The sequence below is a fragment of the Shinella sp. GW835-FHT14H05 genome, from assembly GCF_058793575.1.
This window is the reverse complement of the sequence record NZ_JBXAFY010000029.1, coordinates 1-43,632: the sequence shown is the minus strand read 5'-3', so window position 1 is coordinate 43,632 and position 43,632 is coordinate 1. Positions and strand designations below refer to the sequence as shown.

General features: G+C 58.0%; 44 protein-coding genes and 5 pseudogenes. 21 read left to right on the top strand and 28 right to left on the bottom strand.

Annotated features, from left to right (window positions below):
- Positions 1 to 187: 187 nt before the first annotated feature.
- Positions 188 to 543: pseudogene (locus tag AC1Q6Z_RS34435) on the bottom strand (transposase); the annotation flags it as partial.
- Positions 506 to 678: pseudogene (locus AC1Q6Z_RS34430) on the bottom strand (PHP domain-containing protein); the annotation flags it as partial. The pseudogenes AC1Q6Z_RS34435 and AC1Q6Z_RS34430, both read right to left, overlap by 38 nt.
- 31 nt (positions 679 to 709) lie before the next feature.
- Between AC1Q6Z_RS34430 and AC1Q6Z_RS34425 the strand changes: the two are divergent.
- Positions 710 to 802, top strand: a complete 93-nt coding sequence (locus tag AC1Q6Z_RS34425) for a hypothetical protein (protein ID WP_244487770.1) — start codon at positions 710 to 712, stop codon at positions 800 to 802.
- Between the two features lie 265 nt (positions 803 to 1,067).
- Here AC1Q6Z_RS34425 and AC1Q6Z_RS34420 read toward each other — a convergent pair.
- Positions 1,068 to 1,398, bottom strand: a pseudogene (locus AC1Q6Z_RS34420) (IS3 family transposase); the annotation flags it as partial.
- A gap of 274 nt (positions 1,399 to 1,672) precedes the next feature.
- Here AC1Q6Z_RS34420 and AC1Q6Z_RS34415 point away from each other — a divergent pair.
- The 4 genes from AC1Q6Z_RS34415 to AC1Q6Z_RS34400 all read left to right on the top strand — a co-directional run bounded on the left by AC1Q6Z_RS34415 (position 1,673) and on the right by AC1Q6Z_RS34400 (position 7,369).
- A complete protein-coding gene (locus AC1Q6Z_RS34415; protein WP_036588668.1) occupies positions 1,673 to 3,325 on the top strand; it encodes an FAD-binding oxidoreductase in 1,653 nt (550 codons plus the stop codon).
- Positions 3,326 to 3,338: 13 nt separating this feature from the next.
- Positions 3,339 to 4,028: a glutathione S-transferase N-terminal domain-containing protein gene (locus AC1Q6Z_RS34410; protein WP_036588669.1), complete on the top strand. Its 690-nt coding sequence runs from the start codon at positions 3,339 to 3,341 to the stop codon at positions 4,026 to 4,028.
- Positions 4,029 to 4,242: 214 nt separating this feature from the next.
- A complete protein-coding gene (locus tag AC1Q6Z_RS34405) occupies positions 4,243 to 5,868 on the top strand; it encodes a class I adenylate-forming enzyme family protein (protein WP_244487769.1) in 1,626 nt (541 codons plus the stop codon).
- Between the two features lie 64 nt (positions 5,869 to 5,932).
- Positions 5,933 to 7,369, top strand: a complete 1,437-nt coding sequence (locus tag AC1Q6Z_RS34400) for an aldehyde dehydrogenase family protein (protein ID WP_036588670.1) — start codon at positions 5,933 to 5,935, stop codon at positions 7,367 to 7,369.
- A 212-nt stretch (positions 7,370 to 7,581) separates the two neighbouring features.
- On the opposite strand, the pseudogene AC1Q6Z_RS34395 reads toward AC1Q6Z_RS34400, so the two are convergent.
- The 6 genes and pseudogenes from AC1Q6Z_RS34395 to AC1Q6Z_RS34370 all read right to left on the bottom strand — a co-directional run.
- A pseudogene (locus AC1Q6Z_RS34395) lies at positions 7,582 to 7,893 on the bottom strand (transposase); the annotation flags it as partial.
- A 226-nt stretch (positions 7,894 to 8,119) separates the two neighbouring features.
- Positions 8,120 to 8,367: pseudogene (locus AC1Q6Z_RS34390) on the bottom strand (WGR domain-containing protein); the annotation flags it as partial.
- A gap of 381 nt (positions 8,368 to 8,748) precedes the next feature.
- A complete protein-coding gene (locus AC1Q6Z_RS34385; RefSeq protein WP_492650653.1) occupies positions 8,749 to 9,234 on the bottom strand; it encodes a helix-turn-helix transcriptional regulator in 486 nt (161 codons plus the stop codon).
- Between the two features lie 239 nt (positions 9,235 to 9,473).
- Positions 9,474 to 9,866 (bottom strand): hypothetical protein, encoded by a 393-nt coding sequence (locus AC1Q6Z_RS34380; protein WP_492650651.1) that lies wholly within the window; start codon positions 9,864 to 9,866, stop codon positions 9,474 to 9,476.
- Between the two features lie 3 nt (positions 9,867 to 9,869).
- Positions 9,870 to 10,307: a hypothetical protein gene (locus AC1Q6Z_RS34375; protein ID WP_492650650.1), complete on the bottom strand. Its 438-nt coding sequence runs from the start codon at positions 10,305 to 10,307 to the stop codon at positions 9,870 to 9,872.
- On the bottom strand, positions 10,300 to 11,013 hold the full coding sequence (locus AC1Q6Z_RS34370; RefSeq protein ID WP_492650649.1) for a ParA family protein: 714 nt from the start codon (positions 11,011 to 11,013) through the stop codon (positions 10,300 to 10,302). The genes AC1Q6Z_RS34375 and AC1Q6Z_RS34370 overlap by 8 nt, the downstream gene beginning before the upstream one ends.
- Positions 11,014 to 11,731: 718 nt before the next feature.
- Between AC1Q6Z_RS34370 and AC1Q6Z_RS34365 the strand changes: the two genes are divergently transcribed.
- The 9 genes from AC1Q6Z_RS34365 to AC1Q6Z_RS34325 all read left to right on the top strand — a co-directional run bounded on the left by AC1Q6Z_RS34365 (position 11,732) and on the right by AC1Q6Z_RS34325 (position 18,834).
- On the top strand, positions 11,732 to 12,133 hold the full coding sequence (locus tag AC1Q6Z_RS34365; RefSeq protein ID WP_077548358.1) for a DUF6290 family protein: 402 nt from the start codon (positions 11,732 to 11,734) through the stop codon (positions 12,131 to 12,133).
- Positions 12,134 to 12,136: 3 nt separating this feature from the next.
- Complete coding sequence (locus AC1Q6Z_RS34360; RefSeq protein ID WP_492650648.1) at positions 12,137 to 14,581, top strand: conjugal transfer protein TraA; 2,445 nt, start codon at positions 12,137 to 12,139, stop codon at positions 14,579 to 14,581.
- A gap of 6 nt (positions 14,582 to 14,587) precedes the next feature.
- Complete coding sequence (locus tag AC1Q6Z_RS34355; RefSeq protein ID WP_492650647.1) at positions 14,588 to 14,800, top strand: hypothetical protein; 213 nt, start codon at positions 14,588 to 14,590, stop codon at positions 14,798 to 14,800.
- A gap of 290 nt (positions 14,801 to 15,090) precedes the next feature.
- Entirely contained in the window at positions 15,091 to 15,555 is a 465-nt protein-coding gene (locus AC1Q6Z_RS34350; RefSeq protein WP_492650646.1) for an Imm26 family immunity protein, read from the top strand.
- The gene (locus AC1Q6Z_RS34345; protein ID WP_492650645.1) at positions 15,479 to 16,216 is read left to right on the top strand and encodes an SDR family oxidoreductase; all 738 of its coding nucleotides are present in this window, start codon (positions 15,479 to 15,481) and stop codon (positions 16,214 to 16,216) included. The genes AC1Q6Z_RS34350 and AC1Q6Z_RS34345 overlap by 77 nt, the downstream gene beginning before the upstream one ends.
- A 26-nt stretch (positions 16,217 to 16,242) precedes the next feature.
- On the top strand, positions 16,243 to 16,842 hold the full coding sequence (locus tag AC1Q6Z_RS34340) for an NADPH-dependent F420 reductase (protein WP_492650644.1): 600 nt from the start codon (positions 16,243 to 16,245) through the stop codon (positions 16,840 to 16,842).
- Between the two features lie 189 nt (positions 16,843 to 17,031).
- The gene (locus AC1Q6Z_RS34335; protein ID WP_492650643.1) at positions 17,032 to 17,688 is read left to right on the top strand and encodes an HAD family hydrolase; all 657 of its coding nucleotides are present in this window, start codon (positions 17,032 to 17,034) and stop codon (positions 17,686 to 17,688) included.
- A gap of 19 nt (positions 17,689 to 17,707) precedes the next feature.
- Positions 17,708 to 18,196: a GNAT family N-acetyltransferase gene (locus tag AC1Q6Z_RS34330; RefSeq protein ID WP_492650642.1), complete on the top strand. Its 489-nt coding sequence runs from the start codon at positions 17,708 to 17,710 to the stop codon at positions 18,194 to 18,196.
- A gap of 209 nt (positions 18,197 to 18,405) precedes the next feature.
- Positions 18,406 to 18,834, top strand: coding sequence for a YybH family protein (locus tag AC1Q6Z_RS34325; protein WP_492650641.1), 429 nt, complete (start codon positions 18,406 to 18,408; stop codon positions 18,832 to 18,834).
- A gap of 36 nt (positions 18,835 to 18,870) precedes the next feature.
- Here the strand turns inward: AC1Q6Z_RS34325 and AC1Q6Z_RS34320 are convergent, their stop codons facing one another.
- From AC1Q6Z_RS34320 to AC1Q6Z_RS34255, 14 genes are all read right to left on the bottom strand, one after another.
- A complete protein-coding gene (locus tag AC1Q6Z_RS34320; protein WP_102764959.1) occupies positions 18,871 to 19,584 on the bottom strand; it encodes a DNA helicase in 714 nt (237 codons plus the stop codon).
- Between the two features lie 256 nt (positions 19,585 to 19,840).
- Complete coding sequence (locus AC1Q6Z_RS34315; protein ID WP_492650640.1) at positions 19,841 to 21,940, bottom strand: type IV secretory system conjugative DNA transfer family protein; 2,100 nt, start codon at positions 21,938 to 21,940, stop codon at positions 19,841 to 19,843.
- Positions 21,937 to 22,965 carry a P-type DNA transfer ATPase VirB11 gene (virB11, locus tag AC1Q6Z_RS34310; RefSeq protein ID WP_492650639.1) on the bottom strand — a complete coding sequence of 343 codons (1,029 nt, stop codon included), beginning with the start codon at positions 22,963 to 22,965 and terminating at the stop codon, positions 21,937 to 21,939. Before virB11 ends, AC1Q6Z_RS34315 begins: the two co-directional genes overlap by 4 nt.
- Positions 22,946 to 24,157, bottom strand: a complete 1,212-nt coding sequence (gene virB10 / locus AC1Q6Z_RS34305; RefSeq protein ID WP_492650638.1) for a type IV secretion system protein VirB10 — start codon at positions 24,155 to 24,157, stop codon at positions 22,946 to 22,948. The genes virB11 and virB10 overlap by 20 nt, the downstream gene beginning before the upstream one ends.
- On the bottom strand, positions 24,157 to 24,966 hold the full coding sequence (virB9, locus tag AC1Q6Z_RS34300; RefSeq protein ID WP_492650637.1) for a P-type conjugative transfer protein VirB9: 810 nt from the start codon (positions 24,964 to 24,966) through the stop codon (positions 24,157 to 24,159). Before virB9 ends, virB10 begins: the two co-directional genes overlap by 1 nt.
- Positions 24,963 to 25,658, bottom strand: a complete 696-nt coding sequence (locus AC1Q6Z_RS34295; protein ID WP_492650636.1) for a VirB8 family type IV secretion system protein — start codon at positions 25,656 to 25,658, stop codon at positions 24,963 to 24,965. The genes virB9 and AC1Q6Z_RS34295 overlap by 4 nt, the downstream gene beginning before the upstream one ends.
- Before the next feature lie 25 nt (positions 25,659 to 25,683).
- Positions 25,684 to 26,712, bottom strand: coding sequence for a TrbL/VirB6 family protein (locus AC1Q6Z_RS34290; protein ID WP_492650635.1), 1,029 nt, complete (start codon positions 26,710 to 26,712; stop codon positions 25,684 to 25,686).
- Positions 26,713 to 26,727: 15 nt separating this feature from the next.
- The gene (locus tag AC1Q6Z_RS34285; RefSeq protein ID WP_492650634.1) at positions 26,728 to 26,955 is read right to left on the bottom strand and encodes a hypothetical protein; all 228 of its coding nucleotides are present in this window, start codon (positions 26,953 to 26,955) and stop codon (positions 26,728 to 26,730) included.
- The gene (locus tag AC1Q6Z_RS34280) at positions 26,945 to 27,646 is read right to left on the bottom strand and encodes a type IV secretion system protein (protein ID WP_492650633.1); all 702 of its coding nucleotides are present in this window, start codon (positions 27,644 to 27,646) and stop codon (positions 26,945 to 26,947) included. The genes AC1Q6Z_RS34285 and AC1Q6Z_RS34280 overlap by 11 nt, the downstream gene beginning before the upstream one ends.
- An 11-nt stretch (positions 27,647 to 27,657) precedes the next feature.
- Complete coding sequence (locus AC1Q6Z_RS34275) at positions 27,658 to 28,746, bottom strand: lytic transglycosylase domain-containing protein (protein ID WP_492650632.1); 1,089 nt, start codon at positions 28,744 to 28,746, stop codon at positions 27,658 to 27,660.
- On the bottom strand, positions 28,743 to 31,214 hold the full coding sequence (locus tag AC1Q6Z_RS34270; RefSeq protein WP_492650631.1) for a VirB4 family type IV secretion/conjugal transfer ATPase: 2,472 nt from the start codon (positions 31,212 to 31,214) through the stop codon (positions 28,743 to 28,745). The genes AC1Q6Z_RS34275 and AC1Q6Z_RS34270 overlap by 4 nt, the downstream gene beginning before the upstream one ends.
- 2 nt (positions 31,215 to 31,216) lie before the next feature.
- Positions 31,217 to 31,516 carry a VirB3 family type IV secretion system protein gene (locus AC1Q6Z_RS34265; protein WP_492650630.1) on the bottom strand — a complete coding sequence of 100 codons (300 nt, stop codon included), beginning with the start codon at positions 31,514 to 31,516 and terminating at the stop codon, positions 31,217 to 31,219.
- A 3-nt stretch (positions 31,517 to 31,519) separates the two neighbouring features.
- Complete coding sequence (locus AC1Q6Z_RS34260; protein ID WP_017265136.1) at positions 31,520 to 31,858, bottom strand: TrbC/VirB2 family type IV secretion system protein; 339 nt, start codon at positions 31,856 to 31,858, stop codon at positions 31,520 to 31,522.
- Positions 31,859 to 31,869: 11 nt separating this feature from the next.
- Positions 31,870 to 32,781, bottom strand: coding sequence for a lytic transglycosylase domain-containing protein (locus tag AC1Q6Z_RS34255; RefSeq protein WP_492650652.1), 912 nt, complete (start codon positions 32,779 to 32,781; stop codon positions 31,870 to 31,872).
- 222 nt (positions 32,782 to 33,003) lie between these two features.
- Between AC1Q6Z_RS34255 and AC1Q6Z_RS34250 the strand changes: the two genes are divergently transcribed.
- The 5 genes from AC1Q6Z_RS34250 (at position 33,004) to AC1Q6Z_RS34230 (ending at position 36,276) form a co-directional block, all read left to right on the top strand.
- Complete coding sequence (locus AC1Q6Z_RS34250) at positions 33,004 to 33,612, top strand: hypothetical protein (RefSeq protein WP_492650629.1); 609 nt, start codon at positions 33,004 to 33,006, stop codon at positions 33,610 to 33,612.
- Complete coding sequence (locus AC1Q6Z_RS34245; RefSeq protein ID WP_492650628.1) at positions 33,609 to 34,145, top strand: thermonuclease family protein; 537 nt, start codon at positions 33,609 to 33,611, stop codon at positions 34,143 to 34,145. The genes AC1Q6Z_RS34250 and AC1Q6Z_RS34245 overlap by 4 nt, the downstream gene beginning before the upstream one ends.
- A complete protein-coding gene (locus tag AC1Q6Z_RS34240; protein ID WP_492650627.1) occupies positions 34,142 to 34,843 on the top strand; it encodes a thermonuclease family protein in 702 nt (233 codons plus the stop codon). The genes AC1Q6Z_RS34245 and AC1Q6Z_RS34240 overlap by 4 nt, the downstream gene beginning before the upstream one ends.
- A gap of 400 nt (positions 34,844 to 35,243) precedes the next feature.
- On the top strand, positions 35,244 to 35,837 hold the full coding sequence (locus AC1Q6Z_RS34235) for a hypothetical protein (RefSeq protein WP_492650626.1): 594 nt from the start codon (positions 35,244 to 35,246) through the stop codon (positions 35,835 to 35,837).
- A gap of 22 nt (positions 35,838 to 35,859) precedes the next feature.
- Positions 35,860 to 36,276 carry a hypothetical protein gene (locus AC1Q6Z_RS34230; RefSeq protein WP_435269022.1) on the top strand — a complete coding sequence of 139 codons (417 nt, stop codon included), beginning with the start codon at positions 35,860 to 35,862 and terminating at the stop codon, positions 36,274 to 36,276.
- A gap of 81 nt (positions 36,277 to 36,357) precedes the next feature.
- Here AC1Q6Z_RS34230 and AC1Q6Z_RS34225 read toward each other — a convergent pair whose 3' ends face one another.
- A complete protein-coding gene (locus tag AC1Q6Z_RS34225) occupies positions 36,358 to 36,693 on the bottom strand; it encodes a hypothetical protein (RefSeq protein ID WP_492650625.1) in 336 nt (111 codons plus the stop codon).
- Positions 36,694 to 37,168: 475 nt separating this feature from the next.
- Between AC1Q6Z_RS34225 and AC1Q6Z_RS34220 the strand changes: the two genes are divergently transcribed.
- Positions 37,169 to 37,333, top strand: coding sequence for a hypothetical protein (locus AC1Q6Z_RS34220; protein WP_435269024.1), 165 nt, complete (start codon positions 37,169 to 37,171; stop codon positions 37,331 to 37,333).
- Positions 37,334 to 37,357: 24 nt separating this feature from the next.
- Here the strand turns inward: AC1Q6Z_RS34220 and AC1Q6Z_RS34215 are convergent, their stop codons facing one another.
- Both AC1Q6Z_RS34215 and AC1Q6Z_RS34210 read right to left on the bottom strand, forming a co-directional pair.
- A complete protein-coding gene (locus AC1Q6Z_RS34215; RefSeq protein ID WP_435269025.1) occupies positions 37,358 to 38,410 on the bottom strand; it encodes an RcgR family putative quorum lactone hydrolase in 1,053 nt (350 codons plus the stop codon).
- The gene (locus AC1Q6Z_RS34210; RefSeq protein WP_492650624.1) at positions 38,400 to 40,013 is read right to left on the bottom strand and encodes an RcgA family putative transporter; all 1,614 of its coding nucleotides are present in this window, start codon (positions 40,011 to 40,013) and stop codon (positions 38,400 to 38,402) included. Before AC1Q6Z_RS34210 ends, AC1Q6Z_RS34215 begins: the two co-directional genes overlap by 11 nt.
- A gap of 263 nt (positions 40,014 to 40,276) precedes the next feature.
- On the opposite strand from AC1Q6Z_RS34210, the gene AC1Q6Z_RS34205 reads away from it, so the two are divergent.
- Positions 40,277 to 40,576: a hypothetical protein gene (locus AC1Q6Z_RS34205; protein WP_435269027.1), complete on the top strand. Its 300-nt coding sequence runs from the start codon at positions 40,277 to 40,279 to the stop codon at positions 40,574 to 40,576.
- A 173-nt stretch (positions 40,577 to 40,749) separates the two neighbouring features.
- Here the strand turns inward: AC1Q6Z_RS34205 and AC1Q6Z_RS34200 are convergent, their stop codons facing one another.
- Both AC1Q6Z_RS34200 and AC1Q6Z_RS34195 read right to left on the bottom strand, forming a co-directional pair.
- The gene (locus AC1Q6Z_RS34200) at positions 40,750 to 41,253 is read right to left on the bottom strand and encodes an HNH endonuclease (protein WP_492650623.1); all 504 of its coding nucleotides are present in this window, start codon (positions 41,251 to 41,253) and stop codon (positions 40,750 to 40,752) included.
- Between the two features lie 266 nt (positions 41,254 to 41,519).
- Positions 41,520 to 43,379, bottom strand: a complete 1,860-nt coding sequence (locus AC1Q6Z_RS34195) for a chromosome segregation protein SMC (RefSeq protein WP_435269029.1) — start codon at positions 43,377 to 43,379, stop codon at positions 41,520 to 41,522.
- Between the last annotated feature and the right edge of the window lie 253 nt (positions 43,380 to 43,632).

Here is a 43,632-nt window from a genome sequence, read left to right as displayed (position 1 = left end):
CGGGCAATCCATCACCTGCCTCCACGCAAAATCACCCCCATAGCAGAATCTCAAAAGCGTTCCGTGTAAACACTCCCTCCGCCTAAGGGGACGGGCCGCCGAAAAATGGCCATCACTCCGTGACGACCCCGTCGGCATAATTCGGGAATTTTACTTCGGCACTTTTGGGGAAATTTGCGGCGGCATTGACAATCAGTTGCACGCCGCTCAAGCCGCGGTCGGTGGCGCAAGACGCCGACCAGCCGGACTTGTCCTCCTTGGCGCCTTCGCAGATGCCGGTAACCCTCGGAATTGACGGCGCTGGCCACCGGCAGCGAGACGTTGCGCACCTCGCCCGCCCAGGTCCGCTTCATCACGATGCCGTCGAGATAGAGATAGGGGTGATCGCCCTCGATCGGCGCGGTTTCGCCATTCCTCGATCTTCTCGACCCGCGTGCCTCACAGCGCCTCGGTGATGTCCTCCACGCGCCGCACCGAGACACCGGCCAGATACATCTCGATCAGCTGCCTCTTCGAGATATTGATAGACGAGCTCTTCGAGCGAGTACCTGCAGTGCTCTACGATCTCGATCGTCCGCGCCAAAGCTTCCGTGTAAAGGGGGGAAAGAGCCGCGCCATTTCTTCCGGCGGCTTCATATAACGGTCGGCGTGCCGCTCGCGCTCAAAGCCGACATCGCTGAATGCGCTGCTCGACGCGGAGGCGGACCGCTTGTGTGGCGCAGGGCGCTATGAACGCAATGAAGGCAGCCAGGACACGCGGGCCGGCAGCTACGAGCGGGCACTGCACAGGCCGGCGAGGTGACGCTGAAGGTGCCGAAGCTGCGCCGCCAGATTTTCGAGACGGCCATCATCGAGCCGCCTCTCGACCGAACTCTCACTCCGTCGATAGCGCCTCCTCGACCGTCCCGCGCACCATCGCGGCAAGGTGATCCTTGATTTGCGCTTCGTCGATCCGGATCACCTCACCCACGCCCGCATCCTTTTCGTAATCCATCCTTGCGCTCCTTCCGTCACTGTAGAAGAAGCCGTCAAATCTGAAAGTGCGAAAGATTCTTCACGTTATCGCATCGGCCGTCGGTAAGCTGGTCCGACACGAAGTCCAGCTCTCGTCGGGGCGCAGCGGCACCAGCATCGGCGCCCTGCTGCTGATCGCCCGCTTGCGGTCGCCACGCCTGCGCCACCGGTGAACTTCTCCTATCCGTAGAGCCGGAACAATTTCTTGCGGTTCACGACGAGCCCTTACCGCCTCAGCATCACGAGGAGTCGCCGTAACCGAACCCTCCTGCGCTATCGCCTTCATCCTCCCGCGAACGTCGCGGTCGTCGGGACGGCTGGTCTGTAGCGAACCGTCATGCGGCGGCAGCCGATGTCTTTACACGCCCGCCGTTCGCTCATCCCGAAGGCAAGTTCTGTTTGGAAGCCCGTCACTTTCAGCCCGTGGAGGGCTGTCCAATACCGGCCAAGGCGCGATCAACGTGTGCTACTGCCGAAAGGACCGTGCCGACCAGATACATCAAGGATAGCGATGGCGCAGTTCAGGGCGCGATCTACTCCAAAACCCATTGACTGCCAGAACTGGATATGCCAATTTGGTCGAACCAGATCGCGATGTTTCCCGAACGTATGCGCACCTGGATGGTTGGACGTTGAAAATCTCGAAGGAGGAAGCGCCGTGGCGAAGGAAAAGAGCGGCTACTATGGCACGCGTAGGAAATTCTGGACGTGGGGATATGAAGGGGAAGACAATTCCCAGGACGAAATCCGTATCATGCGAGAACGCGTGGAGCAGCGGCTCGGAATTAAGGATATCAAAGTTCTGTCAGACCCGACTCTCGATGAGATTGAACTTTACCCGTCGCGTATAAAGATCCCACGTACTCTGGAGGATTTCTGTACCTCTGAAAAATGGGACAGAATTGTTCATACGTACGGTAAGGGTTTCAAGGACATGACCCTTATCTACAGGCGCGATTTCAAAAAGGCCCCGGACGTCGTGGCCTATCCGCGCGACGAAGAAGACATCGCCGCCATCTTCGACTGGTGTGGGGAAAATGGCTATGCATGCATACCGTATGGCGGTGGTTCGAGCGTCACCGGCGGCTTCTGGGGCCCCGAGCGCGACGCCTTTCCCGGCGTCGTCGTCATCGACCTGGGCAACCTCAACCAGATTCTCGAAATCGACCCCGTGTCACGCTGCGCGCGGATACAGGCAGGCATTCTCGGGCCGGCTCTGGAAGAACAACTGAAGCCGCACGGTCTCACCCTGCGCCATATTCCCCAATCGTGGGAGTTCTCGTCGCTGGGCGGCTGGATCGCAACCCGCTCGTCCGGCCATTATGCGACCCATCTCACGCATATCGACGACATGGTGGAAAGCCTACGGGTGGTCACGCCAGCGGGAACGATCCAGAACCGCCGGCTGCCAGGCTCCGGTGCGGGACCCAATCCGGATCGCCTGTTCATCGGGTCGGAAGGCACGATGGGCATCATCACGGATGCGTGGATGCGTCTTCAGGGACGTGTGAAATTCCGTGCGAATGCCTCCATCTCCTTCAAGACGTTCTATGAGGGTGCCAAGGCCGTCCGTCAGATCACCCAAGCGGGACTGTTCCCGGCGAACTGCCGCTATCTGGACGAGCAGGACGCCAAATTCTACGGCGCCGGGGACGGCACCGATTCGGTCTTGCTGCTGGGCTTCGAATCCGCTGACCATCCGGTGGACGCATGGCTCGAGCGTGGTCTCGAAATCTGCAAGGACTTCGGTGGCGTCGTGAAGCAGCGCGCGGGAACTGCGGACAACGCGCTGGAGACCAGCCGCAGCGGGCCGCAAGGTAACTGGCGGCATCAGTTCAGATACTTGCCCCGGCTGATGCATACGCGCGCAGCGATGGGAATCGTCAGCTTCACGTTCGAAACCGCCTACACTTGGGATCGGTTCGAAGAAGTTGACACCGAGATCATGCGTCGCGTGAGGGCGGCCCAGAAGGAGCACCTTGGTGGCGGTATTGTCTGCCGCAGGTTTTCCTTCCTGTATCCGGACGGTCCCGCTCCGTACTATTCGATCATGGCTCCTTCGACACATGACAACAGCCTTGAAGCCTATTCGATGCTCCACGATGTGGCGTCGAATGCGCTAATTGAGCTCGGCGCAACCATCACGCACCATCATGCCGTAGGCAAGTCGTTCCGTCCTTGGTACGACAAGGAGGTCGATCCATTGTTCCGCCGTGTGCTGGCGGCTGCGAAAACCGAACTCGATCCAAATTGGATGTTGAACCCTGGCCTGCTTGTTGACAAGCCGGCAGGATTGAAGATCGTCGGATAGGGATTCTTCAGCGATGATTGATCTATACTTCTGGCCAACCCCCAACGGGTATAAAGCCGCTATAATGCTTGCAGAGTTGGACTTGGAGTACCGTGTAATTCCGGTTGATATAACGGCAGGAGAGCAGTTTAATCCGGACTTCCTGAAGATCAATCCAAACAACAAGGTGCCGGCCATCGTGGATCACGATGGCCCGCACAACAAACCTTATGCGGTTTTTGAATCCGCGGTTGTACTGATCTATCTTGCGGAAAAATCAGGAAAATTCCTTTCTCAGGATCCTGAAAAACGCTATGAAACGCTAAAGTGGCTTGTCTTCCAGAATTCGACAATGGGTCCAATGCTGGGCCAAGCACACCACTTCATGGTGTATGCGGATGAGAAGATAGATTACGCCATTGAACGTTACGACCGGGAAGTTGGTCGAATATACAACATTCTCGAAAAACGCCTTGGCCAACATGAATATCTTGCCGGCGAGTATTCGATCGCTGATATCAGCACATTCCCTTGGGTTCGCACCCGAAAATTGCATCGACGCGACTTGTCGGAGTACCCGAACATTGATCGATGGTACCAAGCGATCAAAGACCGTCCGGGGGTTCGGGCGGGCATAGATACGTTGTCCGACAGCAAACGATGGGAAGCTAAGCCGGGCACCGAGGCTTGGAAGAACATGTTCGGAAAGAACGGAAGCTCGTAACAATCACACAAATCCTCCCAGGCGTCAGGCGCGGCGATCTGTTCGTCGCGCCTGCGCCGCGTAGCGGCACTTAAGGCAGCGGTTCTCCCTGCGGGGGCTAGCTCAGGATCTTGAACAATTCTGAGCGACCGTAAAGCCGTTTGAAGTCACCTACTATATCGGGCCACGAATCCGGCTGATGGATTGATTATCTACTTGACAGCCGAGGGATTGGATGACCAAATTGGATATACCAATAGCCGCGCTGAAACTATCAGGATCTGGGGAAATTGAGATGGATTTTTCGGCCGAACTGCCTCGTCGCATTCATATGATCTTGGAGGAAGGCGCGACGTTCGGTGAGTCCCGCGTCGCCTTTACAGACGAAAACGGGATTGATTGGTCCTACCGCCGGCTGATTGACACTGTCGAAGCTGTCTCTAGTGAACTGCGGGAACTAGGGATTCGGCCGGGTGATCGGATGATGATCGTTTGCGAAAACTCGATCGGGGCTATCGTTCTAATGTACGCTGCTAGCCGGTTGGATGCATGGGCGGTGCTAGCGAACGCCCGGCTCAGCAAGCATGAACTTGCTCTTATAGAAGAGGATTGCCAGCCGCGGCGTATATTTCGCACCCATCCCAACGTGTCTGCAACAGATGCGGGTGACGATAATGCTGATGTGCGGCTCTTTACTGGCATTGGCGCCGTGACGATCGGTCCGTTAAATGAGAACAGCGCGCCGGAAGAAGTACACGAAGGATCCGCAGAGCAAGTCGCCGTTCTAGTCTACACTACTGGAACCACGGGGCGCCCCAAGGGGGTTATGCTGAGCCATCGCAATCTGACTTTCGTCTCAAGCAGGGGAAGACGAACACAAACTCTTTCTCGCGACGATGTCGCCTTGTGTGTCATGCCGATATCTCATTCGTACGGGCTCGTGTTGATGCAAGGCATGTTGTACGCCGGCGCGCGCATGAAAATTATGCCGCGATTTTCATTACAAGAAGCGCTGGATGCTGTTCGCAGCGGAGAGCTGACGATTTTCAACGCCGTTCCTGCCATGCTGACCCGGGTGGTGGCACATGTCGAACAGACTGGGGAAAAGCTCACGCCTAACAACCTCCGGTACGCCTACACGGGCACCGCGCCGCTCGATCTGTCTTTGCGTAAGAATGTCGAACGGCTGTTCGGCGTAGTTCTGCAAAACGGATACGGATTGACGGAAACATCGCCGACGATCAGCCGGTCGCGTTATTCGATGGGTAGCGACGAGGTCAACATTGGTCCACCGATACAAGGGGTTGAGATCAGGATCGTCGGACCTGACGGTCTGGATGTCCCAGAGGGCCAGCCGGGAGAATTGCTAGTTAGAGGTCCCAATGTGATGTTGGGATACTATCGCCAACCGAAAGCGACCGCCGAAGTTATTGACGAGGACGGCTATCTTCATACTGGCGATATCGTCAGCCGCAACGATCGGGGCGAATTAGTCATTCAAGGTCGATCGAAGGAATTGATCATTCGCTCTGGCTTCAATGTCTATCCTCCGGAAGTCGAAGCCGCCCTAAATGCGCATCCCAGCATTCTTAACTCCGCCGTGGTCGGTCGTCCTGTTGAGGGAAATGAGGAAATTATAGCCTTCGTGGAAATGTTACCTGAAAGGCGTTGCGAGACGGATGACATTAAGTCCTTTCTGAAAAGCCGTCTTGCCCAGTACAAGTTGCCGCAGCAGATTATTGTTATGCAAAATTTGCCGATCGCTCCGAATGGAAAGATAAAGAAGAACGACTTGAAAAAATACTTGGATAATTTGAGCGATCCGATGGTCACGTGCTTCCGAGAACGCTCTGGGTCATGAGTCCGGAGCCTCCCCGACATGGTCCGCAATCCCGTAAAACTCGATATGGAGAACCCGCCCCGCCATGACCACCTTGCATGCTAACCTGATTGATGGAGCTTGGGTCGAAGGCGAAGCCGCGCCCAACATTAACCCCTCCAACACCAACGACATCGTCGGCACCTATGCGCGCGCTACGCGAGCAGACGCCCAAGCTGCGATCGCCGCCGCCAAGCGTACATTCCCGAAATGGTCGCGCACGAGCCCCTTGGAGCGCCACGCCGTTTTGCGCAAGGCGGCCGACGAAATTCTCGCCCGCAAGGACGAACTCGGTCGACTTTTGTCGCGCGAGGAAGGCAAATCACTGGCCGAGGGGGTCGGCGAAACGATTCGTGCGGCCCAAGTCTTCGATTTCTTCGCGGGCGAAACGCTCCGGCTGGCCGGCGAAACGTTGCCCTCTGTGCGTCCGGGCGTCGGAGTGGACGTGACGCGTGAGCCGGTCGGCGTAATCGCCATCATCACGCCGTGGAACTTCCCAATCGCCATTCCGGCGTGGAAAATCGCGCCGGCGCTTTGCTACGGCAACACCGCAGTATTCAAGCCGGCTGATCTCACTCCCGGCTGCGCTTGGGAGATCGTTGATATTCTGCACCGCGCAGGCCTGCCAAAGGGTGTACTCAATCTCGTAATGGGCCGTGGTTCAGTCGTCGGCCAGACAATGCTCGATAGCCCCGACATAGATGCTATAAGCTTCACCGGCTCGCTGGAGATCGGTCGGCGCGTGGCGGCTTCCTGCGTCGAATATGGCAGGAAGTTCCAACTCGAGATGGGCGGCAAGAATCCGCTGGTCGTGCTCGATGATGCGGACCTCGATGTGGCGGTCGACTGCGCCGTCAACGGTGCATTCTTCTTGACTGGCCAGCGCTGCACGGCTTCCTCACGGCTGATCGTCACTGAAAACATTCACGATCGCTTCGTCTCGGCAGTCACCGAAAAGCTTAAGAGCCTCGTCATCGACGACGCGCTCAAGGCGGGGACGCAGATCGGTCCGGTAGTGGACGAGAATCAACTCAGCCAGGACGAGAAGTATATCGCCATTGGCCGTGAGGAGGGCGCTAAGCTGGTGTGTGGTGGCGAAAGGCTGAACCGTGAGACGCCCGGCTTCTACTTGCAGCCCGCCCTGTTCACTGAGGCGACCAACAATATGCGCATCAGCCGCGAAGAGATTTTCGGTCCCGTCGCGGCGGTAATTCGCGTCAAGGATTATGAAGAGGCGCTGGAGACCGCAAACGACACGCCATTCGGCCTATCCTCAGGGATCTGCACCGCCAGCCTGAAACACGCGACGCACTATAAGCGCAATGCCGAGGCCGGCATGATATTTGTCAATCTGCCCACTGGCGGCGTCGACTTTCATGTACCGTTCGGCGGTCGCAAGGGATCGAGCTTCGGGCCCCGCGAGCAGGGCCGTTACGCCGCGGAGTTCTACACGACAGTGAAAACGGCCTACACGCTGGCCTGAAACAGCCTGATGCCGGTCCGCCTACCAGCCCCGGGGGTCCCAATGGCGCGCCGGCTTCGTCCATGCCGGCGACCGCGGCAAGAACGATCCCTCCGGGGCTGTGAGCGTGTGAGCTCGCTCTATGTAGTGGCACCATGCCTCGTTCGACCCGTGCGAGTGACTAGTAATACGTGCTCACACTGGTGTCGCTTGGCAGTTAAAAGGGGTCTTCCTCACTTCGTGTGGTGGCGATTTTGGTCGAGTGGCAGCATGCGTGCCCTGAGCAGCTCCGGGCCAGCTCTGCCATACATCGCACGCTTGATTGTGTTCAGGCGGTTGATTTGGCCCCCCGCCTGGCCGTTGCTCCACGACAGTTCGATGGGGTTGTAGACAGCGTCAAGATCGCGCTGCAGGACGCGTGCGAACCGCTCAATAGCGACCAAACCCGAGTTAACGGCATCGCCAATCCAGCTGTCGCGCTTGCCCGGATCGCGGCTGCGAAAGATTCCGCGGAAGCGCAGAGCAAGGCTGCGCATGGAAGCGAACTTATTTTTTGACGCCGAATAGCGAGATCGCAACACTGGCGTCGGGGCAAAGAAACCCGCTGACGTTACCTGCAGTGTCGTCGTGGTGTTACACTACTGAGGGGTGCGGCTATCTTTGAGCCAATCGGACGCGTCTGGCGTCAGCCCACCGCTCCACCGAACATGGCGACCCGCCGCATAGAGTCCGAACGAACTCAATATCAGGCAGGCACGCCTTCAGAGGCCAGGAGAGCGGTTGGGGCATGTAGCCGCGGACTCGCTTTTTGGCGAGCCAAGAAAGGAAGTGTTGATCGCTTGGAGGTCATCCGTAAACAAATCGATACGCTCCTGGCCGCGAGTACCGTCGCGACCCCAGCGACGAACCAGTGCGGAGCCGCCGAACAGATCCGGTTCGATCGACATGGCGTAAAAACGTGCCATGTTTTTAGTGGTGTCGATTCGCTGAACATACAGGCGGAACCGGTGCTGGGTCATGCCCCCAAGATTCGTCGCGCGAGGTTCAGCTGTCCAACAGCATGTACGAATCTTTGATCGCCAACCATGAATTTGATGCGACGCTCGAGGCCGGCTGCACTCCGCTGCACGAATCCCTTCTTGCGCAGCGTTGCGGCGTGCGTGATGCCGCTTCGTCGCGTTGGGCGAACTTATTGGGCCTGCAAAGACGACCCGAGTAGAAGAGTTCCGGCTCACTCCCGTTTTCCACTCCGCCCAAAGGGGCGGAGCGAAGCAGGCGGAGGCCTGAACGCGCCTTCACATTGCGCCGAAGAGAAGGTCGGAGCCTGTGGTAAACGGGAGTGGGGCGGCTGCCGCTTTTCACCGCCTCCCGCCCTGACTTGCAAAGGAGGACTGCGCCGCCTAGCGGCCTTCGCTCGTGCTGGTGGCGACAGCGTCGGCCGCTGGTTCGCCTGGGGTCATGCGTCTCAGAAGCCGGATCAGATCGCGCATGGTGTCTTGAGGCAATTGTTCGACGAGCTTCATCAATGTCAGGCGGTCTTCTGCTTCTTCAAGCGTCTTGCCCCACAAGTGCGGCGCTATGTCAACAATCACATCGAGAGGCATAAAGCCCATGATCTCACAGAGATGTATCAGGCGCGGGATCGACAACCGAGCTTCTGAGCCTCGCTCGTACCTCCCGTAAACAGATACGGAGAGTCCTAGCAAATGCGCTAAATCGGCGCGGGAGATACCCTTGGCTTCGCGCGTTTTCTTGAGCCAGGCCGAGATCTTTTCGTCCATCTCCTTTGCGGTAAGGGTGCCGTCGAAACCCGGCTGGCGGAAGACCGGCCTGTCAAATTCCGGATCGGTTATTTCAACCAAACCCCGCGCGCTCATTAAACTCATTGCCTCAGTCACGGACCTTACCCTTTTTTTCGATTCCGCCGCTCAGCGGGTACTATGCACCGCATTGAAGCATTTAGGAGCAGACACCTCCGAAGAATCACAGCGCATTCCCCACTTTTTTAGGGGAAATTTCGCTCGCGGGCTCCTCTTGAGGCGGTGAAACAAAATGCTTCAGGACGCGCCCCAGCATTCGGGCAACAAATTCGGCTGTAAAGATGGTGAAGCGGCCGAGAACAGCCTTAGCGATTCTTTGCCGCTATCATCTTCCAATCGCCGCCTTCCTCTTGAAAAACCCCTTCAATTTGCGTTTCGCCGTCGATCCACTTGAGTTGCGCGGAAAGCTCGCAAGCGATCTCCTGATCTGCAATTTGCATGCAACGCTTGACGCTGACGGTGGATCCGTCGCCATGCCTATTTAGATCCCATTTGGATAATGCAAATAGCTGGGCCTTGGCCTGATCGTCTGTCGGCCACGTACCCCTTTCGGGTACGGCTGTGGCTTCATTCATTTGAGGCAAAATGCTCCCGGAAACGTTCCCCATGCCGACCGTCGGACGGCTGAGATAAGGAGCAACATACACGCCGAGGACGCAACCAACGGCCACGCCAAGAAGAAAGCCGCGACCTAACATCGATCAGTAGCCGTTATCCTTTAGGAACTGATCGATCGCGGCCTTCATGATGACTGTCATTTTGACGTCGTTCTCGAGGGCGGCCTTTTGCAGCCGCGTCTTCGTGTCGTAATCCAGCGGGCAGTTGACGTAGTGCTTGGATTCTCGATCGCGTGCCCTTTTCAGGTCGCGCAAGCGAATTCTCGAATCTTCGCGCTGCAATGCTCTTGTGGTCGCCCGTTCTCGCCGAGCTTCTTCCGTCGGGGCGATCAGACGGTTGACCGGCTTATCAGCCTCAGTCCTGACAGGCGCGGCGTCTTGAGCCTGATCTGCATTCCTCGGTTCCGTCGGCAGCTCAGCCGCCTCGGTCCCGGAGGCTGGCTGCGTCGCGGATTGCTCGAATGGACGGCTGCGACGCGGCGCGACTGCGAAGTCGGAAACTGTCGTTTGGCCCTTAGGCATTCGCTGCTACCTCTTTCCTGCTTGCCAAAAACGTATCGATCTCCCGAACCAGGCTCATCACTTCCGCCCTCGCTTTTTTCACCGGCTCCGTCAGATCGAGCATTTGCACGGTGCCATAGCCATTTCGAATTTCGCGATAGCAATTTCGCTCCATTAGCTCCGTTTTGAGCAGATAGGAGTCGTAGCCCCCTTCCTGCAGGTTCTGCACGAAGGGCCTGATCAGGCGGTAGGCCTCCAGTAGCTTCGCCGGCATGGTGATCCTGGTGACGAGGTTGGCGTGAGGAATTTCCCTCCCTATCTTGTCGGAAATATCGGCCGTGTCAGCCGCCGCCTGTCCGGCCGCCTTGATCTCGTCCTGATTCGGCTGGATCGGGGTCAGCACAATATCGGATCCGGCGATGATCGTGTCCCTTAGAACCGTATCCTGGCCGGGGGAGTCCATCAAAACGACATCGAACTTGCTCGCCTCGTTTTCCAGGAGTTGCTGAACGGTCGTTTGACGGGCAGCGGTCATAAGCTCGATGTTGTCAGGCAGGTTGTCCTTCGCCTCACAGCGCTTCCACCATTCCTGCAGATTTTGGCGGCCGTCTGCGTCGATGAGGAGCACACGCTTTCCCTGCAACGCATATTCCCCGGCGATCAAGATTACTGCTGTCGTCTTCCCGGCCCCACCTTTGCCGCTCACGGCAGAAATAAATTGTGGCAAACGCCGCAACTCCCTTTGTGTTGGTCCAAAGTCATTCGGAGTTCGCAGCGTACTCGCGCGGAGATTCCACGTCGCACGTGCACACGATGCGAACAATTGCTCATACGATGAGGAATCATCGCACTACCACACCGTGCAGTCAATCGAACCATCTAAACCACGCCTATATGATGTGAACAATTTTCCCCACGATGGGAAACCATTTCATACTTGGCAGACAAACACATGATGTGCAAAGCGCGTGCTGCTAACTCGTGTGAAATATCAACACGACATAGGCATGTGACTACCGGAGGCGCAGCCTAACTCATTGTCTGCCCTCGTTGTCAGGGCGATCCTGGTGCGGCGTCGTCCAGAACGCGCCGCCAGATTAGTGAACCCCGGAGCCGCGTAAGGCCGGCTTTGACGCTCGCACGGAAGCCGCAAGGGCAAAGAGCGGAGCGTCCCTTGCGGCTGAGTACGAGGGGCAGACAAAGGCCTTCAAAAGCGGATTTCGGAGGTGAACCCTGGTGAGCGTTCCCTCGTTCTGTGACCGGGGCGAATTCTCGGTCCGCAAGCGGAGGCCGAGCGCAGCGAGGGGCAGCTCGAAGTTGTTTCGTTGAACCCCTTACTATTTGGAGAGGCAGGATACGGAAAAATGTGCTACGCCCTTTTCCTACAATCGAGGGACGAACCCTCGATCATCTGACGCAAGCGCCAGTAGGGGGCCAACGCCCATATGGATGACGTGAAATTCAATGCTCCTCTGGAGCTGGCGAAGAAGGATCGCACTGTTCATGTTCGCGTGTCGGGTGACGAACATGCGGCGATCGAGAAGGCCGCCGAGCATGCCGGCATGACGGTGTCCAGCTTTTTCCGGTCGCTGCTACTGGAGGGGGCGGGGGTTCGGCCGATGTTGACCGGCGAAGACCGCCTAATCATGGCGGCTCTGCTCGAAGACATGAGGATGATCGGGATCAATCTGAACCAGGTTGCGAGGGCGCTCAACAGCGGACGGGGTGTCCACCCAAGCGAGTTGGACATCAACCTTGAGAACGTGCAGCGGGTTCAAGCGGCCGTGATGAGCGAGTTACGTGCTCTGACGCGGCGAGCTGGTTATCAGCGTCGAGGGGAGAAGTAACCTTTGGAAATCTTCTTCGGCGCATTCACCAGCGAATGGGAGCAGCGGCGCGCAGCGCTGCTGCACGAAATGTCGTCTGGCGGGCGGGGCGCTTCGGCTGAAGAAGAGATGCGAAAGCGCCTGAAGCAGTTGGCTCAACTCGGCGCTGCAGGTGGCGGCGGAGGATCAAGCGGGGCTTCCGGTGCTCGTGGATCCGCATCGAAGGGCAGGGGGGCTCATCGAGCGCAGGTAACGTCGGCGACAACGGTTGCCCGACCCATGGAGGCGCGGCTAGCGGCCGTCGCAAAGGGAAGCCAGCCAGCAGTCGTCAAAATGGCGTCTTATGGCGGCGGTGCTCGGGTCGGGGCGATGCTGAATTATGTGTCGCGTGGCGGCGAGCTGAAGGTGGAGAATGAAAGCGGCAGGATCCTCGAGGGGCGAGAGGAATTGGCGCGCATCCGTGGCGATTGGGACCATCTTTTCCAGAACCGCGCGGAAAGCCGCGACATTGGGAGTTTTTCCGTCGAAATCGCGGCGTCCGGCTTTGCATCGGACGAGGCATTGCACGAGCAGGTAAGGAGCACCCTGACGAGCGGCTTTGGCGACCGGCGCTATGCCTATGCGATCGCGAAAAATGAGGGCGGCTCCGTGACCGTTCAGGGGCTTGTCGTATTGCGAAGCGGGCAGGGGGAGCGGCTGACGGGCGACGCGAAGGCGGCCGGCATCATCCAAGGCCGATATGATATCAGCTCTGCCGCGGGCGAGGCTGCGGCGAAGTTCTCCTTTCATAGCTACGGAAATGGCGTCGAGTTCGGCGCCAGCCGCTTGCGCGGCCTCGTCGATCGGCATGACGTCGTTCGCGACGATCGCGGCCGGCCGATAGGGAATGAGAAGGTCGCAGGCGAGCTGGTACAGAAGGAATGGCGCAGCGAGCTCCACAGTCGCAGGAGCCGTGACGTGATGCACGTCATTATGTCGGCTCGGGCCGGAACCGATGTTGCCGCATTCGAAGGCGCGGTGCGCGACTTCCTGGCGCATCAATTTGCCGGGCATCGATATGTCTTCGCAATGCACGATCCGGCGAGCGATCCGAAAGAGGCAGGGGAGGGAGGTAAGCGTCCGCATGTGCATGCTCATGCCATCGTGGCAATGAAATCGGATTCCGGTGATCGCATCGAGACGACGCCTGCCGTGTTTCGCGAATGGCGATCCGTCATGGCAGAGAAGGCGCGGGAGCACGGCATTGAGATGGAAATGACCGACCGGCGCGAGTTTGCCAGCCCGCCGGCATTCACACGCACCCAGGTCCGTCCGGTGAGCCGCGAAGGTCGCACAGAGCATGTCGGGACGAGCGAGGCTGCGCAGGCGCGATACGACGCCAAGCGTAGCGGCCGACGCACGTTCGCGAAGAGCGATCGGAGCCGGCAGTACATCATAGAGGCGCATGAATCGTGGCAGAAGGTCGTTCTGGCGGGTGGTGATCGTCAGACTGTGGCCTATGCTACGCAGCATCAAAAGTGTTTAGAAGCAAGCATTTCGACAGCGCAGACGGAAGCGAGCGGCACTGTCATACGCGCGAATTTTGGATCGAACTTCCGCATCAATTTGGCTACATTGCAAGAGATGGTTTTGGAGGGTCAGGAATTGCGCGAAATGTCACGAGCAGAGTTTGAGACTTACGAGAAGAAGGTCGAGACGGCCTTGTTCAAGTTGGAGCGGTCGGTCTCGGCAGACGATCGGGCGGACTTTAACGAGATAGCCGGCCTGGCCCGAGATTTCGTGAATCAGAAGCGTGAGCTGGTGGACCTTTACGAGCAGCGCAAAGAGGCGTTGGCGGAGCAAGGTGGCGAAGCGCCTCGCAGCGAGCCGAGTGACCTGGCCAACGACGAGTGGGACGCTGCGGTCGCCAAGCACGGCGAGGCTGTTGTTGAGGCCGGCAACGAGGCCATGATCGAACTCGATCACTACCGAGAGGGACTTGATCCGATCGAGGCCGACGAGTTTTCGGCCGACCGCAAAGACGGGATGCAAGCCGGCCTTCAGCAGGCGATGGAAAGGGCTGCGCAGTTGACTGTCGAAGGAAACAGCTACCTAAGAGACGTTGCCAAGCAGGACCAGGATTTACGACAGGCCATCGATCGCGCGGAAAAACAAGCCGAGGTGCAGGGCCGACAGGATGACGGGCGCGCAGACGCCATTAAGGCAGTGCAAACGGTCATAGCCGAGCGGATCGACCGCCTGGAAGCAGAGCCCGACCTCGACGACACGCGCGAAGCTCACGAGTTGGCGTCCACGGTCGACGCTACAAATCGCCTACAAGATCGTCTAAATAAGGATAAGGAAGCGGCTGAGCGCAGCGGAGAAACGACACGGACAGACCCCGCACAACAGCATATTCCTCGTCTCGAGGAGCTGGAACGGGAACAGATGCAACAGAGGGAACGCGACCGCGACGAACGGGACCGTTAAGAGGCAATGCTCGACGATAACCGTCAACAATACGTCATTCAGAGCAACGATCCCAAAGGTGACGAGGGGTTCGGGAAGTTCTTGGGTGTGGTCATCGTTTTTGTGATGTTTCTAGGCTTCGTCCAATATGTCTATGACTCAGTGATGCACTGGTATCGTGACGCGATGGTTTGGCTAAACGACACGGCAAGCTATCTTGCCGGCTTCTGGCCCTTCTAAAGCTCAGTTGTTTTTTTTGAGGTCGGCGTAAATCGCGCCCGTCTTCGTGGCCGGACCTGACCTGCTTTTGAGGCTGCTCTTTCGCAGGTTGTGCAATCGGAGAGCCGCCCCGGTAGCGGCCGCAGTGGGATTTTACGTGTCGGTGGTAGGCAGTCGCTCGCTGCGGCCAGCACGAACGGCCGACATGCGGACTTTCGAGACGTTCGAATTGGCGGCTGGTAGGGCCGAGTTCGGCCCTTTGCGGGCTTCTCGGGACCCTCTAAACGTACTGCTGGAACAGCGAGGGCGCGATGGTGAGAGGCAGAAAGCAGAATCGAGGCGATATCGTTAGGATCGACATCGGAAACGGAAAGCAATTTCACGCAGTCGCCCTAACACATCCGCTCTTCGCCTTTCTCGACGGTGTTTTCGAACGTGAAGAACCGGTTCAAGACGTGCGAGATCGAGCGGTTCTCTTTAAGCTATGGGTGATGGACAGTGCTGCGAAGTCCGGGCGATGGCCCATCGTCGGAAAGGTTGACCTACCCACAGTGTCCGCCTTGGACGGCGCGGTGTTTTTCAAGCAAGATCGGATTTCAGGCAAATTATCAGCGTATGATGCCATTGCGAATGCCGAGTCCCCGCTCAGCCTTGAAGAGGCAGACTGCCTAGAATGCTGTGCTGTTTGGAGCCCCGAGCATGTCGAAGACAGACTTCGGGATCATCTGGACGGCGTCTCGAACAAGTGGTGGGCGTCAATGCGGCCCCGAAAATAGCGACGATCTACCTTGTCGGAACGTCTGGTGTTGGCGCACCTGTGCCGGTGACGTCGCGGTCGTGAAGGAAATCGAAAACGCAGGCGGTCGTGCCATCGCCATCCATGCCGACTCCGGTAATCCTGAATCCGTGCGTGCCGCGGTGGCCAAGCCGGAGGAGACCTTCGGCTCTCTCGACATCCTCGTCAACAATGCCGGTATCGCACTTGGTGGTCCGATCGAGGACATCAAGTTCGAAGACTACGAGCGCATGATTGCGGTCAACGTGACCGGCGTGTTCGTCGGTACGCAGGAGGCTGCACGCCGCATGAAATCGGGCGGTCGCATCATCCATATCGGTTCGTCCATGGTCCGCTATGCAGCCTTTCCTACAGCCTCTCTCTACACGCTGACCAAGGGAGCTGTCGCCGGCTTCAACCGCAGCCTCGTGCGCGATCTCGGTCCCAAGGGGATTACCGTGAACACCGTGCACCCTGGACCGACCGACACCGACATGAACCCGGATGGAGGTCCCGTCTCGAAGATCGTCGGCCCCGGTATGGCGATCGGCCGCTACGGCAAGGCCTACGAGGTCGCCAGTGTCGTGGCTTATCTCGCCAGCCCCGAGGCTGCTTTCGTAACCGGCGCTGACATCGTCGCCGATGGCGGCTTCACCGCCTGATCGGCGATCCAACCTGGAGACTACCCATGTCTATCGGCATCATTGGCGCCGGCGAGATCGGCTCCGCATTCGCCCGCGCGCTTGCGCGAAACAGTATCGCCGCAACGATCGCGAACAGTCGGGGTCCGGACACGCTTCGGGACTTCGTACGCGAACTGACACCACACATCACGGCAGGCACTGTCGAGGACGCGGCCAAGGCCGATCTCGTGCTGGTCGCCGTACCGTGGTCGAAGCTGCCAAAGGCATTGGCGGGTCTTCCTGATTGGGCCGGGCGCATCGTGATCGACGCCAACAACCCCATCGAGCGTCCGCTCTTCCAGCCAGCGGAACTCAATGGCCGCCTGTCCACGGAAGTGTTCGCTGACCTTGTGCCAGGCGCTCGTGTCGCAAAGGCGTTTAACCATCTCCCTCCGCATCTGCTCTCTGGTGATCCGCGCGCTGAAGGTGGAAGCCGCGTCCTCTTCTACTCGGGGGACGATGCGAGGTCGAAGGCCGAAGTTGGCGCACTGATCGCCAAGCTGGACTTCGCGGGGATCGATCTCGGTCCGGTCTCGGTCGGCGGAAAGCTCGTGCAGTTCCCAGGCGGTCCGCTCCCCGCACTCAACCTTGTGAAATTTGGATGAGAGAGATTTGCCGGGAGCGAGAACGCTTGCTTCCGGCTTTCCGCCTATTTAGACCGCTTTGGGTGGATCCCGGTCCTTGACGTCGTGGCCAAACAACGAGCGCTGTGCGCCTCGAAGCGGTCATCGAGACGTCATCCGGAGTCAGTACTTACGGCTTCTATAGCTTGGATAAAAACACGGAGCGTTAAGATGGTGCGTCCACTTGCTGTCATCTTCGACATGGACGGGCTTCTGTTCGATACAGAACGCCTGATACGCGAAGCATTGTTTACGGCATGTCTGGAAGTTGGTTACCAGATGACAGACGCGGTCCATCGCAGAATGGTAGGATGCCAATGGCCAATCATTGAAGGGCTGTTGACCTCCCATTTTGGTCAGCATTGCGAGACCGAGGTCCTGCGAGCGGCATGGGTGAGACAGTTTAAATCGCTATTGCCGAACCTGCAGATCAAACCGGGTGCGATTGGACTCTTGCAAACCTTGGATGAGTTGCGTCTACCACGCGCGATAGCGACTTCTTCAAACCACGATGATGCCCGCCATTATCTTGCGATGCACAACCTTACCGGTCGTTTCCATCAGATTATAGCATCGGGTGATTATTCAAGAAGTAAACCCTTTCCCGATCCATATTTGAAGGCCGCTCAGTTGCTCGGAGTCGACCCAGCGAGCTGTCTTGCACTGGAAGACTCTTACATTGGAGTGAGATCAGCGGCGGCGGCGGGGATGATGACAGTTATGGTACCCGACATCTTGGAGGCAGACGAGGAGATGAGGGGGCTTTGCGTATATATCGCGTCCGACCTGGATGAAGTCAGAGAACGGCTCATCTCAATGAGCGAATAATATCCTGGATTTTTGAAGCATGAATATCCCGGACCTTCCACCTGACCTGTCCTTCCCCAAACTCGGAACCTCCCCCGAAGACCAGGAGTTCGCATTTGAGGTGAAGCGTGCTGCGATAGGGCCATATATTATTCAACGATGGGGGTGGGACGACAACTTCCAGCGTGACGTGCACGACAGCCGGTATCGGGAGAAGCCATTCTATGTGGTGAGGAGGGGCGAAAAACGGCTTGGAACACTTTCGTTCCAAGTCCTGGCTGGCCACATCCAGTTCGGCGAGTTTTACCTATTCCCGATCTTTCAGCGGGAAGGCACCGGTGCGAAGATACTCGCCCATTGCCTAAAGCTGGCAGACAGTTTGGCCCTCTCAGTGAGATTGGAGCATCTACACTGGAATCCCGTACGCTCGCTGTATAAACGCCACGGGTTTGTAGACGTAGGCCGCTCTGATACTCATTGCTTTATGGAACGGCCCGTCGCAGTCAAACGGCCCGCATCCGACGGGTGAGCCGATGTTCATTCAAGCACTGTTTAGGGCGGCATCGCGCGCCCATATCGGCTATAGAGACCAACTTGACCGCTGCCCGAAAGCAGACGTCGCCGGCGACAGGGCTGGACGACTTGAATGCGCCAGAAGCGGTCATTGCCTGGGCCTGGGAAGTCGCTATCTTCTTCCCACGAAAATGACGGACTTGGTCTTACTAGCGGGGACAACAAATGCGCCCAGAGGAGACACTCGAACAATATGAAGCCAAGATTAATATGCACGACTTCGATCAGTTGGTGCCGTTAATTTCACCAAATGCGATATTCTGGTTCAATGACGGATCATTTTGTGGACTGAAGCAGATACGGCAAGCCTTTGAGGAAACCTGGAAAAAATTTCCTCTTGAAAATTATTGGTTAGAAAACCTGGAGTGGGTTGCCCAGTCGAAAGATTGTGCCGGATGCACCTATCACTTCCGGTGGAGGGCAATTTTAAATGGTAGCGCTCTGGAAGGCGGTGGGCGAGGAACAACTATCCTTCGTAGAGAAGCGAATGTCTGGAAGATCACTCACGAACATCTGAGCCAGTTCCCTAAACAAGACCCCAAGGGCCGACAGCTGCCGAGTAGATCGCTCGGATTGCGCCAAAAGCGGTCATGAGAGAAATGCCGCGACCTCAATGGTCGCGGCTGGCAGTTATGCAACGTCCTGTAACTGGGCCTCTCCATTGTGGAGGAAGCATGCTTTGGAAAAGAGACCCAAGTCGACGGAATTCGGCAGGCGAACGTCTCCGATGTCAGGAAGCCGTTTGCCCTCCAATTCAAATGACCTGTCTATCTGGGCAATGAAACCCAGGACAATGCCAGTGCGTTTTGCGAAATCACCCAGAGTTCGAAGTTGTTCGGAGAGCACCGGTTTGCTGCGTTGCTGGTCAAGCAGTTGCAAGAAATCAATGACTGCGATTGCGCCGGATTCTAATCCAGACATGTGTTGGATGATATATTCGGCGCTAATCTGATCGGATGTGAAAATCTGCACGGTCTCGGCAATGTTGCCGCCGGATGCCTCCAACGATTTAAGATGCTTTCTCGCCTGTTGCTCGGTGAACTCTAGCGTAAAAAGCAAGGCCTGACGGCCATCGCGAGCGGCATCAATTAAAAGCTGAAGACCCAGCTTGGTCTTGCCATGACCTGGTCGACCCGCAATCAATAGCAGGTCGCCGTCGTCGAGCCGCGACAGGACTGTTTCAGATAGTGGGCCAGCAGACATGCTCGCGGAAAGCAGGCTCCATTGAGCGAATCCTTCCTCGCGGGCGATCCGATCCAGTGCTTCGTTGAGGTGGAAGCCGTTACTACGAGCCATCAGCTTGGCTCGGCGTTTGAGCTGGAATATTGGTGCAGAAAGCTTCATCAAAAACCTCCATTGCGAGCCTGACCGCAACCCCTCCTAATGCGACGCTCGAACAGATGGTTCGATGAGATATGGTCACCCTACATGTGAAATGCTTCCCCGAAAGGAGGGGGGAGGCTTGGGTCTAGCCTGTAGCGGGCTTTTATTAGACTGCGCGATTCGTAGCAAGAGCTGATGACCGGTTTGGGCTCAATCGAGCCCTTCATGACGACTGTCGCAGATGACCGCAACGGGTCCGGAAGCGGTCTCCTCACAGCTATTCGGCCGGCATTCCTACGTCGACTGGATCAGGTATCGTCGTGCTGAAGATGTCCATGATGTTGCGGCGCTTGGTCGGGGACTTGTCGCCAAGCTTCTCAGCTTTCGTGTCGACCACTTCTTTGAGCTGCGCGGCCTTTGGTTTGAGGCCTTCCTCGATGGCCTTTATCCGGGCTTCCATTGCATCGAGGCTTACAGATGCTTCCCCACCACCAGTGTTTGCAGCAGTCGCCTTAGGCTTCGGGCGCAGCGCCTTTTTATTGACCGTGCGTTTGGCAGGTGCTGCAGCTTTCCCGTCTGCCGCAGGTTCGGCCTTGATCGGAGCTGCCTCCGCCGCGGCGGTCGTCAAAGGCTTGTCCTCTTTCGCTGGCGCCGGCGAGGGCATTTCGACGGAAGGATCTCCCCCCTTGGCATATTCAGGAGTTGTCGCCGGCACGGGCTTCGGTGCCAGATAATCGACTTCCGGGACTTGCGGAATGTTGGCTTGAGAAAACGCCTCGGCTGATTTGAACGGCTGCGTCTGGAAGAACCGCAGCTTTTCACCGAAGATCGGCCGTTGCCCTTCGATGAGCAGGATCATCTTGTTCTCCGGCATTTGCCGGACCTCCTGCGGCATCATCAGATCGCGTTCGCGAATCTGCTCTACCTTTGTGCGGCGGGGCAGGCCCATCAATTCGATCGTGCGGGATTCCGACTGATAACGGATCGTGCGCTTTCCGAGCGCGCGTGATGCGTACTCGGCTGTGGCCTGGTCGTTGGCACCGAGGACGAGCTGATAGCCACAATTGCCGAGCAGGGAATGCCGGGAGGTTTCGCCGTAGATCTCGTCGAGGTTCTTCAGATCCTGGATGATGAAGGCGAGCTTGATGTTATAGCCGGCAACATAGGGCAGCTTGGTCATGATCTCGTTCATCCGCTTCAACTGCCGGAATTCGTCGAGCAGGAAGTAGACGGGGAGGGAATTTGGATCGTGCTCGAGCGTGAGGATATCCATCACCTGCTGCACAAACAGGGTGAGGAGAGGGCGCAGCAGGGTGATGTCGGTGATGTTCGGCGCCAGGTAGATCGAGATCGGCCGGCGCTTCATTGCGCGAAGATCCATGTCGGTGACATTGGTCGCTGCAACGATCCGCTCATTTTTGAATGGCCGCATCGCCTTTTGAATGTCCAAGAGAGCAGACGCGGCGGCGCGTTCCGATAGGGCGATGTAGGAATTGAAGCTCTCGACTGTGAACTTCGAAAGGTAGGGCTCTTTTTCCTTGATGTATTTCATGAGCGCCTGGAGATCGACGCCGCTGTTAAAAAAGGAATTGACCTCGGCGAGGTTGCGCCGGTCTTTGTAGAAGGGGCTTTCCGTGATGTAGCTGATCACGCCGGCAAGGACCTGTTGCGCGGTCGCTTGCCAAACGGAATTGTCCGATTCCGTGTTCTCGGGCACAAGAATGCTGGCGATGTTTTGAATGTCGGTCGTGCGATTGCCGCGCTCCGGCCGGATAAAGTCCAGTGGGTTATAGCTGTTTGTCTTTTCGGAGCCGGGCGCGAATAGGAACACCTGGCTGCCGTTCTGCCGGCGATAACCCGCCGTCGCCTTGAACACCTCGCCCTTGAGATCGGTGACGATCATCGAGCCTTCGTGCATCAGCGCATTGGGGATCACATAGCCCGCGCCTTTACCGGAGCGTGTCGGGCCAATGATCAGATGATGCCGGTCGTCCTTGGTGCGGAGAATGTTCCGTCCTATCCGCCCGAAGATATGGCCCGGTTTGCGGAACCATTTCCCGCGCCGGAGCGAAGCTATGTCCTGAAACGCAGCATCCCCCAACGGGCTGCTCGTCGGCTTCAGTCCGATGTAGGCGACGAGGCCCGCCACCAGCAGCGCCGGCACCATAGAACCAAGCGCGACCTTCTGCAGGGCAGGGCTCGTTTTGTAATGCCAGAGCTGTTGAATCGGAGCGAAGGGATTGCTCGTGATCGTCGTTTCGAGGATCCGACCGTCCTTATAGAAGAGCTGAAGCCCCAAGCCGTACCCGAGCATCCAGGCAACGAGCGCTATCCCGACGCAAAAGAGTAGGTAGAAAGCCTGGAGCTGCTTCGTCATGACTCATCCCGGGCGAAGAAGATTTCAGAGACCCCGCGCTTGCCGCCTTCACGGCGGAGCTGGATGACGATCGGGATGACCATTTGGATATACGACATCAGATCCTGCCTCGAAAAACCCGCCGACATGCCGGCTTGCTGCATCATCATGGCGAGCTGTTCATAAGCGCCCATCGGCGTATCGGCGTGAACCGTCGACATGCTGCCGGGATGGCCAGTGTTGATTGCGCGGAGGAAGGAAAAGGCCTCCGCTCCTCGAGTTTCACCGACGAACAGGCGATCCGGCCGCATGCGGAGGGATGACTCGAGCAGGCTTTGAATGGTTACGTCCGCTGTGCCCTGGTCGCCCTTCGACGCGATCAGGTGAACGGCATTTGCTTGCGGCGGGAAGAGCTCTCGCGTGTCCTCGAGCGTGATGATCCGCTCATGCTGATCTACGCTCTTCAGGCAGGCATTGAGGAAGGTCGTTTTGCCGGAGGAAGTGCCGCCACTGATCATGATAGAGACCCGTTTGGTGATGGCGCTATGGATGAAATCGTAAATCCGATTGGCCCGCAGATGCCCTATCAGCTCGCGATCTATGTCGCTGAGGCCGCCGACGGCTACAGAGACCTTATCGAGCGAACCGTTGTCGCGATACTCCTCGAGCGTGAAGTTATTGACCACCTGCTTGCGGATCGAGATCGAGCCGCCTTCGGGTGCCGCCGGCGGCAAGACGATCTGGATACGCTCGCCGGTCGGGAGAGCGGCGCTGAGGATTGGCTTGGAGCGGCTGATGAACTGGTTCGTCGCAGCCGCAACACGCTCGCCGACGTTCTGGATTTCATCACCCGTCAGGGCGTCGATTCGATGATGCTCCATGTAATCGGCGCCAAACCGTTCCACATAGACATGGCCCGGTTTGTTGACGGCGATTTCCACCACCCTCGGATCGTCAAGAAATTCCCTGATCGGTTCAAGAGCGCGGTTGAGGAAGTAATGGGGATCGCGTCTGATCGTAGTGGTGTTACCTGCGGCGACGTTCACGTTGAATCTCCTTCATCGCTTCGGTGACCGGGTCGTCATACATGGCGCTGAAATCGAGGTCTTGGCGTACGTAGACAAAGATCCGCTCGCCCTGGCTGACGCTAATAGTGGGAGGAATACGAAGGTTTTCGCTCAAGGCTTGGTTCGCCATATTCGAGAACGTCTCGGCGATGGTTTCGCGGGCGAGCTCCTCGCCACGTTGTGCCTCGCTGTTGTTGTCACCGAATGCCTCGTCGCTTCCGTAGCCGGTCAGGAAGCTGGCGCCGGCGCCGACGACCGAAAGCATGATCGCGGAGCCGAACCGCTCGCGCCATTTGTTATCGACATGACCGGTCAAGCCCGAGCGTCCCAAGCTATCCGTGCCGATGGAGTTAAGGCGCACCGATACGCCATCATCGCGAATGAGCCGGGTCCAGATGACGAAAATACGCTTTTGCCCTCGGGTGATCTCGGACTGGTATTCGCCTATGAGGCGCGTCCCAGTCGGGATGAGGACGCGCCTCCCGTCGAAGGAATAGACGTCCTGCGACGTGATCGCGCGAATCTGGCCGGGCAGATCGCTGTTAATCGCGGTCTCGAGGATGCCTGGGATCAACGTTCCTTCCGGTATCATTGCGTCGATGCGTTCGATCTGACGCGCCTTTGCGCTCCGATCGGCGAGACTCGAGGCCGCAGCGAGGTACTTGCTGTTGCGGTCTTCGCCGGCAACGCTGAGTCCGGACTCGTCTTCGCCTGGAAAACCGCCGTTGCCGTTGCCATTGCCTTTCTGATCAAGCGAGATCAGACCCGACCTATAGCGTTCAGGAAACTCTTCGACAGGCGCAATCTCGGGCGTGGCTTCAACGACCTCTGGTGGCGGTGGAACCTTGAACTCCGTGGTATCGGCCGGCTCTTCTTCAACTGGCTCCGGAGGAGGGGGCAGATTGATGACTGCAGGCTCTATCTCCGGCTTCGGCTCTTCTTGCTCACGCACGAATGACGGCGGCCGGAAGGTGGTCGTCTGAAACTCTTCATCGCTATCGGCGACGTCACGCGGCTTTTCCCCTGCCGTGGCAAGCACGAAATAGGCGGCGACAGCGCCCCCCAGGAGCAGGGCGGCCATGCCGATGGTTTGATTCCGCCCAGCGTTTCTGTTGCTGACGGCCGTCTCATCGGCCGCCGTCATGGCCTCAAGTTCAGGGCTGCGCTTCATTAGTTGCCGCTCCTCCTACGTTTCGTCGCCTTGGTGTCAGGAGCCGGACCGAGAATGGCAGGATCCGGAGCGCCGAAGTCGGGCTTGCGAAGGTTAAAGATGCAGGTCCATTGATTGCCCTCGCGCAGCGTGTATTGCGTCGCGACACCATCGACGACGATGTATTCGCCCTCCTTCCGGAAATTGCGCAGCGTCTCGGAAAAGTTGGCCTGGACAGCAAAAATCGCCGGGATCCGGCTGCCGAACTTAAAGAAGGTCTTTTTCCCGTCGTCGAAGATCACCAAGGGCTTCAACGCCGGATCACCGGAAAACGAATAGTCGATGTTGACGTTCGCCTTCTCGACATTCGACACGTTCGGGTTTGCTGCCCGGTACTCAGCTTCCTTGCGGAGCGCGGCATTTAGATCCTTCTCGGGATAGACGAAACGGATCCCGAACACCTGCTTGCCATCGGACGGAGCATGGTCGTTGAGCTCGAGGAAATAGATCCTCTTGCTGGTCACGACATTCATGTTGGTGGCGACGTTCTTTGCGATCGGCTTCACGAACAGAATGTTGCCCCTCTCGGAAGGGGCAACCTGCCAACTGTCGGTGTCGCCAAGCGAGATCGTTTCGAACTTTTCGTCCTCGTCAAAGATGATCATGGTGGAGATGCCGTAGGTGGCAGAGACCTTCACCACGTTATTGGACTGGTAGACGACGCTGGTCACGCGCGAATCGAGGCTGCCCGGGCGAGGTGCCTGCGCAGCATGGGCGTGAGTCATCATCGCGGCCGCGCAGGCCGCGGAAAGCAGGAGGCGTTTGATCATTCCTCACCTCCCGGCGTAACCGTTTCTTGATCGCGACGGTAGTTGTAGACTTGGAAGCCCAAGGGGTTCTCAAAACGCCACTCGTTGGTCGCCGGCGTGTCCGTATAGCGATAGCGAAGGACTGAAATGTAGTGACGCAAGATCGAATCCGTGTCCGATTTTTCGGTCGTGGAAAAACGGACCAAGGCCGTGCTCGCATTGGAGAAGGTGACAGACTTGATGTCGACCGTGACCTTCTTGTTCTTGCCGAGGACCTTTGCGGGATTGCTGGGATTTGCCGCGCTGTAAAGCTCCTGCAGCTCGCGGGCCGCATCATCAGTGGAGAGTAGGGCGGCGATGCCGAAATTCTGCTCAATGGCGAAGGGGTCGTAGCCTTCGCGAGATCGGATGTAGCGCACGACGTTCGCCTGCGTGACCGCCTGTTGGTCGGTCAGCTTGGCGGACCTGGTTAAACCGGTCTTCACCTCCATATAGCCGGTATTCTTGTCGACCTCGACGATGTACGGCTCGAAGCTCTTCAGCGGAACGAGCATCACCAATGCCGTCAGTGACAGCAGGGTAATCGCGCCGAAAATCGTCGTGACGAACCATGCGAGCGAGCGCGATCGCTTGGCCTTTTTGACGATCTCCTGCTCCCAACGATCGCCGTCCTGAAAGTAGCTCCGAAGAGCTGCGTCATTCGTTTCTGCCATTCGTTCTAGCCCTTGAATTCGCGCCTCAGCGAGGCATGCTGTTGCTGCTAATGCGGTTCTGCATCGCCTCAGCAGCGGCGTTGCGAATATTGGTTCTCATGCCTTCCTGGATGCGTGCCCTGGCTTGCATACCGGCGTTGCCAATTGACCCCGCCAGACGTTGCCCGCTTGACAGGGTGGATAATGGCCCCGATATGCCTGCAAATCGGCCGACGGCGCGCGCTACGTTGCCAATGCCGGCGGCCACGCCACCGGTAATGCCCTGCGCGAGAACCTGAATGTTGAAGAGGACAAATGCGCCCGCGGCGCAGAGGAGCAGGAAAGCGGAAATGTCGCTAAGCTGAAGTTCCCGCTGGTTTGCAGCGCTCGTGACCTTTGTCAGTTCCGGGTCCATGGCTGAGATCAGGAATGCAGCCACGACGTAGACGAATAGTGGGATCAGCGCATACATCAGCACCTGCTGGAACCAGGCGACGCCCATGCCTCTTGTCTGTTGGAAGAGCATGCAGCCGATGAAGATAGGTGCGGTCCCGATCAGCACCCACATCATCACCTTGGCAAGGAGTAGGATCGCCAGAGCCACTGCAATGAAAACCGCCACTGCAAGCATGATCAGAAAACCGATCATGGACGGGAGTACCGCGAAATAACCGGACTGTTCCGCAAAGGCAGAAGCGGCCTCGTTTGCCGTTTTCCAGATCATCGAAAGGCCGTTTGTCGGCTCTGTGATGCCTGTCCCGGTGGCGGTCAGGATCGCCCGGCCCACATCTTCCGGAGTGTTATTCAGCCAGGAATAGAAAAGAGTGTTGAAGTAGTCCCACTCCCTGACCAGCGCCAGAATGATCAACATACGGGCCACGCGACCAATGATCTCGCTGACGCTGATCCGGGCCGTTCCCATGAAGAGTTGGAGCCCGTAGTATCCCACATATGCGATGAACATGATGGTGAGCAGCGGCACGATCTCATCGCCGACAATCCCATAAGCTTGCTCAGAGAAATCCGCGCCTGTCTGTTCAATTCTGTCGAGCAGATCGCCCAAGAAATCGTGCATCGTTGCAAATTGTCCTTATTCAGCCGCGATTGCCTCGATTGCCGCCAGGGCGGCCGCTGCATCACCATTGACGCTCATCATCGGTCCGCATTCCTGGCGAGGATCCGGCGCGTAAGAAGTTAGATTGGCAGGTCTCTTGCAGGGTGCGGTCTTCTCCTTGGCCGCCGTACCGCAGCCGGCGAGGCCGGCCGCGATCAGGATTGAAAACAGAACCTTTGCCGTCATGGTGATTTTACTGGTCACTGTAGGAGAGCGCCTTCTTGGAGTTGGAAATGTCCGTCAGGCGCCGCTGGTTATCGGCCTGGAGCGAGGACACAGCACCATTCATGACGCCGATCAGCTCGTTGATCGTCAGGCCTGCCTGGACCTGAAGCTGTGTGTTCTGATCGATCGAGCCCTTGATATCCTTGGCCTGACCGATGTTTGCGCCCGCCTGCTCGAACGAGGTGCGGCGCGTCTGGACGGCCTGTTGCGAGCCATTAACGAGCGCCGCAACACCGAGAACGGTATTCACCATCTCTTCATAGGACTTGTCGCCTGAAAACGAGCTGCCCGCCTGCCCGGACAGGTTCTTCACCAGTTGCAGCCCATTGATGAAGGTCGTTGCAACCTTGGCAATATCGCCGCCCATGCTTCCGAAATTCGGAACGCCGCCCGACATCAGGCTGTCGAAGGACGGCATCTGGGAGACGCTGAATCCATTACCAACGGCAAGGTTCTGCATCTGGTTTGCATCGCTACCGCGATCCCCGGTCACCGCCTGAAGGGTCTCCTGGACCGTTTTCAGGACTTCCTTATTCGTCCCAAGAATTTGGTCGGTCGTCGTCGACGTCCTCTGGGCGATCTCAAGATTAGCAGCGTCGATGACCGGGACTTGCGCGAAAGCTGCGGACGCAAGGGCCACCGAGCACGCCGCTAAAATCAAACGCTTCATGGCAGTTCTCCTCATTGAGCGGTCAACATCAGATTTACGTTGGCTTCGCGCTCCCGCTTCTGGACGCAAGCCCTATCTGTCGGGCCCCATTCAAGGCCCTCGCGGGGATCGCAAACGCCGGTCGTTTCGCGATCCTCCTCGTCGTTATCATTCTTGATTTCGCTGGTGCGCGCAGAGCCGGACAGGCCGCCGACATCAACTGCATTTCGGGAATTCATGAGATCCGCCATCGTCGTGCCGAGCCGGATAGCCTGGTTCATCATTTCGAGATTGGCATTACGCGCGCCAGTGTTGTGGTCCCAACTGTCCTGAATGGTCCCGCTGGACATTGCGCCCAACTGCTGCAGCCAGGAGGCAACGTTTCCGCTACTGTCCCCGATCGCTTGGGATGTCGCCATCGAATTGATCGTAGAATCCCGCATACCGGTGAAGGCTGTGGAACCGCCACCATAGTTCACAGGGATGTTGGCAACGTCGGAGCCGCCGAAGGCGGGAAGCCACTTTTGGGTGATGTTCCCGACATACCCTTGCGTTTCCTTGAATGGGGGAATCCCGCCGTACTTCTGGACGTTGCCAGGCCCCGCGTTATAGGCGGCCAGTGCCAGATTGGTGTTGCCGTTGAAACGGCGAAGCTGTTGTTTCAGATAGCGCGCGCCGCCACGGAGATTGTCTTCCATGTCATAAGGATTGACCCCGAGATCCTTTGCCGTACCCGGCATGAGCTGAGAAAGCCCAATGGCGCCGACCGGTGACTTCGCACACGGATTGAACCGGCTTTCTTGGTAGACGAGCGCCATGAAGAGGCTTTCGTCGACGCCTTCTTCCTGGGCCACTCGCTTCACCAGGCCGGTGATTTCCGGGTTGGCCGTTGCAGCGGAAGCGGCGTTACCGCTGCGACCTGGACGATACATCGAGCAGGTCACGCTCTTGCTGACCGTATGACGGTCACTATCCGTCTTCTCGATTTCCGTCGTCGTCTGGTCGCGTTTGGTGTCGGTCTCGAGCACCTTGCCGTCAAGCACCGGCACCTGAGAGTGCGCCGTTCCGAAGGCACCAAGCCACAGCGCAGAAATCACCCACAAAGCAGGACTCTTCCTCATTCGGCCTTCTCCCATCCGCAAAATTCAGCCAGCCAATTTTCAGGCTCGTCGCCATATTGTTCCCGAAGCGCCGCGCACTCTTCGACGGTCTCCTTGCGGCCGGAAAGCACCTTGACGAGATCGGGCATGGCGGAGAGATCGAGCCGAGCGATGACCGAGTCATTGCCGTGCTTGATCAGGAAAGTTCGCTTTTCAGGCGGAGTGTTCTTGATGAAGTTGAATTCCTTCACCGTCAGGCCAAAGCGCTTGATGTAGCTCTCTTCGTCGGCCCGGGGGTTCGGAAAGTGAATGTTCGTCGCCGACTGCTCGATCAGCGTATGCGAGGCTTTTGCCTTGGCGATATCCGCCGCGGATTGGGTGCCGAAGCCAACAATGCCGTTGAGCTTGCGGATGGTTTTCATCTTGTCGACGATGAACGCCGAAAAGGTCTCGTCCATAAGAAGCTGCCAGCCCTCGTCCATGAAGAACATGACGGGGTTTCCGTCGAGCAGCTCGTCGAGGCGATGATAGAGGTACATCAGCGCCGGCGTGCGGAGCTCCTCGTTGCCGAGGATGTTCGTCATGTCGAACCCAAAGACGCTGCGACCCGAGAAAGAGAGGACGTCGTGCTGAGCGTTGAAGAGCCACGCCTTTTCACCTTCGATCCAAGGACGAAGGCGAGAGTGAAGGTCATTGGCATCCGCCCGCGACCGACCCACAAGCAGGGCGGCCAGGTTCGCTAGGTTTCGTTCCGCCGCAGGTTCCTGCATCAGGCGGACGATCGCCCGCTCAAGCGTATCCTCGTCTTCCTGAGTGAAGTCACTGCGATCACCGGAGCGCAGCATTGCCTTCAAGAGGCGAAGGAGGAATTCGCGGTTTGGGCCGGTATTTTCGAGCTGCAGCGGGTTAAAGCCGGTCGGCGTTCCCGGTGACAGCACCTCATATGAACCGCCAATCGCCCTTACGAAGATTTCCGCACCGCGATCCTTGTCGAAGAACACGGCTTTCGGCGTCGGTGAAACGCGCATCGCCTGTGCGAGCAGGAAGGTCAAAGCGACCGTTTTACCGGAGCCGGTTGGTCCCGTGACGAGGAAGTGCCCGATGTCGCGGCGATGGAAGTTGAACCAGTACGGCGTCTGCGACGTGGTTTCGAGGATCGTGATCGGCAGTCCCCAATAAGTGCGATCGGCCTGGCCCGTCGCGAAATTATGCATCGAGGACAGGCCGGAAAAATTCGCGCTCGACAACATCGCTTTGCGAGCAATGTAGCTGTGATTGCCGGGCAGTTGCGCCCAAAATGCCGCTTCGAGGTTCAGATCCTCGCGAAGCCAGGTGAGGTTCATGTCGGTGAGGCAAGCACCGAGTTCGGAAACGGTGCGGCTAAGGCCCGGGAGATCGCGAGAGAGGCAAAGGAGCGAAAGATGGTGGAAACCGAAGACGGCTTCCTGGTTCATCAGGCTATTGAGCGCATAGTCGATATCCTGTTCGACTGAGCTACCGGACTCGTCCGAGGCTCTGATCTGCCTCTGCAATCGACTAATACGTTCTTGAGCGATCGGCTTGTCGGCGATGGTGAAGGATTGCGTCAGAATGAATTCGTGGTTCACCTGCAGCAGGCCGTCCAGCATTCCCGGCCCGGTGAAGGGCGGATATTCCTTGATGGACAGCAGCGCCCCGAAGCGGGTGTCTTCATCGACAGCTGCTTGAGCCTGCATCGTCCGCTTGCTGAAATGCAGTCGCGAGGTTCCGACATAAGTGCGAATGCCCATGCGGGGCAGGCGCATCTTGCGCGGCACACCGCAGCTCAGGATCGCATTGAAGAACTCGCAGGGTTCGGAGTAGGGCTCGCCTTTCTCCTTCTCTTCACGCCCTTCGATCTTGGCCTCGTCGTCATTCCTGCGATCATTCCTGCGACGATAGGTAATTCCGAGTGCCCGGGCTCCATACTTGTGCAGATCGCGGGCGATGTTGCCGATCAGCTCCTCGAGCTCGGTAACATCTTCGCGCGTTTGCTGGACCCGAGCGTCCTTGTTGGCCTTGTCAAAGAGCCTCTTTAACGAGTCGCCAACGCCGAGGGCGCCCCGCATTCCAGAACGCACGACCGTCAGATATATTTCGTTTGTGAACATGCGCTTATGGCGCAGTTGCCCCATGTAGCGCTTGTTCAACAGGTCGCAGAATGGTTCATCGAACGCGCCACCGATCTGCGTTTCGACCTCTCTCCGGATCACGGTCGACCAAAGAGAATAGCGGCTCGATCCCAAGGCGCGGATCATCGTGTTTTGCACGACCGACCGCATGTTGAGCTCAGCCTGGTCCTCCGTCTGGAAGAACAGTCCATCGAGTTTTATGACGCTTAGAAGCGAGCCGTTTTCCAACCCGATTACGGTATCGGAGACGTGCCGCAGATACGGAATATGAGTCGACATGGGCCGCTCATTGCTGGCGACCCGGCCGAATCCAAGCTCTTCTTTGACGACTTTCAGCATGGTCACGGTCCGTAAGAGTTGGTGCCCCAAAAGCGCTTGTTGGGCGTGCGGGGGGTCTTGCGGGACGTCACCTGCATCACATCGAGGATCCTGTTGTCCCAGGTGCAGAGCGAGAACAGGACAAGGTAAGCAGCCGGCGCTATGAGCAATGCCAGGAGGTCGTTCGTTGCAAGCCAGCCGATAATGGTGACGCCGACGATCAGCACCACCGCCATGTAGGGGACGCCCCAAAGCGTTGGGGACCGGGTTAACCCGATCACCAACGGCGTCAGAACTGGTTTTTCGTCCTGAAACTCACTCATCGGTCACTGACCGACCGCCGAAATCATCTCGTCGACGATCGCCGGTGCGCCAAACACCAGACCGATGCCCATTACGACCGCGCCGGCCGTGAACCACGATAGGCGTCCGGCGAATGCCAGAAAGCCGAGGCCGATAACGGCAATGATCGCGAGCAGGCGACCGAAGGGGCCGGTGATGAAATCGACGATCATCTGTACCGCCGTCTGCAGCGGCCCGAAGGCGCCGCCGGCACTCTGCGCGAGAGCCACATCGGCCCCCGCGACCTGGAATGCCGCCACGATGCCGAGCGTGGCTGCGAGCTTCAACGCCTGAGACTTCCTCGTTTGCATTTCAAATTGCATGCTTCTCTCCTTCAAAAGTGCATGACACCGCCGACAAACTTGCCGGTCTTCTTCACGGCGATGACACCGGCGTCGCCGCTGTCACTCGCATCCGAGACCGCCTGCGGAGCGGCGGCCGGCCTCGCCTTGCCATTTGCCGACGGCATTGGCAGCCCGAGTTGGTAGTTCACCACCTTGGCGACGTATCCGACTGTTTCCTGGAACGGCGGGATGCCGCCGTGTTGGTAGATCCGCTGTTCGCCGCTGTTGTAGGCAGCCGCGACCAGGAGCGGGTTCTGAAACTCATCAAGCAGAAAGCGCAGGTACTTCATCCCGCCCTCGATGTTCTGTGCGGGATCACAGATGTCCTTGACGCCGAACCGCGCAGCCGTAGCAGGCATTAGCTGCATGGGTCCGCGCGCGCCCTTTGGCGAATTGCGGCTTTGGTCAAAGCCGCTCTCCGCCCAGGCGATGGCCGTCGCGAAGACTTCATCGACGCGAAATTTGCGCGCCGTCTGCACAACCAGAGACTTAACCTCTTCCGGGCTGAGCGGAGACGGACCGCACTCATACACGTCGTTGGTGTTGTCATTGATCTGCCGAACAGCATCAATTTGCTGTATCGAGCCTGGGCGAACTTGCGGTTCGTCAACCCTTTTCGGCACGTCCTTGGAGGGAGCGATATCGCTTAAAGCTGAATCAATATGATGCAGACCCCCAAAATCATGGGGGCTGTTGTCAGCTATGTTCTGAACCGCATCTTGCTGCTTTACTACGCCATCAGCGCCTAGCACGAACTCCTTCTCTGAGCCGCGCCAGCGCTCATCGAAGTTCGTTGCAAGCTCCGCCTTGCGCTCGTTCGGCCAAGTGCTTATTTTTGCTATGATACCTGATGATTTCTGCCCATCTTGGGCGTAAGAAATCTGAACCCAACTCGTGCACAAAAGGGCGCTTCCCGCCAAAGCGGCCCAGTTCAAAACGCCTGAAAATCTAGCCCTTTTTTCCATCGCCACGCGCCTGACTTGCGGTGTTGTGATCGAAACGAAAACCAATTAATCTGGTGAAGGTGTCGCATCGATTTGGTTCAGCGATACAACTTTTCGAGGCAGACTTAAACCCCCTATTGCAGGGGAACGAGCTGAAGCAATACGGGTTAGGGCTAGAAAATGAAACGGACCATCATCGCCGCACTCGCAAGTTGCGCTATCGGAACACCTGCTTTGTCCCTCTCGGACATCAACAAGGACTACATCAAATCGCTCGCAGCGCCGGGCAAGACGGTTCTCGTGCTCGAATATTACGACGGAAGCGGGAAGATCGCCGATCGGAAGGGCTATGCAACAACGGCCGGATTCAAGGCCGTTTCACCGACCGACTTTCGCGTGGATGAAAAGACAACACTGCACCTTTTCGGCCTGGAGCCATGCAAGGGCGAAATGGTCAATCGCAGTGAAGACTTCGCCGGGAGCTGCACCGATTATGCGCAGCAGCAGCTTCAAATCCTGTTGCAAAACCCGAAGGTCGTGTTTTGCCGTGCCTTCGTGAGCGAGCAAGGTTCGCCCGTCCAGAACGCCACCTGCTACGGCTACTATAATTTCCCCGGTAGCCTCGACTCCGTCGATATGTTCGAGGAGCAGCTTTTGTCGCTCGGCGCGCTCCGCCTCGCAAAAAAGCCAGATGGGACTCCCGTTCGTCCGGATCTCTCCAAAGCTGAGGAGATTGGGCAGAAGGGGTCATTCGGGATGTGGGCCGATCCGAGGGTGAAGGGTCAATGAGAAAGGCTCTTTGCCTTCTGTTGGCTCTCTTGCCGACATCCGTATCCGCAGCGCCGGCAGGCTATTTCGATCTTCTTCCTGGCGTCACCCTGGAAACTGGCGACACGTGGGTTTCCAATGGTGAAAGATTCCGCCTCTACGGCGTCCAGTCCTGTTTGCGCGGCACTGGCTATACGGACAAGCACGGGCAGAAACGCGACTGCGGCGAGGCGTCCCTTGCCGTGCTGGCGGCCTATATCAAAGACACCAAACCCGTTTGCGCCCCGGTGGTGAAGAAAGACGGTATCGCTTACGTCGTCTGCTACGCCACAGTTGGGAAGGAGCGGCTTGATCTGGCAAACGTCCTGATCACGAGCGGATACGCCTTCGCTGCCCTGAACGGTGAGGGCATGCCCTATCACGTCCCCTATGCCGTGGCCGAGAAACTTGCGCGCGATAAGCGTGCCGGCCTCTGGCAGTTCGAAGACGTCCAGCATCCGGCCATTCTCTTGAGCCGCGAGGTGAATGCGCGAACCAAGAAGGCAGATCAATGAAGCGACACCTACTTGCAGCCGCCGCGCTCGCTACGATCCCCCACGCAGCCACAGCCGCGGATCTCATCGAGCCTCCGACTGCAGCGGCTCGGCCACCGCAGAAATCGAGCGAGGCTCCGATCTACCAGAATCCGGTCTACAATGGCCGAGTCGCCGTCATGGACGGCCGCACCCTGTGGTATCCGCAATATGCGCAGCGCGTTCGCCTCATCGAGATCGACGCATGCGAGCTCCCACAGTGGGCGATTGATCCCAGGTGGGTGGATCGCGAGCGGCAAAAGGCGCCTCCACCCGTTCCGTGCGGCCCACTTGCAAAGGCGTGGCTCAAGAGGACCATTGGCAGCAAACCGGTCGAATGTACCGTCATAGCGTATGGCAGTGACGGTATCCCCCAGGCCCGCTGCACCTCAGCCGGCCGCGATATTGCGGCCGAGATGCTTCGTGTCGGATGGGCGCGTGTCGCGTCGCCCTATTCATACAACAGCCAATACCTCGTCTATCAGCAGCATGCGATGGCGGCCCGCTACGGCATGTGGGCCACATACGTGCTCGACATGAACGAGTGGCGTCGCAAGGCCGTCGACAAGACGCTAGACCGCCAGCCGATCGCTGATTTCAACCTGCTTGTCGAACGGGAAAGCGAAATATCGCCCCCCTTCATCGACGCGCGGAAAAAGCCCAAGAGGACAGACCGATAGTTGCCCGACTTCGCACATATTGCGAGCTCATTCGCAACCGATCCGCTGGCGAGCTTGATGCTCGCCATTCCCTTATCGTTTGCGCTCATCGTCGCTTCGGAAAGAATCTGGTGGGTGCACGGTCCGTTCGCCCTGGCGCTCCTGATCGTTTCGATCCTCTTTCTCGATCAACGTCATCTGGCGCTGGACAGCTTTCTCGTCGGCCTATTCGCCTTTCCACCGCTTTGCCGGGACATTCCCAACCAGCCGATGCTCTTCCGCATCGGGACCTTCTGGTTCTCAGCCTTCGCGCTCATTGCCGCCGTCATCTACGCAGCGGGCGACCGAGTGCAGCACGTCACACCGCTCGACAAGCTATTCGTCGATCGGGCCCAGCCGCAACATCATGAGGGCCAACTGAATGAAACACCTGCTTTACGCCGCAGCCGGTCTTGCTGCGCTTGCCTTCGCGCCCACGGGAGCAAAGGCAGAAGATGCTTCCTGGGGCTGCCAGGTTCTCCTTTGCGCTGCCTCGCAAAATCCGTCCTGGCAGCGCGTTCCCTATTGCGTGCCCCCGATGAAGAGGCTGATCGCCGCAATGTCGAAGCCGGGATTTGATTGGCCCATTTGTCACGAGGCGAAGGCCGGCGAGCCAGGCCGGGAAGAGTTCGAGGACTGCCCTGCAGGGTCGCGCCCCACCTCTAGCGATGATGGGAACGACAACGGCTTGCGCCGCCGCAACGAGGAGGACCAATGCGTCCGGGTCGTGGACAGATGCGAGAACCGCGGCGAGTACAACCGCCTCTATGGTGACGAGGACGCCAACCAGGGTAACGGCGTGACGGTAAGGTCCATCAGCGGCAACAGCGACCATTTCGGGAATCGCGACGATCGCTACAACGGCTGCAAGGTGCAGGTAACGTCCCCCCGTCCGCGGCGCGCAAGTCCCTGGTTCTTCGACATTCCCAACGACAAGGGCGTCAAAGAGCGCTTCTGGTTCAATCTACGCACCTAGCCTTGCCTAAGAGGAAGAATCCATGCACCAGAACGCCATAATCGCGATCGCAGCCACCCTCGGTATAGCGGCTGGCGCCGGCGGCACCTACATTGCAACCTCCGAGCCGAAAGTTGAAGCTCAGGCCATCTCGAAAGCAGAACTGGTTGCGGCTATCTCCGCTGATCCATCGCTTTGCCCTATTCCGACTGTTGAAGCGCCGACAGAAGCCGAAGCATTGGCCGCCTACCGCAAAGCACATGCGGCGTCTCCTCTCGTTTGGGATCGGAATAATCTGCCGGAAATCTCTCTGGCACTCGGCCAATGTGACAAGGCCGGGGCAGGGCCAGGTGTCGCTTGCATGACCTCAGTCAAGATGGGACCCGAAGCGCGGCCTATTGATCGAATCGTCGGCTTCGCAAAGTCAGCATCCGGCGAGTGGATCGCCACCATCAACTAAGAAAGAAGCCGCCCAACAAGGCGGCTTTATTCTTATGCCCTTTACGCTCGAGCCAGCACATTGCCAGGCCAGGGCAGAGGCCTACTCCACGGGCTCGGTCGTGCTCAAGACGGCATCCATTTCTTCCAGCTTGAGCGAGCCTCGCGTGGCGAACAAATACGCGGCCAAGTAGGTCAACTTTTGCCATCCTTGCTGATCGTTGCACGGCCGGTGGTTCACGATACTTAGCCTGGCGGCCTCTTCCTCTTTCGTCACCTCGAGCAGAGCGTTTGCGTAGACCACGTTGGTCACATCGCCAGCCGCGCGGCGTTCATCCCATTCGCGCACCGCTTCAGAAGTCGCCGATAGCGCCGCTATATGCCGCTCTATCATCGCGTCCAACGACACCGCGGCTTCCATCCCTAAATCCTCTGTCATCGCACCCTCAATCCCAGGTTCCGCGCTAACTACCGGACCTCCCAAATCGAAGGGAGGGCAGGAGCCCCGCTCCTGCTCCCGAGCTCGCGCGGAGCAGCGGAAGAGAGGGGGACAAGCACTAAACCGGAGGGGGATCCCCCACCCGCAGGGCCGTGTCGGCGCAGCCGTCCGGTGCTGCAGGCCATCGGCCGAAGCATGGGGAGACCGGTTTGGTGCTTGTGGGGGAGAGAGGGCGGTGAATATATGCGGCCTTCGGCCGTTGTTTCGGTGCGATACGGAAAGGTTAGTTTCTCTTTCTCAACATAGGACGATCCTACCGAGCTAATGGGCTTGCCTCAATGACAGACGGTTCCCCCAATTTTCCCGCGAGCGACAAAATCGGCTCCCCCATCTGCCCTCCGGGCCGCTTGGCGGTCATTGACCCAAGCCCATCAGCTCGGGGGGCAGCCTCTGTTTTCAATCAGAGGAGCTGACGATGACTACTTACGACGAAATTCAGGAATTGCGGGCCGAGTTGGCGGCATCCGTCGACACCGGCGAGCGTCAGCAGATCGCGGTCGAGCTGGAGCGCGCCGTCGCGCAGCACCAGCGGGAAGAGGCCGCATTCGACGCGCTGATCAGCGTTGAGCCGCCTCACTAGGCGGCTCTCGATCTTTCCTGGGTGTCACTTTGACAGCGGCCGACGCCAACTTGATATTCGCCGGGCCGATTTGTCCCCACACGATAGAAACCGCTTCAAGCTCAAACCCGCCAGTAAAATGTAAGGCGGCATGGCGAGCGAATAGTGACCGCAGTTCAATTCCAAAACATTCGGCCTGGCTCCGGCGTCCTTCAGCTTCTGAATGTGGCGTCTCGATAGGTCGGGCAATACCACCTTGTCCCTCGTAGCCAATACGACGTGAAGTTCGAGATCGGACCGTGCCAGATTATGCGCGTAATTCTCCAAGTTGAGCGGACCCCATGCCCTTCGGAGTTCGGTGAGCTCAATTACAGGCTCAAGGCTATCACGTATCGATCGGGTCGCGCGCCCCGTCCAAACCATGTCAGCGAGACTACCCGCCGTCAAAAATAACGAGGCCTTCGATACGGCCGGATCGTGCGCAGCGATCAATCCCGCAACCCAGGAGCCAAGGCTCATGCCGAGAACCGAGACCTCTCGATAGCCTTCGCTCTTCAGCCAACGGATGAGCTTTCGCCCATCCCATACGGCCTGCCTTACAGATTGGATCGTTCGGCCGAGATTCGAACTAAGCATATAATCGGCGTACAGCGAGCCGGGACGGCTGCGTTCGAAGTGATAAGGCATAGCAATCTCGACAACCGTGATGCCGCGCTGCGAGAAAAACTTGGCAATCTGACGATTTCGGGCGCTGGCATTCCAGTGATGAAAAATCACCAATGCCTGCTCGAGCGAGCCGCTCTCAGTGATTTTTGCCCAAGCGACGTTGTTCTCTTCGACGTCAGTAGAAATGTCCGATGGAAATCTGAGCCACTCATCGTGCCTTTCAAAGCCCTGACCGCTGCCGCTCGGCTCATCGTAAAAGCTTGAATCAGACAGGGCCTGGTCCGCAAGGACACAAAACTCGTCGATAGTTTCTATCCTCTTCGCGCCCGGAAAGGCCAGGCGGGCGTCGAGGATGAAACCCGCTACTTTCTTCGCTTCCTCACCGCGCCGCGCCCGCCGCTCGTCCCAACGATCAAGCCAATTATGATACACTCTGGTTGCTTCCTAACTCGCTTGCTCGCCATCGCCCAAACTCTGGATCAAAGAGACCGTATGTCGCGAGCAGCACTCCAACGCCCAGGAGGATAGAAAAGCCCTCGAAGGCATCGATCAGCAAGTAGCTGGCAAAGAGCAACCCTACGACGGCTGACATCTTCCACAAAGGCACGCGAAACTGCATTCCGACACCCAAGCGGATGGAACCGTACAGAAAAACGATGCAGGTCGACATGGCGACAAGGAGGCTGCTGTAATGCGTTGGCATTCTATAGGTGAACCTATTGCCGCCGTCGTGATGCTCATACAGGGCTGAAGACATATCGCGAATTATCCAGGTCACGATATCTTCTCCGTTCGAGCTGAGGTAAGAGCTTTGGACCTTCATGCATATGGCGACCAGAACACCAAGGACGGTGCACCGGAAAATTCCCCGCATCACCCTAGGGCCGATTTCGCTGCCCTCGCGCCGATGTTCCGCCTCCGGCCGTGTCTTTGATTCCTCTTCAATTCTCCAAAGATCATGGACGATCGTATGGAGCAGGATGAGGCCCGCGAAAAAAAGATAAAAGCAGAGGCACATGTAGAGATATGCGAGCGCCGTGAAAACAATCGAAACTGGCACTGATATGACTTCAGGGCGCACAATGGCTAACTTGCCCCAATCTATCGCAAAGTTGCCACCGCCGTTGATCAACGGGATCAAGCACACGCCGATCCACTGAAAAAGACCGGCGAACAAGACGCAGATCAAGAAAACCGCCCAGTACGTGTACGAATAAGCTTGAACGTTGCGCGTCCAGGCATCGTCGCTTTCCAACCGGTCGCCCTGCGCTCCCAGCCTAAAGCGCGCGTCATGTTTCCAGAAGATCAGCAGCTCTATGACGAACGCGAGAAATAGCGGCAAGAGCACCATGAAGAGGAACGTCCAGTTCGGCGCCCATAGAAACCCGACCTGCTTATCGACACCATCCGCCCGGCTATAAGTGGCGCTGTGGATCCCCACGATATACGACAAAAACCCGAGGGCGGAGGCACCCGCGAATATCGACGCGGGCAAATTCAGGGGGGATCCATGGCTGAAAAGCGCCTCCGATCTATTCGCCAAGCTGAAACCCTGTCTGCGCCGGGTGGCATCAATGCCTTGTGGCAGATCGCCCGGAGGCTGCGTCTGATTATCGACCGTCACAGGCGGCGGCATATCTGGAACCCGCAGCGCCGTGCTGCTTCCCGCCTTCTTCGAATCTCGCCTCTTGGCGGTTAGCCGTGATTGCGCCGCGCTGAGCTCCATCTGCCATTCGCTGGTCGCTTCCGGATCGTCGCACCCAAAGATCCGCGCCAGCCAACGAATGTTGGACGGGCTAATCCCCTTCTCGTTCTCTTGAAACCAAAGCTGCACCGTTCGCAAATCGACCCCGATCCGGTTGGAGTCGATCTGTGAAATCGCCTCTGTCAGAAGCTCCGGCGTCCATGGGCCTTGCGGAAACCCGTCACTGCCTAACGGCCGGCCTGCTCCCGCCGCGGCCAATTGCTTGAACAGTTCCTTGAAATCGCTTCCGTCCTTGGGCGGTGCGACAAAAATCTTTCCGTTCTTTTCCAATGGCTTATAGGCCCAAATTTCGTTTCGCTTCGTATCCTATCGTGCCTTCAGCCTCAATCAATGGTTTTAGCGTCCGCAATGCAACTTGTTCGGTGAGGCATTCCACCATGCTACTGTTGTCGTCATCCAGTTCGCGTTCGCTCCGTGGTACCGGGTCCATTTCTCCACGCCCGAGCACGGCCTTGAGTTCGTCAGCGCCGGAGTGTGAGCCGGGAGAAAAAGAAGAGAGTGAGGCGGCACCTGCGGTTTCCCTCGGTGAGTTGATGGATCGGCATATCGCGGCGCAACTGGCGACCGCGGAGGCCGTTCGTGCGTGGGATGAACGCAGGGCAGCCAGCGAGGTTACGAACGTAGCCTATGCAAACCGACTATTAGGCGTTGCGCGGGATGAAGAAGCCGGCCGGCTGGCGATCGTCAATTACAGGCCGCGGGGCGATCGGGAATCGAGGCTGAAGCTGGCCTATATGGCGGCTTACCTGATCGCGACACGTGGCACCCTGAACGCCAATGAGATGAATTCCGTCTTGGAAGCCCCTCGCGATCGGCCAAGCACAGTTTCCTGAGTCTCCATTTATGCCGATTGCACAATAGTGTGCTGAGACCACATTGCCGTCGATTATGTCGGCGGCGGTGTCCCGTATCGAACTATGCTGGCGTTATGTTATAACATATCGCATAAGATACCTTATGGAACTCTAACCGGTTACGAAGCGCCAGCTCGCAGAGCAGCGGGTCATTATCCCTTCCAGATCGCACTTCTATGATGATCGAGATAGGGCTGGTGCTCATCACGAAGAGCCAGACGCCCGACAGAGTCCACGTTTAATTCTGCACGTGCGGCCGCTTCCAGGTGAGAAGAAAGTAGGACCTTTCCACCGGTATCGAATGTCACTAAACCGGAATCGAACGCTGCGTCCCACAGCGCAGACAACAAGAGTCCGTTATGGACATCGAGCCTCTGAGCATCCGATTCACATTGTGACCAAGGCATCATATGTGAAGCTCTCAGAAGATCTGGACTGGTAATTCCGCTCAGAGGGCAGCATCCATTCCAGTATTCCATGAGTGCCTGCCGAAATATGTCCTGCCCTATCCTGAACCGCTGGATACGCTCACCTTCCGTATCGCCAAGGCCGACAACGGCTTTTTGGAACTTTTCGAGCGGCAAGTTCGGCAAACTGACGGAAAGGCGATACGCTGCAGTGACCCCTGCATGCAAATCATCGAGGGTGGCAAACACGAACCCACCGGCATGTCCTTTGGCACACGGAGACGCCGGTGAAGCATCAAGAGTCCTGGCGACTCCTTGATGCATTACTGACAGAAAAAATGGGCCACTCGAGCCGACGGCGGCCAGTCCAACTTCCCCGGGTGCGCTGGCCGATCGGAAAAAGATCCATCCACCGGCTTCTTCAGGGCCAATTCGGTAGCCATGCTCGTTCGCGGCATCGCGCAGCTCAGAGAGAAGGACGAATGGATACGCTGTTAGCCGCCCTTCCGTGCTAATCATAAGTCCACCCCGAGCAAGCGTTGCGCAGGCGGATCGCCATGCAATTTCAGCTGCAGGTACGGACGTTCTCTGAATTCGGTTGGAGGCGCCGTTGTTGTCGTTACGATGTACTGAAACAGCGGCTTTCCGCCGACGCGCTCCAGCTCCTGAACGATATCGAAGAGCCTTCCATAGATTGACAAGCCAAGGTCGGCCTCACGTGGGCTGTCGTGAAGTAGGAACGACGGAACACGTGTCGCGCCTTCGATGCTGACGCACATTGCAGCGAGGTCGAAAGCCAGAACCTTGAGGGAGTCGATCGCGGCTGTCCTGCGGTCTCCGCCCATATCTACTGACAAGTCAAGACCATTGCCGGTAAGCGTGATCCGCCCCTTTGCATCGTGGCCGACCAACCGTCGAATGATTGGGTCGAATTTTTGGCTCATCCGTCCAAATAGGCGGGCCTGTTTGTCACGAAACGCGCCCAGCCGCTCTCTCGCAGCCTCAAGTTTGGTGCCCAGTTCGCGGAGACGCTTGATACCCTCCTCCTGCGTTTCGAACAGTTCGGCGAGGCGCTCGACATCGTCCTGGAGCCTGCGGGCGGTGTACCAAGTGGACTCTCGGGCATCGCGGGCCTTCTCGATATTTGTGACGCGATCGACGGATCGATCGAAGCGCTGCTTGGCCAGAGCAACCTGCGGTAAGATCTGCGTCTGTGCCTGCCGCAAGCTTTCAACTAGCTTGGCTTGGGCGTCGAGATCCGCCTGATGTTGATCCCAACGCTGTCGACACGCGTCGGCATCAGGTATCTTGTGCGAGAGCTTGCATCCGTCTGCCAAGGCTCGCTCTATAGGGACTTCACAAATCGGGCAGATCGGACTCTCCGCCTCTAGCTTTGAGTAGGAAAGTCCGGGTAGCTCCCCCCGAATCATAGCTAATGCGCGTTCCTCCGCAGGTATGAGAGCCTCGATCCGGATGCGTTCGCCGTCGAGACGTGCCCATTCACTTCTCGCAGCCTCCCGTTGCTCTCGCGCCGCAACGAGTTCTGCGTCGCCGTCAGTGGGAACCCGGCTTGCCGACGCCAAGCGCGCACCTGCGGACCTGCGCATGACGTCAATCAGCAATGGCATCTCGGGGAGCGGCTGATCCTCAAGGTCGAGACCCGTAACGAGCCGCGTCTGCGTTCGCTCGATTTCCCACCGGCGATGGCCGATCTCTTGATCCAGGACTCGGCGTTGCTCGCTGAGACTATTCACTTCCCCACGCGTGGCTTGCTCCTCAGGCGTGATCGCCATCAGAAATGAACGTAGCGCCTCAAGCCTTGGCCCCTTCTCCTGCCCGCTTGCGGGCACCGGGGAATCGGAATCAGACGTCGGCGATCGCCAATCCAGAACATCATCAAATCGACACTCTTGATCCCGCGTCAGCCAGGCGAGCGCGATCGGCCAAATGGGTCCATTCGCCTGCGGGTGAACCAACTGGGCAATCGCGGTGGTGATAATGCGCTGATCGACGGCTTTGATGAACGGTTCTATCCCGGTTGAAGCGCCCTCGCCGGCGGCGATCTCTTCGAGGTTTCCGCCCGGCACAGCCATGTGTCTGCGGCGTGCGCCGAGCGGGCGAACGATCGCCCAGCAAGTCCCATCAAGCACGACCTCAGCGCCGACAAGGCCATTCAGAAATGCAGTGCCGACCCGCTCGCGCTGGGGCTCGGTGGCGAAGCGATCCTCGCCGAGGCAGTAGCGGATAAGCCGACAGAACAGCGTTTTGCCACTCCCATGACCCACCGCATTGGTCTGACCTGCTAAAGCGGCGTCATCTGCTCCATCCGGCGACCAGATGATATTCAGGCCGGGACGAAGCTCAATGTCCCGCACCTTCTCCCCGCCGGGCTCCTTCCATATCACAAGGCGCCGAACCCACAGCCGCGGCCCCTCCAACCCTCGAGCGGGCGTTACCGTTAGGAGCTGCGGGCCGAGAAGGTCAGGCTGCTGCGGCATTGGTCACCCACTGCTGTACTTCAGCGGGCAGCGAATTCACCGCTGCGTCGAGATGTAAGCGTGTAGGCGATCCCACGTAGCGCGTTTGTTCGCGGAAGCTCATTTTCTGCATGAATCATGCGGAGAGTCA

Coding starts and splice junctions, on each gene's coding strand:
- AC1Q6Z_RS34410 (WP_036588669.1), top strand. CDS start 3,339: ATGATTGATCTATACTTCTGGCCAACCCCCAACGGGTATAAAGCCGCT.
- AC1Q6Z_RS34405 (WP_244487769.1), top strand. CDS start 4,243: ATGACCAAATTGGATATACCAATAGCCGCGCTGAAACTATCAGGATCT.
- AC1Q6Z_RS34400 (WP_036588670.1), top strand. CDS start 5,933: ATGACCACCTTGCATGCTAACCTGATTGATGGAGCTTGGGTCGAAGGC.
- AC1Q6Z_RS34385 (WP_492650653.1), bottom strand. CDS start 9,234: ATGAGTTTAATGAGCGCGCGGGGTTTGGTTGAAATAACCGATCCGGAA.
- AC1Q6Z_RS34380 (WP_492650651.1), bottom strand. CDS start 9,866: ATGTTAGGTCGCGGCTTTCTTCTTGGCGTGGCCGTTGGTTGCGTCCTC.
- AC1Q6Z_RS34375 (WP_492650650.1), bottom strand. CDS start 10,307: ATGCCTAAGGGCCAAACGACAGTTTCCGACTTCGCAGTCGCGCCGCGT.
- AC1Q6Z_RS34365 (WP_077548358.1), top strand. CDS start 11,732: ATGGATGACGTGAAATTCAATGCTCCTCTGGAGCTGGCGAAGAAGGAT.
- AC1Q6Z_RS34355 (WP_492650647.1), top strand. CDS start 14,588: ATGCTCGACGATAACCGTCAACAATACGTCATTCAGAGCAACGATCCC.
- AC1Q6Z_RS34350 (WP_492650646.1), top strand. CDS start 15,091: ATGGTGAGAGGCAGAAAGCAGAATCGAGGCGATATCGTTAGGATCGAC.
- AC1Q6Z_RS34345 (WP_492650645.1), top strand. CDS start 15,479: ATGTCGAAGACAGACTTCGGGATCATCTGGACGGCGTCTCGAACAAGT.
- AC1Q6Z_RS34340 (WP_492650644.1), top strand. CDS start 16,243: ATGTCTATCGGCATCATTGGCGCCGGCGAGATCGGCTCCGCATTCGCC.
- AC1Q6Z_RS34335 (WP_492650643.1), top strand. CDS start 17,032: ATGGTGCGTCCACTTGCTGTCATCTTCGACATGGACGGGCTTCTGTTC.
- AC1Q6Z_RS34330 (WP_492650642.1), top strand. CDS start 17,708: ATGAATATCCCGGACCTTCCACCTGACCTGTCCTTCCCCAAACTCGGA.
- AC1Q6Z_RS34325 (WP_492650641.1), top strand. CDS start 18,406: ATGCGCCCAGAGGAGACACTCGAACAATATGAAGCCAAGATTAATATG.
- AC1Q6Z_RS34320 (WP_102764959.1), bottom strand. CDS start 19,584: ATGAAGCTTTCTGCACCAATATTCCAGCTCAAACGCCGAGCCAAGCTG.
- AC1Q6Z_RS34315 (WP_492650640.1), bottom strand. CDS start 21,940: ATGACGAAGCAGCTCCAGGCTTTCTACCTACTCTTTTGCGTCGGGATA.
- virB10 (WP_492650638.1), bottom strand. CDS start 24,157: ATGAAGCGCAGCCCTGAACTTGAGGCCATGACGGCGGCCGATGAGACG.
- virB9 (WP_492650637.1), bottom strand. CDS start 24,966: ATGATCAAACGCCTCCTGCTTTCCGCGGCCTGCGCGGCCGCGATGATG.
- AC1Q6Z_RS34295 (WP_492650636.1), bottom strand. CDS start 25,658: ATGGCAGAAACGAATGACGCAGCTCTTCGGAGCTACTTTCAGGACGGC.
- AC1Q6Z_RS34290 (WP_492650635.1), bottom strand. CDS start 26,712: ATGCACGATTTCTTGGGCGATCTGCTCGACAGAATTGAACAGACAGGC.
- AC1Q6Z_RS34280 (WP_492650633.1), bottom strand. CDS start 27,646: ATGAAGCGTTTGATTTTAGCGGCGTGCTCGGTGGCCCTTGCGTCCGCA.
- AC1Q6Z_RS34275 (WP_492650632.1), bottom strand. CDS start 28,746: ATGAGGAAGAGTCCTGCTTTGTGGGTGATTTCTGCGCTGTGGCTTGGT.
- AC1Q6Z_RS34270 (WP_492650631.1), bottom strand. CDS start 31,214: ATGCTGAAAGTCGTCAAAGAAGAGCTTGGATTCGGCCGGGTCGCCAGC.
- AC1Q6Z_RS34265 (WP_492650630.1), bottom strand. CDS start 31,516: ATGAGTGAGTTTCAGGACGAAAAACCAGTTCTGACGCCGTTGGTGATC.
- AC1Q6Z_RS34260 (WP_017265136.1), bottom strand. CDS start 31,858: ATGCAATTTGAAATGCAAACGAGGAAGTCTCAGGCGTTGAAGCTCGCA.
- AC1Q6Z_RS34250 (WP_492650629.1), top strand. CDS start 33,004: ATGAAACGGACCATCATCGCCGCACTCGCAAGTTGCGCTATCGGAACA.
- AC1Q6Z_RS34245 (WP_492650628.1), top strand. CDS start 33,609: ATGAGAAAGGCTCTTTGCCTTCTGTTGGCTCTCTTGCCGACATCCGTA.
- AC1Q6Z_RS34240 (WP_492650627.1), top strand. CDS start 34,142: ATGAAGCGACACCTACTTGCAGCCGCCGCGCTCGCTACGATCCCCCAC.
- AC1Q6Z_RS34235 (WP_492650626.1), top strand. CDS start 35,244: ATGAAACACCTGCTTTACGCCGCAGCCGGTCTTGCTGCGCTTGCCTTC.
- AC1Q6Z_RS34230 (WP_435269022.1), top strand. CDS start 35,860: ATGCACCAGAACGCCATAATCGCGATCGCAGCCACCCTCGGTATAGCG.
- AC1Q6Z_RS34225 (WP_492650625.1), bottom strand. CDS start 36,693: ATGACAGAGGATTTAGGGATGGAAGCCGCGGTGTCGTTGGACGCGATG.
- AC1Q6Z_RS34220 (WP_435269024.1), top strand. CDS start 37,169: ATGACTACTTACGACGAAATTCAGGAATTGCGGGCCGAGTTGGCGGCA.
- AC1Q6Z_RS34205 (WP_435269027.1), top strand. CDS start 40,277: ATGGATCGGCATATCGCGGCGCAACTGGCGACCGCGGAGGCCGTTCGT.